We start from the raw sequence: 47,639 nt of genomic DNA on the forward strand, positions 1-47,639 counted from the left end.
ACCGAACTCGGCGGCCCGTGGCGGTGGAGCAGGCAACGAAAGCGGTGCTGCAGTCATTTTTCTCCCGGTCAGCGCAATAGCGGCGCAACTCTACACAAAGGCTTTGGCATCAATATGCCAATGAATGATGGTGCAATTCCGGGACGTCGGGAAATCCGCTTGTTACTTTCCGGTAACCACGCTTTTCCTGCGCCAACGGAGGCCAGTGATGTCCAAACGTGCGCGGCTGCTCGCCGCACTGGTGGTTGTGATGACGGTCTTCGTCGGGGCACCGGCCGACGCCGATCGAGGCATTTCGGTACCGGCGTTCTACACGCCGCCGTCCTCGCTCCCGTCCGAGAACGGGGCCCTGATCCGCTCCGAGCCGTTACCGCTGGCGCTGTCGCTGCCCGGACTCGACGGCCCGCTGCCGGGGCGGGCCACCCGGATCATGTACAAGTCCACCGACAACAACGGGCGGCCGGTCGCCGTCACCGGCGCGTACCTCGAGCCGACCGCGGCCTGGAAGGGACCGGGAAAGCGGCCGCTGGTCGTCCTGGCGCCGGGCACGATGGGTCAGGGCGACCACTGCAGCACGTCGCTGGCCCTGCAGCGCGGGCTCATCCTCGGGATCGGCGTCACCCAGTCGACGGTGTCGATCGGCTACGAGGTCCTCGCGGCCTACCGGCTGCTCGCGAAAGGCATCGCGGTCGTCCAGACCGACTACGTCGGCCTCGGCACGACCGATCGCCTGCACACCTACGTCGACCGCGTCGACGAGGGCCACGCGGTGCTGGATGCGGCGCGCGCAGCGCGCGCTCTGACCGGAACGACCTCCGACGTCGGTCTGTACGGGTACAGCCAGGGTGGCGGCGCGACCTCCTCGGCGGCCGAGCTCCAGGCCTCCTACGCGCCGGACGTCCCCCTGAAGGCGACGTACTCCGGAGCGCCGCCCGCGGACCTGCTGGACACGACGACGGCGATCGACGGGACCGAGCTGGTCGGCGCGATCGGCTGGGCGGTGAACGGGTTCGTGCAATCCGACCCGTCGCTGAAGCCGCTGCTCGACAAGTACCTGTCCGACGCCGGGCGGGCCGCGCTGAAGGACCTCTCGACGATGTGCGTCGGGGACGCGATCTTCGCCTACGCGAACAAGAAGACCTCGTCCTGGACGACGACCGGGCAGTCGATCGCCGACGTCCTGCGGTCGGAGCCGGTGGCCCGCGCCTACATCGACGGGCAGCGGATCGGGACGACGAAGCCGGCCGGGATCGTGCGGGTGGCGACCGGGGTGAACGACAACCTGGTGCCGCACCCGCAGGCCCGGACGATGGCCGCGAACTGGTGCGGGCTCGGCGGCGACGTCGTGTACGTGCCGGTCGACAACGTGAAGACGCCGAGCCCGCTGCTCAACCACTTCGGGCCGCTGCTGTCGGACCAGGGCACGGCGGTCGACTGGCTCGCCGCCCGGCTGGCCGGAACCCCGGCGACGTCCAACTGCGGAGCACTGCCGGGGCAGTAGGGGACACTTGGGTGTGCTGAAGCGCGTCCTGGTGAGCCTGGTCGGGGTCGTTCTACTGGCCGTCGGCGTCTTGTTGCTGGTCCTGCCCGGCCCCGGCCTGCTGCTGGTGCTGGCCGGTCTGCTGGTGCTGGCGTCGGAGTTCCCGGCGTTGGAGAAGTACGTCGACCCGGTGCGTGAACGGGCCATGCAGGCGGCGGAGGCGAGCGTCTCGTCTCCGCTGCGCCTGGCCGGCTCGATCGTGTTCGGTGCGTTCCTGATCGGGTCGGGTGTGGTGTGGGGGCTGAATTCGAGGTTGCCGTTCGGCGGGTGGGGCACCGGGGCGAGCCTGATCCTGTCCGGGCTCATCCTGTGGGGTCTGCTGGTATGGAGCTACCGGCGGATATCGCGTTGACGGTCCTGATGTCGTAGGAGGGTGCTGGAATCGATTCGGGGGCTTCCCGATCAGGTATTGAGTGCCATCGCGGCCCTGGAACAGCGGGTCGTCGCCGCTGACGGCGGGCGGTTGAAGCTCGAGTGGGGGCGGCTGCGCAGCCGCTCCGGAGACCGGGTCGAGGACTTCCTGTGGTGGGACGGCGATCGGCTGGTGGGGTTCGCCGGGCTCTACGGGTTCGGCGACACCGTCGAGGTCGCCGGGATGGTCGACCCGGCCTACCGGGGGCGGGGGATCGGGAGCGCGCTGCTGTCCGCGGTGCTGGGCACGGCGTCGCCGGTGCTGCTGATCGTGCCGCGGGCGTCGGGGGCCGGTCGTCGACTCGCGGTGCGTCGCGGTGGGGTGCTGGACCACTCCGAGCACGTGATGGAGCTGCGCGGCGACCCGGTGCCGGGGCCGTCGGACCCGCGGGTGACCGTGCGCCCGGCCGAGCCGGCCGACCTGCCGGCGGTGTCGGCGCTGCTGACCGAGGGGTTCGGGCAGCCGTTAGCCGACCTCGACACGCGGCTGGACACGTTCCGGGTGGTCGAGCGGGCCGGTGCGGTGGTGGGCACGCTCAACGTGGTCTCCCGGGACGACCGCACCGACGTGTACGGCTTCGTCGTGTCGGCGCCGTACCGCGGGCAGGGGATCGGGCGGCAGGTCCTGCGGTCGGTGTGCGCGTCGGCCGGTACGCCGGTCGTAGGGCTGGAGGTCGCGGTCGGCAACGACCACGCGCTCGGGCTGTACACGTCGCTGGGTTTCGTCCCGACGCTCACCGAGGACTACTACGCGATTCGGGCGTAGTGGACGCACGGTTCACGCGCACCGACGATCGTCAGTAGCCGTCTACGGTGGACTGGTCGTCGGCCGGGGCCTTGCCGATGCGGGCGGCCGCCGTGTCGGCCTTGCTGCGCACCGGGACGTGCCGGCCCGCCCGAGCCAGGCCGACCGCGGGCATGTTCGCGTAAACGGCCTCGTACTCACCCGCACGCACCTGGAACGTCTCGTGCCAGACGCCGACCGCGTCGGACTTCCGCGCCGCCGCATTGAACTTCCGCCACGGCTCCAGGTGCGGGAGGTCGCGGTCCTTCGCGAACCGGTCGAGCGACTCGAAGTCGCGCCAGAACTGGACCAGGATCGTCGTGCGGCCGAACCAGTTCCGGGTACCCAGACAGCCGATCTCCGGGTGCTGGGCGATCGTCCGCATCATCGCCGGCATGGCGGTGAAGACCGGCCACCACTTGGAGACCTGCAGGGGCTTGTTGAATCTCATCCCGATGAGGAAGACGACGAAGTCGCCGTCGATGTCCGCGGTGAAACGCCCGTGATGGATGTCCATGGAATCATCTTGCGGCTCCTCCGAGGGGAGCGCAGACGATGAGCGGTGTGGAGCACTACTCGATCGGGGAGTTGTCCCGGCGCACCGGGCTGACCGTCAAGGCGATCCGCTTCTACGCCGACCGGGGAATCGTCCCGCCGACCGGCCGGAACGCCGCTGGTCACCGGATCTACGACTCGGCGGCCGCGGCGCGTCTGGAACTCGTGCGGGCCCTGCGCGACCTGGGCATCGACCTCGCGACGATCCGGCGGGTGCTGGCTCGGGAGGTGACGGTCGGGGACGTCGCCGGCGCCCACGCGGCCGCGCTCGACGTCCAGATCCGGGCGCTGGTCGTCCGGCGAGCCGTGCTCACCGCCATCGCGGACTCGGAGGTCTCGGACGTGACTCGGCTCGCTGCTCTCTCGGAGAACGAACGGCAACGGCTCGTCGACGAGTTCCTGGGCTCGGTGTTCTCCGGCCTGGACCGTGATCCGGCGTTCGCCGGGATGCGCCGTTCGCTGACCCCGGCCCGGCCCGACGACCCGAGCCCGGCCCAGGCTTCCGCCTGGGCAGAACTCGTCGAATTGGCCGGCGACCCCGACTTCCGGGCCCGGATGCGTCGGCTGGCCGAGCAGCACGCGGCCGACCGGGCCGGGGGTGGGATTCCGCGGCCCGAGGCGGTCGCGGTGGTCCGCGCGGTGCTGCCCGCGAAGCCGGAGGCCCCGCCCGCGGCCGGGCCGATCCTCGACGAGGTGGTGCGGGCCTACGCGCGGGCGGTCGGCGAGCCCGACGGCCCGGCGCTGCGCGAGCGGCTCGCCTCCCGGCTCGCGCTCGCCGACGACCCGCGTCGGACCAGGTACGAGCACCTGCTCGCGATCGTCAACGGCTGGCCCGCCGATCCGGACGACGGGGACGTCGTCACCTGGTGCCGCGAGGCTCTGGACGCCGTGGGACAGAACGGGACACGCATCTCGTGAGCTGCTGGGACGCCGTCCCACGACGGTTCGGTGACCAATACGGACGCCGGTCGTCGCCTAGGCTCGCCGCACCGCCCACTCCGGGTGTTCCGACGAGAGGATCTACGTGCGCTTACGTCAGGTGATCGTGGCCGGCTCCGCCGTCGCCCTGTCCACCCTGTTTCTGGCCATCGTGCCCGCGTCGCCCGCCTCGGCCGCTCCGCAGTGCACCAAGCGCGGCGAGACGATCGCCGGTGACAACGCCGGTGGGATGCTCTGGGCACCGGTCGCGGCGAACGGCTCCACCACGTGCCAGATGGGGCAGGGGGCGCTGAGCTCCGCGGTGGGGGCGCTGCAGCACAGCCTCAAGTACTGCTACGGCAAGAGCATCGCCGAGGACAACGAGTTCGGCCCGGCGACGAAGTCCGCACTGCAGTCCGTGCAGCGGCAGATCGGCGCCGACGACGACGGCGTCTACGGCCCCGAGACGCGCGGGCTGATGACGTTCAGCGCGGTCGGGACGTCCCGCAAGACCGCCTGCTACGAACTGCCCTGATGCGGCCGGGCCGTCGTCTGAAAAAATCGGGCGACGGCCCGGCTACGGTCGAGGCGTGAGCAGCGACGAGTTCCCCACCCCGGCGCCGCTCGGCGAGCGCGGCCGCCGGGAGGCGTCGGGCCGGGGATGACCGACGTCTTCTGGCGCGCCCACGAGGGCCTGCCCCGGGAGGCCCCCGGCTCCGAGGCCACCACCCGCCTCCTGCTGACGCTGGCCGGCGCGCTGCCGCCGGAACCGGCCGTGCTCGACGTCGGCGCGGGCACCGGGTCGGCGTCCGTGCTGCTGGCCCGTCTCACCGGGGGACGGGTCACCGCGGTCGACCGGCACGAACCGTTCCTGGCCCGGCTGGCCGAGCGGGCCCGGGCCGCCGGTGTCGCCGACCGGGTCGAGGCTCGGCACGCGTCGATGGACGATTTGCCGATCGCGCCCGGTTCGGTCGACCTGCTCTGGGCCGAGGGCTCGGCCTACCTGATCGGCGTCGACCACGCGCTCGAGCTCTGGCGTCCGCTGCTGGCCCCCGGCGGCCGGATCGTCCTCACCGAGGCCGAGTGGCTCAGCCCGGATCCGGCGCCCGGTGCCCGGGCCTTCTGGGACGCCGGCTACCCGGCCATGCGTACCACGGCCGAGAACGTCGCCGCGTTCGCGCGCGCCGGGTGGACCGTGCAGGCGGTCTACGTCCTGCCCGACTCCGATTGGGACGCCTACTACGAACCGCTGGCGGCCCGCATCGACGAGCTGCGCCGCGAGGGCGTGTCCGACGACGACCTCGCACCGGTGGGGGAGGAGATCACGGTGCGCGCCGACCACGGGGCCGACTACGGCTACACCGGGTACGTCCTCACTCCACGGCTTTCGCGAGCCGGTCGATCGACGCGCTGAGGTTCTCCGACGTCCAGCCGGCCGCCTTCGGGAGCCGCTTCGGGTCGGTCAGCTGGGTCCAGTCGTAGACGTGGGTCACCCGGGTGTGCGACGCGTCGATCGGCTCCAGGATCCAGCCCCACTGGTGCCCGGGTTGGGGACGGCCGGGCTCGCTCGGGCGCCAGGCGATGCGCCGGCCCTCGACGAACTCGACGACGTGGTTCTCCCGGTCTTCGCCCTGGGTGAGCGTCATGACGAAGACGTCGCCGACCGCCCGCACCCGCTGGCCGGGGGCGGCCACGGCCAGGTTGTCGTTGCCGTCCCACTCGGGCTGGCGGCTCGGGTCGGCGATCAGCTCGAAGATCGCCTCCGCGCTCGCTGCGATGGTCCGGCTCGCCGTCACGACTCGCTCCACTCGGGCATCCTGTCACGATCGGCGTCCGGCAGGCTGTGTCACGATCGGCCTCCGGCCGGACATGGAGCAAGACGTGACCCCTGCGACGCGCTTCCGGCGCCTCTACGCGGCGAACTTCGAGCCGCTGCTCGCGTACGCCACGCGCCGGGTCGAGCAGCCCGAGGACGCCGCCGACGTCGTCGCCGAGACGTTCCTCGTCGCCTGGCGGCGGGCCGCCGAGCTCCCACCCGACGACGAGGTGCGGCTCTGGCTCTACGGCGTCGCCCGGCGCGTCCTGGCCAACCACCACCGCGGCGGCGCTCGCCGGGACCGCCTCGGCGAGCGATTACGCCAGCGCCTGCGCGTCACGAGCAGCCCGGACCCCGGTACCGAGGTACCGGAGCGCCTGGCCGTCCAGCAGGCCCTGGCCCGCCTCGGCGACCTCGACCGCGAGGTGCTCACGCTCACGATCTGGGAGGGCCTGGAACCCCGCGAGGCCGCGGTCGTCCTGAAGCTCACCCCGGAGGCGGTCCGCACCCGTCTGACCCGGGCTCGCGCCCGGTTGCGCACCGCGCTCGGTCACGACGTCGGTCCGTCCGGACATGTTCTCGACGTTATGACCGCACGGCCCCAGAAGGAGGGCAGATGACCGACGAGGACCTCGATCGGCTGATCCGGAGCGCCGACCCGTATCGAGCCCGAGACCTGGACGGGGCCGAATCCGACCTCCTGGGGGAGATCATGTCGATACCGACCCTCGAACCGCTCGCCGAGCCGCCCACGAAACGCCGCCGGTTCCTGGGCACCGGCGCCCGGGCCGGGCTCGCGGCCGCCGCGTGCGCGGCCGCCCTGGCCGGGGCACTCGCGCTCACGCACTCCGAGCCGCCGACCGCCCCGCACCGGCAGCAGGAGCGGCAGGGCGCCCCCGTCACCTACTCCGCGCTGGCGCTGAAAGCCGCCGAGGGAAACCCCCGCCTGCTCATCGACGAACCGGGCTGGAAGGCCACCTACGTCACGGGCTTCGCCGAGCAGGACGGCTCGATCCGCTGGACCCAGGGCAACCGCGACCTGGAGATGAACTGGCGTCCGGCGCAGTACTACGGGTCGTTCCGCCAGGACCGGCTCGGGGTGAGCAAACCCGAGCCGGTCACCGTGGACGGACAGCAGGGCGAGCTGTTCCGGTACGACGACCACGACTTCGAGGTGCTGCTCGCGCCCCGCGGCGACACGTTCGTCAGCATGCGGACCGGCGGGAGCTGGACGCGGAGCAGCTTCGGCACCGTACTGGCCGAGATCGAGCGGGTCGACGTCCGGACCTGGCTGGCCGCGCTGCCGCCGGAGGTCGTCACGCCCGACCGGGCCGGCGACCGGGCCGCCGAGATCATCAAGGACATCCCGCTCCCGCCCGGCTTCGACAAGTCCACACTCGACGTGCTCGGCACCAACGATCCGTACCAGTTCGGCGCCGCGGTGACCGGCAAGATCGGCTGCGCCTGGATCGACGAGTCGATCCGGGCGAAGAAGGCCGGCGACACCGACGCCGAGCAGCGGGCCCTGGACGCGCTGAAGGGCAGCCACCACTGGAAGGTGCTGCTCGACCTGCAGTCCCAGGGCGACTGGCCCAGGGTGTTCTGGGGCGTGGCCGACAAGACCGTCGCCGGCCAGGACCCGACCCGGTTCGCCGGCTCCATCGGCTGCGGCAGCTAGCTACTCCACGTCGTCGTCGATCAGTCCGTACGGCGGCTGGTCGGCGCGGCGGGAGAAGCGGACGACGACGTCGGAGTCGGCCGCCGGCGGCGGAGCGTTGTCGGCCACGACCAGCTGCGCGCCGGCGCCCGGGCCGGCGAGCCAGGTCTCGAGGTGTCGGTAGACGGCGTCGTCGGCCGCGTGCGGGCTGTCGAGCAGCAGGAACCCCGGATGCGACGAGCGGGCCTCCCAGGCGATCTCGAACAGCGCCAGTTGCCAGGCCAGCGCGATCAGCGTCCGCCCGCCGGACGAGGCCGCCGTGTACGGCTCGCCCCGGGTGTACGGCGTCAGGTCGTCGGCGACCCTGGCGTCGTCGGCCCGGGGGAACTGCCACTCCCGGAGCACGTCCCGGAACCGGTCGCTGACCTGGGCGATCACCGCGGCCCGGTCGGTCATCGGGGCCTCGTCCAGTTCCTCCTGCAACCCGGCCAGCTGGGCGTCGAGGCTGTCGGCGACCGCGGCCCGCTGCTCGACGCCGTGCACCAGCCGCAGCCCGTCCACCGCCCGCTGCAGTGCGCCGGCCGCCTCCTCCCGGCGGCGGGCCAGGCTGTCGCGCTGGGCCAGGTACGGGGTCACCGCGTGCGCGGTCGCCGCGTCCACGTCGGCCGCGGCCCGGGACTCGGCCTGCTGCGTCTGCTCGGCCGCCGTCCGCAAGCGCGGAATGTCGCGCTCCAACTCGTCCACGTAGTCGGTGAGCTCGGTGAGACGGGCGCGCGCGGAACGCAGCTCGCGGTGGACGTCCGGAGGCTGCGCGCCGGCCGTGCGCTCGGCGCCGCAGTTCGCGCAGCGTGGCTCGTCCGGAGTGAGCGGGGTCAGGCACAACGAGCAGACGTCGACGCGCAGCGGCGGGAAGAGGCTCCCGGCCTCGGTCAGCATGACGAGCTTGCTGACGTCCTCGGCGTAGGTGGCGCGCAGCGACATCATCCGGGAGGCCTGGGTCTCGCGGTCGCGCAGCAGCCCGGCCGCGCGCCGGGCCGCGTCCGCGGCCTCGCGGTGACGCTCCCGCAGGTCCTCGGCGAACGTCGTGTCGGCGCGGGCCTGCGCGTCCAGCGCGGCGATCGCGATCGCGCACTCCGACAGCTCGGCCTTCGCGGTCCGCTCGAGCTCTTCGAGCTCGGCCCGGCTCAGCGGCTCGAGCTCGGTGATGACCGACGCCACGGTCCGGTGGGCTTCGCGGGCTGCGCCCAGCTCCGTCTCCATCGAGCGGACGCGACGGCCGAGCTCGATCGCGCGGTCGTCGTGGACGTCGAACAGCACGTCGACGACCTGGCGCAGTTTCAGGTTCTTCATCGGGGCGTTCTCGAACAGCAGGTTCCGGTCGTCGAAGCGTTCGTTCGGCAGGAAGCAGACCGCCATCAGGTCGCGGAAGCTGAGCGGGTCGGTGTCGGTCTCGGCCCCGGGCACGTTGTCGCGGAGCCGCACGCCCTCCAGCTTGCAGTGCGACAGCAGCAGCGCGGACAGGCTGTCCGGAGCCCCGGCCGGACGCAGCCTCCGGCGCTGCGGCGTCGCGGTGCCGGTGTCGTCGAGCAACCCCGGGCTGACGTACGCGTACGTGGACGGTTCGCCGACCGCCCGCTCGATCAGGTGCGGAGCGCCGGACAGCTCGACCTCGAGCGTCGCGGCCCGGACCTTGGGCATGATCTCCGGGTGCCGAGGGTGGTCGGACGCGCCCAGGCAGTAGTCGATGAACTCGAGGATCGTCGTCTTACCGGTGCTGAACGCCCCGGCGATGATCGACAGTGGACGCGGCGCGAGGTCGGGACCGCGGAAGTCGACGTCGTAGGTGCGGCCCTCGCCGTGCAGACGGAGACGCCGGAGCCGGATGCCGTGATCTCTCATGTCGGGTCCTTCGACGGAGAGAAGGGGAAGGGACGATCGGGCAGGGCAGCGGTGCGACTGCGTACGGTCTGCCTCAGTTTACGGGCGGACAGGCGTCGTAGGCGCTTGAGAACGATGCGGGCCGCGAGCCGATAGGAGTGGGCGTAGGCCGCGGTCAGCCGGGCGGCGGCCTGCTGACCCGGCTCGGTGAGCCGATAGCGGACCCGTCCGTCGACGATCATCTCCACCAGTCCCGACGAGATCAGCGCGGTCAGGTCGGCGGGCAGGCGTTGCTGCGTGGTCACCAGGCGCTGGCCCGCGCCGGTGTAGGCGATCGCGCGGTCGTCGAATCCGGCCAGCCGGAGCGTCGTCCGGTCGGGGTCGGCCGGCTCGGCCACGAGCAGCAGCGGGTGGGCGGCGAAGAAGTCGTAGATGCCCAGCCGCTCGACGTCGACGCCGTTCGCCGTGCGCTCCCGGACCAGGTCGAGGAGCAGCAGCAGCCGGGCGCAGCGGAAGACCGGCTCGTCGTCGGGGTTCATACCGGCGATTCCTCGGCGATACGGCGCCAGTGCCGGACCCAGCCGGCCCGACCGTCCTGGACGATCCGGTGCATCAGCCCGCAGTGGTGCACCGGCCCGGCCCGCAGACCGACCGGGAACGCGCCGGACTCGCGGATCTCGCCGACCACGGCCGCGTGCAGGCCCGGGAGCAGCGGATCGGCCGGGTGCGCCTGCGCGACCGCGTTGAACCGCGCCTCCCAGATCCCGTAGGCGACGCCGTCGGCCTCGCTCAGCGCGCTGACCTCGGCCGGGACGCGCTTGTCGAGGATCTCCCGGACGAGCAGCTCGGCGTTGAAGAACTCGCGCTTGGCCGAGCCCACCTCCTCGTGCCCGGCCGCGCGGAGCTGCCGGACGAACAGCGCCCGCTCCAGGTCCGCCGCGGTGCCGTCGTCGACGTCGCGGAGCGCGGACCGGGGAGCGGACCGGGGCGTGGACCGGGGCGCCGGGCCGCCGAAGTACGGGTCGTAGTAGTGCCGCCGGACGTGGGCCGCGTCCGGGCGCAGCAGCATCTCCCGGAGCGTCGCCTCGTGCCACAGCTCGATGACGACGCCGGTCTCGCGCTGCCGCCGGGCCCGCCACCGGTCCCACCACCGGGCCGTGGCCGGGTCCATGCTCGACGGAACGCAGAGCACCCACTGGGCGACCTGGTAGCCGTTCCGCTCGGCCGACGCCAGCGCCGAGTCGAACGAGTCCCGGATCTGGGCCTGCGCGGACCGCGTCACGGACGGCCAGAAGTACTTCGACTGCCAGATGACGACCAGCCCGGAGAGCTCGCCGAGCAGGATGTCGATGCCCCAGTCGCCGGGGTTGGCGGCGATCGCCCTGGCCCCCGGGTAGATCGCCCCGATGAGCACCGCGAGCATCTGCTCGAAGTCGTCCCGCGCCCCGGCGATGTTCCCGGCCCGGATCTGGTGCGCCGCGAAGTTGATCGGCGGCTCACCCGCGACGAGAGGCGAAGCCATCACCCCTCCACGCAGCGAATTGTCGGCCCGTATCCACTATGGCGCGGCGTGGGTAGTGGTGGCCAACCGAAGCCCGTCAGGCGTCGTTTGTTGGGCGGCGCTTCACCGGCTATTGGTCGACCGGGTGGCCGTCGAGGCGCCAGTGGTGGAAGCCGCCGATCATCTCCTTGACCCGGAAGCCCAGTTCGGCCAGGCGCAGGGCGGCCCGGGTGGAGCCGTTGCAGTGCGGGCCACTGCAGTAGGTGATGTGGAGGGTCTGCGGGTCCAGGTCCTTGGTGCTTTCGGCGGTGATCGTCCGGGTGGGGAGGTTCACGGCACCGGGCACGTGGCCGGCCGCGAACTTCTCCGGCGACCGGGCGTCCACCACGACGAACCCGCCGACCCCGTGCGACAGGTCGCTCGCCACGTCCGCGCAGTCGGTCTCGAAGCGGAAGCGTTCGCTCAGGCGGGCCACGGTCTCGGCCGGGTCCGCGGCCGGAACGCGGGCGACCAGCCCGCGCAGGACCTTCACCGGCTGAACCGGCGGACGAACGCGACGCGGCCGCCGAGCTCGACCGCACCGTCGCCGGTCGGGTTCGCGAGCAGGACCGAGCCGACGCCCTGGTGGATCTCCAGGCGGCGGCCGAGCCGGCCGACCAGCGCGATCGCCGCGGCGCCGGTGGCCTCGTCCTCGGCGATGCCCATGTCGACCGGGAACGAGCGGGAGCGGACGACACCGGCGGCCTCGTCGATCCAGGCCCAGACGTAGATGTGGCCGCTCTCCGGCTGTTCGTACGCGTCGACCTCGGCGACCGAATTCAACTGGCGGAAGTCGAATGCCGGCGTCCATTCCGGGCGGGCCGTCACCCAGGTGAGCGGGGGCTCATAGCGGACGGTCACCGTGCCGGCCGGCGGGCGGAGAGCGTTGACCGGCGCGTGCTCGCGGGCGAGCAGCCAGGCGGTGCCGACGGTCGGATGGCCGGCGAACGGCAGCTCGGTGGCCGGGGTGAAGATCTGGATCGCGCCGGTCGTGGCGTCGTCCACGAACACGGTCTCGCTGTAGTTCAGCTCGGTCGCCAGCCGCTGCCGGTCGGTCACCGCTCCGCCGTCGAGGATCACGCCGAGCGGGTTGCCGGCGCTGCCGTCGGGACCAGGGAAAACGACGAGTTCGTGCACCTCGATGCTCATGTGGGTGAGCATGCCCGGGTGTCGGTGTCCGGTCGAGTGGCTGGATAGCCCCGCGTCGCAAGAAGGCTGCCACCGGCCGCGTCGCCGGGTCGTCGGGGTTTCGGAATACACTCCCTGCCGTGGCGGGGAGGATTCGAGACAGCGATATCGCGCTGGTACGGGAACGGTCGCAGATCGTCGACGTGGTCGGCGAACGGGTCACGCTCCGGCCGGCCGGCGGCGGCACGTTCAAGGGCCTGTGCCCCTTCCACGACGAGAAGACCCCGTCGTTCAACGTCAACCCGGCCAAGGGCGTCTACTACTGCCTGGCCGGCGAGACCGAGGTCCTCACGTGGGATGGGCCGAGGCCCATTCGAGATCTGGCTGGTGGCACCCATCGCATCTTGACTGCGAGCGCGCACTGGCAGGACGCACCGTTCTACTCGTTCGGCGTGCAGCCGTTGTGGCGCATCGTCGCTACGCGCAACGGTCGACGTAAGGAACTTTTTGCGACTGCCGAGCACCGCTGGTTCGTCCGGTCGGGGGCGAAGCTGCAGGGGCGTCGGGAAATAGTCACGAGCGATTTGAAGCCAGGTCAGCGCCTGTCGTACACCTATCCGCGGTCGCGCGTGCAGAACACAACTCCGTCTCCGTTCGGCGTTGCGCACGGCATCACGTTCGGCGACGGAACGCTCAATGGCACCGGCTCGATGGCTTTGCTCGTCGGTGACAAGGACGCCCAGCTTCGTAAGTGGTTCCCGCTGAGTTTCACCAGCCAGGCAAGCGCTCGGGACGACGCCATTCTGGTGCACCACCTGCCGAAGTTCTTCAAGCGGTTGCCTGATCTGGACGAGTCCGTCCCCTACCTCTATGGCTGGCTGGCTGGCTACCTCGCGGCGGACGGCCACGTTGCCGCAGACGGAAGCGTAGTTCTGCACGCTGCGCGGCGGGAAGACCTGGAGTTCGTCCGGACGCTCTGCACGCGGCTCGGCATAGCTACCTACGGGATCACCTCCCAATCGAGGGAGGGCTTCAACGAAGGTGAGCCAACCGATCTTTACCGCATACATCTCGTCAACGACGATCTGACCGAAGACCTCTTCCTGATTCAGGAGCATCGAGATCGATTCCGCTCGGCGCAGAAGGCGTACTCGCGCCGTGGCTGGGTCGTCGAGTCCGTGGAACCGACTGACCGGGTCGAAGAAGTCTTCTGCGCGGTTGTCGAGGACGGCCATGCATTCGTGCTCGAGGACAACATCCTCACTGGCAACTGCTACGGGTGCGCCGAGGGTGGAGACGTCCTCAGCTTCGTGATGAAGACCGAGATGCTCTCGTTCGCCGAGGCCGTCGAGCGGCTGGCCGGGCGCGTCGGGGTGCAGCTCACGTACACCGAGGCCGGTCCGGCCCCGGTCCGTAACACCGGTCAGCGGCAGCGGCTGATCGCCGCGCACACCGCGGCGGCCGAGTTCTACGCCGAGCAGCTCACCACCCGCGATGCGCTTCCGGCGCGCGAGTTCCTCGCGGCCCGAGGCTTCGGTCCCGACGCGGCGACGCGCTTCGACTGCGGTTTCGCCCCGATGGGCTGGGACGTGCTGACGAAGCACCTGCGCGGACGGGGCTTCACCAACGACGAGCTGGTCACCGGCGGTATCTCCAAGCAGGCGCGGTCGGGCTCGCTGATCGACCGTTTCCGCGGGCGGCTGGTCTGGCCGATCCGTGATCTCGGCGGCGAGGTCATCGGGTTCGGCGCCCGGCGGCTGCTCGACGGCGACGACGGTCCGAAGTACCTCAACACGCCGGAATCGCCGATCTACAAGAAGTCGCACGTGCTCTACGGGGTGGCGGCGGCCAAGAAAGACATCGCGAAACAGCAGCGTGCGGTCGTCGTCGAGGGCTACACCGACGTGATGGCCTGCCACCTGGCCGGGGTCGTCACTGCGGTGGCCACCTGCGGCACCGCGTTCGGGGCCGACCACATCCAGGTGCTCCGCCGTCTGCTGATGGACCAGGACGAGTTCCGCGGCGAGGTGATCTTCACGTTCGACGGTGACGCGGCCGGGCAGAAGGCCGCGGTGCGGGCGTTCGAGGACGACCAGCGCTTCGTCGCCCAGACGTTCATCGCGGTCTCCCCGCAGAACATGGACCCGTGCGAGCTCCGGCTCGCCCACGGCGACTCCGCCGTCAAAGACCTGGTGGCCCGCCGTGAGCCGCTGGTCGCCTTCGTCTTGCGGACGCTGCTGGCAAAGTACGACCTGGACACGGTCGAGGGCCGGGTGGCCGCGCTGCGGGCGGCGGCGCCGCTGGTCGCGCGCATCAAAGACCGGGCGATGCGGCCGGAGTACGCGCGCAAGCTCGCGGGCGACCTGGGCATGGACCTGGAGCCGGTGCTCAAGGCGGTCAACGAGGCGGCCGGAACCACCGGCCGCCGAGGCGGCGGCCCGGCCCGGCCGGCGTCCGGGCCCCGGGGCGCCGCGCCCCGGCAGGGCGGAGCGCCGGAGGCCGAGGCGGCCGCGGCCGCGCCGGTGAGCCCGGCCGGTGGGCGGCCCGACCCGGCCGATCGGGCGCTACTGGTCGAGCGCGAGGCGCTGAAGCTCGCCGTCCAGGAGCCGGTGCTGGCCGGCCCGATGTTCGACGCGGTCGGCGAGGACGCGTACACCCACCCGGCCTACCGGGCGGTGCGGCGGGCGGTCGCCGCGTGTGGCGGGGCGGCGGCCGGGACGTCGGGTCCGGAGTGGGTCCAGGTGCTCACCGACGCGTGCGACGACCTGGTCGGGCGGGCGCTGGTCACCGAGCTGGCGGTCGAGCGCCTGTTCAACGACGGCGAGCTCGATCCGCGGTACGTCACCGCGCAGCTCTACGAGCTGCAGAAGCTGGCGGTCACGCGCCAGGTCGTCGCGTTGAAGTCGCGGTTGCAGCGGGTCAACCCGGTCGAGTCGGTGGACGAGCACATGCGGTTGTTCGGCGAGCTCGTGGCGCTCGAGCAGTACCTCCGGGGCCTGCGTGACCAGTTGAGTGCGGGGTTGGGATGAAGCTGCTCGACCGGCTGTTCCGACGGGACGTCCCGCCGGTGATGCCGCCGCTGGAGGACGACGACCGGGTCGTGGCCTGGGCCAACACCGCCGAGGCGGTGGCCGTGGCCAGCGTCCGGGCGCTGTGGCTGCCGGCCCTGAAGGGCTCGGACGGCGAGGAGTGGCAGCGGCTCGGGTGGGCCGAGATCCACAAGGCCGCCTGGCGCGACGGAGCGCTCGTCGTGACGCCCGGCGTCGAGATCGAACCGGGCGTCGTCGCCGACGGGCGGGTGCGCCGGCTGCGGCTCCCGGAGCCGCGGGATCTGCCGAACGAGGTGCGGACGCGGGTGACCAGGAGCGTCGCGTACACCCAGCACCACGACCTCGCGACGGGCGGGGGAGTGCGGGTGCTGGCCCGCTCCGTACCCGGGCGGGATGGGTTGACCTGGCAACTTCGCTTCGACAATCCGTCGGACCGGGAGCTACCGGCCGCCCGAGCCGAGGCCGAGGGCCTACTGGCCGAGGCCCGCGCGGCCCGCGTCTAGCGGGGGCCTGATCGGGGACCGTGGTGGCCAGATCCGACCGGTGCTGCTCGACGAAGGTTGGCTGGAGCCCGCTTCGATTCGGCGGATCGACGCGTCCGCAGGCTCCTTAGGCACGTCGCTGTGCAGGCTCACGCAGTCACCCAACCGCGATCTTTACGGTATGGCGTCTCCGTCCACCTGGTCGCAGGACGAACAAGTTGTCTGGGCGGCAATGGGTGAAGGTCGTCAGGTGACCTTCGCTGGCGATCGTCATCGGGCTGCCGCCGAAGGAACGATCCGGGCGAGCGTGCTCGCGACGCTGCTGCTCGATCCACCTCCGACAGAAGCCGAGTCCGTCCGCCACCTGCCGCGTTGTCGGCGATCTTTCGCTCGCCGAAGTGGCGTCCGGAGAGCTCTCGCTGTTCGGCGCGGTCGTTGGAGGCAACGTGTGGCTCGGGCTAGGAACTCCTCGATCGGTGGCGACGTCAGCCTCTTCGGTGCGCGCATCGGCGGGCAGCTGTGGCTCGGCGGAACCACCGTTCGCGGCGGCGACAGCCACCACGAGGCCGTCAACGCCCCCCTCATGAAAGTCGACGGCGGTCTCTACGCCCGAGAGCTCGTCGCCGACGGCGGCCTCGGTCACTTCGCATCGACCATCGGCGAGTCGGTGGAACTGCACGGCAGCCGTCTGACCTCAGCCAACGGACATGCGCCACGGGCGACCGGATTGGCACTCGATCTGCAAGGAACGACGATCGGCGCGCTCGACCTCTCTCAGCTCGGCGATCAACCCGCGCGCCTGAACTTACGGGCAGCGACGATTGCCGAGTTCCGCGACAGCGGGGAGAGGTGGCCGCATCAACTCGCCGCCTACTCCGGCGCATCGGCCACGATGACGACACCCGAACCGTGCTGCTGGCTCGACACCGACACCGACGAAGTACCCGGGCTCGTCGCGCTCGCCTTCAACGCCGAGCCGCCTCGAGCGCTTCGAAGCGACGGCCCTGATTTCCAGCCCGTCGCCTACGCGCTCGACCTCCTCCTGCCGATCCTCGACCTCGGGCAGGAGCGGGCCTTCACACCCGTCGGGCCAATCCGCTGGGTGGCCTGGGCCGCCGTCCTGGCCGGCTGGCTGCTCGCCACGACGGTGATCGCCGGCCTCACCAGACGGTTGAATCGCACCTGAGCGCGTCCGGGGAAACTGTCAGTAAAATGTCAAAAACCCACCTGCATGAGGTGGGTCTGACTGCGTTTTGGCTGGTAAATGCTCCCCCGACTGGACTCGAACCAGTAACCCTTCGATTCCGGCACGAGGCGTATGAACACCGCTCACAGCTTGCGGAGAATGCTCGCTGACCTGCGCTGCGGCGGGTTGGCGTTTCTCGGCGTCTGCCAATGATCAGAGATGTCTTTTAGTCAATCCCGTGGGGTTGTCCATGGCGCTGTTGCCCAGAGGGTCGACTCCCACACTGCCAGGTCTGTCTCAGCATAGTAGCTCTGAGCTGCGACGACGTGAGCAGGCATTAGGTCGTCGCGGGCGACCCTTTGTGACCGTGGTGACCGCTGGTGGCACGTCTATCTAACATGCATCTGGCACAGGGGGGTTCTTGCGGCTGAATCATCTACTTTGAGGCCGAGACTTGCCAATAAGTGGCTATGAAAGTCACGATGGCGGCAACCAGACCCGATACGACAGCTACAGTCAGATTCTGCCGGATTAAACTTCGTTCGCGGGGGTCGCTTGGGATTACAGTCGCCGATCCATCTCGATTAAAATTAAGGATTGTAAGTACCGCGATTGCCATCGCCGCTAGAAATCCACTCAACAAGAAGTCGCTTGTTTGAAAGCCCTTTGCATCAGGGTCAAAATATCCGAGAATCAGACTAGCAATGCTCGCGGCTACCATTACAGCTCCATAGAAGAGACTCCGATAGCCGAGAATTCCCGTCCAGAATGATCGTCGTTCGCGAAGTAGAGCCGCGCAGTCATCTGCGAGCGCTTTCGCCGAATCTGTCGTCTCTAGAGTGATCACTGTCGCCGAAAACGGCGACAGCCTAATGATCAGAGCTGGCTCGTTAGTATTGAAGCTAACATCGCGAAGTTCATCAGCAGTAGCATCTCGCAAGTCCGTTGCATCCTCAGCGATAGCGCGTCCAGCTCTGAGCTGGACTCTTGAGCAACGGCTACGTAGGAGCGCTAATACGTCACGCAGGTCTGTTAAGTCCAGTCGGATGCGCCCTATGACTTGTCGGTACTCGTCTGTTAGAAGCCGAGGTGGAGGCTCGCGGCGAAGAACCATAAGCCGGAAGGGTAGCGCGTTACAGCCCGTCTGCCGTCGACCCGCCCGCAGGGGAGCGGGCCGACGGCCCGGGGTGCCACCCGTCAACGCACGCTTGACACACCCGCCGGAGGCTGGCGCCCCGGGTTGCGGGCTGCTCGGCTTTGCCCGGGTCGTCGGTAGGCGGGATCCCCCCTGCCGGAGATCCCCGCCGGAGGCATGCTTTTGCTCTTTTGTCTTCGCGGCCCTCGCCTGTTCGCACCCAGCCGGCCGACCAAGTCGGGCGCTTTAGCTGGCCCGACTTGGTCGGCTTCCTCCGGCGGCGGGTGCGGCGGCCCGCTGAGGGCCGCCCTTGAAGTCGTATAGAAACTTTGCACAACCGTTGACCTACGAACCGTCTGCCTCACCGGCCAACCGGCGACTCGCCCAATACCTCGAGGTGAGCGGCAGCAGAACGTACGAGGCTCTCCAGTAGCGCGGCGCCCTTCTCGGCGGTACCGAGCGAGGGGTATCCGATCACGCCCGACTTGGTGTAGCCACCCATCCCCAGGCTGAGCAGATGCGGTCGGCTTTCTGCCTCATGGTTGGCACTGGCATAGCCAGGCCGTACAACCTCGGGCATCGCATGCAGCAGGAGCGACGTCTCCAGCTCGCCGGCGTGCATATCCGCGTGCGACGAGGTGACCATCTCTGCGTCCTCGCGCCCCCGTGTCCAATCCTCACTGGAAGGAAACAGGCTCAGCTTGGGACCGCCAACGGACGCCTCCTGCACAACGTTCGACAGGACGTAATTTCCGCCGTGCCCGTTGACCACCAGGAGCTTGTGGACGCCCGAATGGGCTAGCGAGTCCACTACGTCGGTCACGATCGCGGCCAACGTCCGAGAGCTGATGCTGACCGAGCCTTTCCATCCAGCGTGTTCGTGCGAGCACGAGATCGTCACTGGCGGGAGCAAGAACAGGTTGTACCGGTCTGCGATTGCAGTTGCGATTACCGAGGCCACCAGGGTGTCCGTAATCAGCGGCAGATAGTCCCCGTGCTGCTCGAAGCTGCCCACCGGCAGCACAGCCACACGCGCGTCTCGCTCGGTTTCCTCCGTTGATGTAGCCGTCGTCATCGGTAGCTTCACGCCAGCGAGTATCTCAGCTGGCGCGACCGATGAGTTCGGCAATCGCTCGGGCAACGGACCGAACATCCTCTCGTCGTCGCCACGGTGTAAGCGCTGAACGGGCGTGCTGAAGCTCGCGCGTGCCACGGGCGCTTCCGGTCGTCGACACGAGGTGAACCGCGTAGCCGGCTGTTTCGCAAGCTGCGTCACGTCGCCGACCTGGGCCTGCGCTGACGCCAGGCGCGCAAGCGAAATGCCCTTGTCCCGGCGGAAGGGCTCCGTTCATGAGGACATGCCGCGTTGCAGCGTGTAGACGGCTTGGTCCGGCCTCTGAAGCTCGGTCAGGCAGGCTGCGGCCTCCATCGCGAAATACTCAGGCGTGCAGTACGGCGCGAGTTCCAGTCCGACCGGATCGTCTGCTTCGACTACCTCAAAACCAAGGTCGAGCGCGGCCGAGCACCCTGCCTCGTCGCCTACGGCGGCGCACGCGTTGGCCTTCTGCCGGAGGGTGACCGCGTGGAGGCGCGGATAGGTGCGGGCCAAGCGCTGCGATGCCTCGGCCAGCACGACAGCGAGGTCGTGTTCTCCGGCGTCAGACGCAATGTTGCTCTTGCGCATGAGCAGGTACGCGGACAGAGCTGGATCGTCGATCTCTAGTCCGTAGCCGGAAGCGCGGTCGGTCAGCTGCATGGCTTTCGTAGTGTCACCCGTGTCCTGGTGCAACCACCCGAGGAACTCGTCGTAGCGGCACACCAGCTGCGCCAGCTCATTCCGTCGACCTCGGGGCAGCGTGGCTAGTACGTCCGTAAGCACAGCCGCCTGTTGCTCGGCTGCTCGGAGCACGCTCGCGGCCCCGAGCAAGTTGTCACCGTGGACATGCTGACGGAGCACACCGGAGTAGTAGTCCAAGACCTGGCCGTCGATGACCACAGGTCGAACCGGGGTAGCTGGTGCCTGTTCCTCGCTAGGGCTCGTCCCGAGGTCGAAACCCAACTCCGCGTCGGTCGCTGTGTAGACGGTCCTGAAGAGCTCCCGGTACTCGGGCTTGGTGACGCGGGTGTGCCCCGATTCCCACCGCGAGACATAGACCTTCAAAGAGGCATCTTCGGGCAGCGGCGTACCCAGTCGGGTCGCTTCCCAACGCATCTCGCGAATTAGGCGTTCTTGAGTCCAACCTTCGGCTTCGCGAGCAAGCCGGAGCTTGGTCTTTCCAGCCATTCCGATGAACCTCCGGTTCGGGTGAATTCACTGTGGCACGCGAAGCCAATGACGTCAGTGCAGTTAACAAGTTGCAGAACGATCCGAAAGCGGTCGATGCCGATATCCCGGATCTCTGCCGATTCATGCTCGCCATAGGCGTACGAATCGGCGAAGCACTCGCTGTGTTGTGGTCAGAGGTCGACCTCAACGCGGGTACCGTCGAAATCACGTCCATGATTATCCGAGTCAAAGAAGTCGGGCTGCTCCGCAAGGACACCAAGTCCAGCGCTGGACAGCGCACCTTGCGTCTACCGAGCTGGGCCGTCGCGATGCTCGAACGGAGCTCCGGCGGTTACGTCCGGATGGACCGGCCCGTGTTCCCCGACTCCCTCGATGGCTTCCGTGATCCGAGCAACACGCAACGTGCGCTCCGCGAGGCTCGCGGCAGCGACGGCTTTGCCTGGGTCACTTCGCACGTTCTCCGCAAGACAGCCGCAACGATCCTCGACGAAGCGGGGCTCTCCGCCCGAGAGGTCGCCGACCAGCTCGGCCACGCCCGGCCCTCGATGACGCAAGACGTCTACATGGTTTGCACCGCAGTGACTCCGCGCGCAGCTCGCGCACTCGGAGGAGCACTGAGCAGCAAAGCCATGGGTTAACCATGGCGGGACGCAAAAAGAGCGGCCTGTAGCCGCTCTCACCTGGTGAAATGCTCCCCCGACTGGACTCGAACCAGTAACCCTTCGATTAACAGTCGAATGCTCTGCCAATTGAGCTACGGGGGAATACCGCGGCCTCACCGCCCCTTGGCGGCGTGCCTGGGCAACTCTACAACATCCCGGTCAGCACCCGCCCACAGCGGTCCCCCACCCCCTCCGCGACTAGCCCTGACAACCAGGTGTGGGACCCCCACTCGTCGGGCATCAACTGGTACTACAGGCACACCCGGAAGCCGACCTCAGGAGTCGACATGCGCAACAAGCTGCTCTTCCTCACCGGCATCGGCGTCGGTTACGTGCTGGGCACGAAGGCCGGCCGCGAGCGGTACGAGCAGATCCGTCGCACCGCGCAGAAGGTCCGCGAGAACCCGACCGTCCAGGAAGCTACCGGCTCGCTGCAGGCTCAGGCCGGCAGCCTCGTCAGCAGCGCCAAGGACATCGCGAACGACAAGCTCGGCAACACCGCGATCGGGGCCAAGGTGAACAGCCTGCTCGGGTCGTCGTCGTCCAGCCCGGCACCGACCGTGACGGCCGGCCCGGCCACCGGCACCCCGTCCGCGACCACCCCCCGGCCCGCGGGCTCCAACGGCTCCCTCGGCTGACCCGACGCCGAAAGCCACACCGACGACCGAGGGCCCCGCGGAAAACCCGCGGGGCCCTCAGTCGTATCTCACGAGAAGAAACTCACGACCCGGACGAGAACGCCGCGTCGAACGACGCCTCCGGCGGCTCGATCGCGGTCAGCTTCCGGACGAACGCCAGCGCGTCCGGCGCCCCGACCAGCCGATCCATCCCGGCGTCCTCCCACTCGATCGAGATCGGCCCCGTGTAGCCGATCGAGTTCAGCATCCGGAACACCGGCTCCCACGGCACGTCTCCGTGCCCGGTCGACACGAAGTCCCAGCCCCGCCTCGGGTCGCCCCACGGCAGGTGCGACCCCAGCCGACCGTTCCGGCCGTTGAACTGCTTGACCGACTCCTTGCAGTCCACGTGGTAGATCCGGTCCTTGAAGTCCCACAGGAAACCGACCGGGTCCAGGTCCTGCCACACGAAGTGCGACGGGTCGAAGTTCAGCCCGAACGCCGGCCGATGCCCGATCGCCTCCAGAGTTCGAACCGTCGACCAGTAGTCGTACGCGATCTCCGACGGGTGCACTTCATGCGCGAAGCGCACCCCGCAGTCGTCGAACACGTCCAGAATCGGGTTCCAGCGCGAAGCGAAATCCTCGTAGCCCCGGTCGATCATCGACGACGGAACGGGCGGGAACATCGCCACCGTGTGCCAGATCGACGACCCGGTGAACCCGATGACGGTGTCCACCCCGAGCGCCCGCGCGGCCCGCGCAGTGTCCTTCATCGCCTCGGCCGCCCGCGATCGCACGCCCGAAGGATCCCCGTCTCCCCAGATCGACGGGGACAAGATCCCCTGGTGCCGCTCATCGATCGGGTGATCGCACACCGCCTGCCCGGTCAGGTGATTCGAGATCGCGAACACCTGCAGCCCGTGCTTCTCCAGGATCTCCCGGCGCCCGGCGACGTACGACGGATCAGACACCGCCAGCGAGACGTCGAAATGATCGCCCCAGCACGCGATCTCCAGCCCGTCGTACCCCCATCCCGACGCGAGCCGGCACACCTCCTCGAACGGCAGATCCGCCCACTGCCCGGTAAACAGCGTCACTGGCCTCGGCATGATCAGACCTCCACCCATCCGGATCCGGATTCGGCACTCTGGGAAACCGCGGCGAGCACCTTCTGTACCTGCAGACCGTCCGCGAACGACGGCGACGGGTCCTGGCCGGAAGAAACATCCAGCAGGAAATCGCGGAACTCGTGCGTGAACGTGTGCTCATATCCGAGCGGATGCCCGGGCGGCCACCACGCCTCCAGGTACGGGTGATCCCCCTCGGTCACCAGCACCCGCCGGAATCCGTTCTCCGAATCGGGCAGCGAACCGTCGAAGAACTGCAGCTCGTTCATCCGCTCGAAGTCGAAACGAATGCCACCGCCCGACCCATAGATCTCCAGCTGCATGGCATTCTTCCGGCCGGTCGCGAATCGCGTCGCTTCGAACGTGGCGATCCCGCCGCCGGCGAAGCGTCCGAAGAACACGGCGGCGTCGTCGACGGTCACGTCTCCGACTCCCGATCCGCCCGACGCCGCCGATAGTCCGGACCCGCCGGACAAGGGCCGCGAATGGACGAACGTCTCCAGCATTCCCGACACCCCGGAGAGCAGATCGCCGACCACGAACTGCGCCGCGTCCACGATGTGCGCGGCGATGTCTCCCAGCGCCCCGGACCCGGCCCGCTCCTTCTGCATCCGCCAGGTCAGCGGCGCCGCCGGATCCACCAGCCAGTCCTGCTGGTACGCGGCCCGGACATGGTGCAGCGTCCCCAGCCGACCCGACGCCACCAGCGACCGCGCGTACGCCAGCGCCGGCACCCGCCGGTAGTTGAACGCCACCATCGACCGCACGCCGCGGGCCGCCGCGGAGGCCGCCGCATCCGCCATCATGGAAGCTTCCGCGACCGAATTCGCCAGCGGCTTCTCGCAGATCACGTGCTTACCCGCGGCCAGCGCTTCAATGGCGATCGACGCGTGCGTGTCGCCCGGCGTGCAGATGTCGACCACCGCAACATCATCGCGGGCGATCAGCGTCCGCCAATCCGTTTCGAACGCGGCCCAGCCGTGCCGATCCGCCGCCGCTTTGACGGCCACCGAATCGCGTCCGCCGATGGCCGCCAGGCGCACGTCGACCGGTAGGTCGAACGCGTGCCCGACGGTCCGCCAGGCCTGGGAATGGACCGCCCCCATGAAGGCGTACCCGATCATTCCTACGCCGAGAGAAGGCTTCACGAGCGGAATCCGGTGGACGTGTACTGGTCGACGTTCTCCTTGGTGACGGTGGCCGACGCCAGCGTGATCTTCGCCGGCACCTCGTTCTCCACCAGGTCGGAGAAGCCCTTCTTCTGCCCGATCAGCCGGGCGATCGAAATTGCCGACGAGGCCATGCTCGGCGAATACGTCACGGTCGCCTTCAGTACCGAATTATCGGCCTTGATCAGTTCCATCGCGTCCAGCGATCCCGCGCCGCCGACCATGAAGAATTCCGATCGCGAGGCCTGCCGGATCGCCGCGAGAACGCCGATTCCCTGGTCGTCGTCGTGGTTCCAGATCGCGTCGATCTTCGGCGCCGCCTGGAGCAGGTTCGACGTCACCTGCTGCCCCGAGGCCACGGTGAACTCCGCCGCAACCCGGTTCGAGACCTTGAAACCGGCGGCGGCCAGCGCGTCCTTGAAGCCCTGCGACCGCTCCTGGGTCAGCGGCAGCGAGTCGATCCCGGCGATTTCGGCGATGACGGGGTTCGACTTCCCCTTCAGCCGATCTGCGATGTAGTTGCCAGCAGAGACACCCATGCCGTAATTGTCCCCGCCGATCCACGTGCGGTAGGCCAGCGGAGTGTCGAAGATCCGGTCGACGTTGACGACCGGAATCCCCGCCAGCATCGCCTTCCGCGCCGTCGCGGTGAGCTGTTTGCCATCGTTCGGCAGCACGACGAGCACGCTGACCTTCTTGGTGATCAGCGTCTCGATCGCGGCGATCTGCGCGGCCACGTCGTTGGTGGGCTCGACCGGCTCGAACGTGACGTCCTCGAAGGACTTCGCCTGCGCCTCCGCGTTCTTCGCGATCGCGCCGATCCAGCCGTGGTCCGCCTGCGGCGCCGAGAACCCGATCGTCACCTGCGTCCCCTTGGCGGCATTGTCGCCGCCGACGGCCTTGGTGTTCGTCTCGTCCTTGCTGTCCCCGGAGTCGTTCGAGGTGCAGCCTGCGGCTAGCACCGTCGCGCCGACGGCCGCTCCGCCGAGCAGGAATCCGCGCCGTCCGAGCCCGCGTCGCGGGCCGCTGATCACGTCAGACATGGTTCTCTCCTTTGAGATTTCTACGCGTGCCGGCGAACCGCCGATGGGAGTGCTGAACTGCGTCGGGTCCACGGGATTCGGGGTCGAGCCGACCCCCAGCGGGGCCGGCCGAGCCGGTTTCCGGGATGGGTGAACCCACCAGCCGAGCCACTACGCCCGGCCGATCAGGGTGCGTGGAGTGACCAGCCCGAGCGGGGGCCACCAAGAAGCGGGGCCAACCGCTAGGTCGCGCTCTCCGAGCGCCTCCTCTGCAGCAGCACCGCGCCCAGGATGATCAGGCCCTTGGCCAGGTTCTGTACCGGCGTCGACAGGTTGTTCAGGATGAACAGGTTCGTGATCAGCGTGAACACCAGCACGCCCAGGAACGTCCCGACCAGCGTCCCCCGCCCACCGGTGAGCAGCGTTCCGCCGATGATCACCGCGGCAATCGCGTCCAACTCGTAGTTCTGGCCGTTGGTGGACGAGCCGGAGGCCGTCTGCGCGGTGAGCATCACCGCGGCGAGCCCGGCGCAGAGGCCGGACACCCCGTAGAGCAACGCGGTGTGCAGACGGATGTCGATGCCGGCGAGGCGGGCCGCCTCGGGGTTGCCGCCGACCGCGACCGTCCGGCGGCCGAACGTGGTGAGGTTCAGCACGACCCAGCCGATCGCGAACGTGCCGAGCAGCATCCAGACCAGGTATGGGATCCCCAGGAACGAGCCGTCGGCGATCGCATTGAAGTCCTGCTGGGTGACGACCTGGGTCTGCAGGTTCGCGATCTGCTGGGCGAGCCCGCGGGCGCCGATCAGCATGCCGAGCGTGACGATGAACGGCACCAGCCGCCCGTAGGCGATCAGCGCGCCGTTGATCAGGCCGACGATCAGCCCGACGAGCAGCGCACAGAGCACCATCACGAACGGGCCGTACGACTGGGTCGCGACCGTGGTGCACCAGACCGACGCGAGCCCGACGAGCGAACCGACCGAGAGGTCGATGCCGCCGCCGATGATCACGAACGTCATGCCGACCGTGACCACGCCGATCACCGACGCGTTGGTGAGGATCGTCCGGATGTTGCCGGTCGTCGCGAACGTGTCCGCGGTGACCAGGCCGACGATGCAGAGGATCACCAGCGCGACGACCAGCCCGATGCTGCGGGTCGCGCCGCCCTCGGACAGCGAGCTCAGCCAGGCGCGCAGCGGGGAGACCTCGGCGGCCGGCTCGGCGGCCGCGGCCTCGACACGCGCCTGCTCGTCGGCCGGCGGAACCTCGGCGGTGGCGACCGCGCCCGGAATCGCGCCGGCGGCGCCCGGCGCCGAGGCGCCGACCGGAGCGGGCGCGCTCACCGGAGCGGGCGCCGATACCGACGCGCCGCGAGGCGCGGTCGCCTCCGACACCGGCCCCGGCACGCCGCCGGAGGCGGCCGGAGCCGCCGTGCCGGGTGCGGCCGGAGCGGCGGCGCCGGAGGCGGCCGGGTCACCGGGTTCCGAATCCCTCGGCACGGGGGCGCCGGACCGGGCGGCCGTCGGGTCGGGGTCGGTCGAGGGTCTGGTGGTGGGATCGGTCATGAGCGCCTCGCTTCGATGCGGTGGCGGGCGGGGTGCGCGGTCAGCGGGCGGTGGCGGCGCGTTCGCCCGCCATCACCAGGTCGAGAACTTGGGCTTCGGTGAGATCGGAGGCCGGGGCCTCGCGGACGATGCGGCCCTCGCGGACGACCAGCACGCGGTCGGCGAGCCCGAGGACCTCGGGCACTTCGCTGGAGACCAGCAGGACGCCGACCCCCTGGTCGGCCAGCGATCGGATCAGCGCGTACAGCTCGGCCCGGGCGCCGATGTCCACCCCCCGGGTCGGTTCGTCGAGCAGCAGGAGCCGCAGCGACCCGCCCTCGGACGAGCCGCCGACCAACCACCGGGCGACGACGGCTTTCTGCTGGTTGCCGCCGGAGAGCGTGCGCATCGTGCGGCGGGGGTCGGCGGGCCGCAGGTCGAGGGAGCGGGTGACCGCCCCGACCGCGTCGCGCTCCCGCCCGCGCTGGACGAATCCCAGGCGGGCGAAGCGATGCAGCGACGCCAGCGAGACGTTGCGGTAGACGGGCTCGCCGAGCAGCAACGCCTGCGACTTGCGCTCCTCGGGGGCGAGCCCCATCCCGGCGGCGACCGCGGCCTTCACGCTGCCCCGGCGCAACGGCTTCCCGTCGACCTCGATCGTCCCGGCCGCGGCCTTCCGCGCTCCGTAGACGGTCTCGAGGATCTCCGACCGCCCGGCTCCGACGAGCCCGGCCAGCCCGACGATCTCGCCGGCCCGCACGTCGAACGACACGTCGCTGAACTCGTGCGCGCGGGCGAGCCCCGACACCCGCAGCAGCGGCGTCCCCTCCGGCGCGGCGGCCGACCGGGGCGGGAAGACGTACTCGACCGAGCGGCCGGTCATCAGGCGCACGACCTCGTCGGTCGGCGTCGTCCGGGCCGGGAGGTTCACCGCGACCGTGCGGCCGTCCTTGAGGATCGTCACCCGGTCGCCGATCTCGCGGATCTCGGCCAGCCGGTGCGAGATGTAGATGACCGCGACCCCGGCCGCGGTCAGGTCCCGGATCACCCGGAACAGGTTCTCGACCTCGTCGTGCGCCAGCACCGCGGACGGCTCGTCCATGATGATCAGCCGGGCGTCGTGCGAGAGCGCCCGAGCCATGCTGACGATCTGCTTACCGGCCGCGGGCAGCCGCCCGACCTCGCGCCCGGCCGGGATCTCGGCGTGTCCGAGCCGGGCCAGCAGCTCCCGCGTCCGCCGCCGGGTGATGCCCCGGGAGCTGAACCCGAACTGGCGCGGCTCGTGCCCGAGGAAGACGTTCTCGGCGACCGTGAGGTCGTCGACCAGGTCGAGCTCCTGGTAGATCGTGGCCAGGCCGGCGCGTAACGCCGACGTCGGCTTGGAGAACTGGACGGTCGAGCCGGCCCACTCGATCGTGCCCTCGTCGGGCTGGTGCGCGCCCGACAGGACCTTGATCAGCGTGGACTTCCCGGCCCCGTTCTGCCCGAGGAGACAGTGGACCTCACCCGGCTCCACCTCGAGGTCGACGCCGTCCAGGGCCCGGACGCCCGGGAACGTCTTCACGATGCCGGTCAGTTTCAAGAGGGTCATCTCGTCACCGGTCCGAAGGCGAGTTCGCTGGCCAGGGCGGTCGCGCCGGCCACCCCGGCGCGCGGCCCGAGTTCGGAGAGCACGACCGGCAGGTTCCGCGTCGCCAGCGGCAGCGACCGGCGGTAGATCACGGACCGGACCTCGGCCAGCAGTAAGTGCCCGAGCCCGGCCAGGCCGCCGCCGATCACGATCATCGACGGGTTGAAGAAGCTCACCAGGCTGGCCAGCACTCCACCGAGCCGGCGCCCGCCGTCGCGGATCAGCCCGATGCACACCGGGTCGCCCTCGATGGCCCCGTCGCCGACGTCGGCCGCGGTCACGGTCCCGTGTGTGCGCAGACGCTCGGCCAGCGCGGGCGAGGTGTCGTTGCGAGCGGCGGCCAGCGCGTCCCGGGCCAGGGCCGCGCCGCCGAACATCGCCTCCAGGCAGCCGGTGTTGCCGCAGGCGCAGACCGGTCCGTGCGGGTCCACCTGGATGTGCCCGATGTCCCCGGCACACCCGTCGACCCCGCGGTAGACCTGCCCGCCCACGACGATCCCGCAGCCGATCCCGGTGCCGACCTTCACGAACAGCAGGTCGTCGACCGACCGTGCGACCCCACCCCGCCGTTCGCCGACGACCATGATGTTGACGTCGTTGTCGACGACGACCGGGCAGCCGTGCCGTCCGCCGAGCTCTTCGCGCAGCGGGTAGCGGTCCCAGCCCGGCATGATCGGCGGCGACACCGGGGTGCCGTCGCGGAAGCTCACCGGGCCGGGCACGCCGAGTCCGATGCCGGCCAGCCGGTTGTGGTGCCCGTCGACACGCATCTTGGCCAGCAGGTCCTCGACCCGGTCGAGCACGGCTTCGGGGCCGCGACGGATGTCGATCGCCTCCTCGACGACCGCGACCGGCTCGAGCGACGCGTCGGTGACCTCGACCGTGACCGACGTCGCCCCGATGTCGATGCCGGCGAACCGGAGTTCGGGATCGAGTTCGACCATCGTGGACCGGCGTCCCCCGCGGGACGCGGCCGGACCGCCGTCGCGCACCAGGCCGAGCTCCGCGAGCCGTTCGAGCTCGGCGGCCAGCCGGGCCCGGGTCAGCTGCAGGCGGTCGCCGAGCTCGGCCCGGGAGGTCGGGCCGTCGTCGCGCAGGGTGAGCAGGATCGAGGATTGAGCGGTGTTGTCCGGTCGTGGCCGAGGCGTCATTGCACAGCCTTCCCGAGTGGCAGGCGTCACTAGGTGTGCGACGACCGTAGGGCCTGTTCGGGAAGGCTGTCCAGACTCTTTTGAATTACGGACGCCTAACTTTTGTTCTGGCGCGCCGAAAGTTCCTGCACTCCCGTACGAAACTGGGCGTAGCGGGCACGGACCGGCGCGTAGTCGTCAGCCGCATCGGGGGCCTTCTCGGCGGCGACCGACCACTGCGGCGCCTCGTCCGAGCCCGACAACGCCCACGCGGCCTGACGCGCGGCCCCCAGCGCCACGTACTCGCCCGGCGCCGGCACCTCGACCGGCACGCCGAGGATTCCCGACGCCACCGCCCGCACCGCCGGTGACATCGCGGCCCCGCCGATCAGCAGCGCCCGGCGAACCGGAACGCCGTGCTGACGGACAGCGTCCAGGCCGTCGGCCAGGCCGAGCAGCATGCCCTCGACGGCGGCCCGGGCGAGGTTCTGCGGGCGCGCGTTGGCCCTGGTCAGACCGGTGATCCGCCCGGTCTCGTCGGGAAGGTCGGGAGTGCGCTCTCCGTCCAGATAAGGAAGGAGGGTGAGACCGCCCGCGCCCGCGGTCGAGGCGAGCGCGAGCTCGGAGAGACGGTCGAGGTCGACGCCGAGCAGGTCGGCGGCGGCGGTCAGCACGCGGGCCGCGTTGAGCGTGCAGACCAGCGGGAGGAACCGGCCGGTGGCGTCGGCGAAGCCGGCGACGTAGCCGCTGGGGTCGGCGGTCGGCCCCTCGGCCACCGCGAAGACCGTGCCGCTGGTGCCGAGCGAGACGACGACGTCACCGGGGCCGAGCCCGAGGCCCAGCGCGGCGGCCATGTTGTCGCCGGTGCCGGCGGCCAGCGCGATGCCGTCGGGGGTGTGGCCGACGATGGCCTTCGGCGCCGCGATCGCGGGAACGCCCAGGTCACGGCCGAACGCGTGCCGGAGGAAGTCCATCCGGTACTCGCCGGTCGCGGCCGACCAGTACCCGGTGCCGGACGCGTCGCCGCGGTCGGTGGTCGGGCTGATGCTCTGGCCGGAGAGCTTCCAGGTGAGCCAGTCGTGCGGAAGCAGCACCTGCTCCACCCGCTTGGCTTCGTCGGGCTCGTGCTCGGCCAGCCAGCGCAGCTTGGTGATCGTGAAGCTGGCCACCGGCACCAGGCCGACCGCGTCGACCCAGGCCTGGGGGCCGCCGAGCTCGTCGAGCAGCTCGGTCGCCGCGTCGGCCGAGCGGGTGTCGTTCCAGAGCAGCGCCGGGCGGACGACCTGGCCGTCGGCGTCGAGCGTCACCATGCCGTGCTGCTGACCGCCGACCGCCATCGCCTCGACGCCGTCGAGCAGACCGCTGGAGGACTCCTGCAGGGCCGACCACCAGATCGCCGGGTCGACCTCGGTGGCGTCCGGGTGCGGTGCCCGGCCCTGGCGGACGACCTCCCCGGTCTCGGAGTCACAGATGAGGACCTTGGTGGATTGCGTCGAACAGTCGACGCCAGCGACGAGTGCCATGCCGAATTCCTACCTCGGACGGCCGGTCCGCACCACTGTCGCGAGCCGTGCGCCGAGCCGGCGGGCGGCTTCCTCGAGGCGATCCGGGGGTTGAGCGGCGTATCCGAGGAGCAGGCCGGGCGGGCCGGGCGTCATCCGGTGCCAGGAGAGCGGGTGCACGCGAACACCGACCTCGGCGGCGTACCCGGCCAGGACCGGGTCGGGGACGTCGGTCGGGAGCGTGATCAGCAGGTGGAGCCCGGCCGCGATGCCCTCGACCCGCGCGGCCGGGAGGTGTTCGGTCAGCGCGGCCAGGAGCGCGTCGCGGCGACGGCGCTGGCGGGCCCGGACCCGGCGGAGGTGGCGCTCGTACTCGCCGGTCCGCAGGAGGTGGGCCAGGACGAGCTGGGCCAGCGCCGGGTTGCCGAGGTCGGAGGCGTGCTTGACCGCGACCAGGTCGTCGCGCAGCCGCCGCGGGGGGATCATCCAGCCCAGCCGCATACCCGGCGCGAGCGTCTTCGAGACACTGCCCATGTACACGACCCGGTCCGGGGCCGACGCCTGGAGCGCGGGCACCGGCGCGCGGTCGTAGCGGTGCTCGGCGTCGTAGTCGTCCTCGAGGATCAGGCCGCCCCAGGCGACGAGCCGGCGACGGCGCTCGGGAGCCAGCACGACGCCGGTCGGGAACTGATGGGCCGGCGTGAGCAGCACGGTGTCGAGGCCGGTGTCCTCGAGCGCGTCGACGCGCAGCCCGTCGTCGTCGACCGGGACCGGGCGGGGGGTCAGGCGCCAGTCGGTGAGCTGGTCGCGCGCGCCGCGGGAGCCGGGGTCCTCGACCGCGACCACGGTGCCTGGACCGAGCACGGTGGCCACCAGCGCGAGCGCCTGAGCGACCCCGGCGACGACGAGGACATCGGCTGGATCGGCGCGGGTTCCCCGGGTGCGGGCCAGCCAGGCGGTGAGCTCGGAGCGGAGGCTGCGGGTTCCGCGGGGGTCGCCGTAGCCGAGGTCGGCGCTGGTGAGGGTCGCGAGCACGGACCGCTCGGCCCGCAGCCAGGCGGCGCGGGGGAAGGCGGCGAGGTCGGGCAGGCCGGGCGAGAGGTCGAACTCGATGCGGGGGTCGGGCGCCAACGGCAGCCGGGGCGGGCCTGCGGTTCCCGTGGCCGGCGGCGGCTCGCTTCGAGCGGGTGGGGCCAGGACGGCGGTCAAGACCGTGCCGACGCCGGTGCGGGCCGTGGCCAGGCCCTCGTCGACCAGGCGCTGGTAGGCCTCGACGACGACGCCCCGGGAGATGCCCAGGTCGGTCGCCAGCGTGCGGGTCGGCGGGAGGCGGGTGCCGGCGGCGAGGCGTCCGTCGGCCACGGCCGCGCGGACGGCGTCGGCGAGCCACGTCGTGAGGCCCTTGGCCGGTGCCGACGCCGCCCGGAGTTGGAGGAAGTCCGAGCCGCCGGGCATTGGTCCACTCCCTCGCACGCCGATTGGTCCTTCAACTAGACCACGGGCGCGCCCGAGCATGGCCTCATGGTCACTTCGGTTCTGGACCGGCCCCGCGCCGGAACGCGGCTCGCGGTTGCGGCGGGCTCCACCGGGATGGTGTTCGTCGGCTGCAGCGTCGCGGTGTCGTCGCTGCTCGTCGGGTCGCCGCTGTTCACCGTGCAGGCGTTGCGGTACGGGATCGCGTTCGGGTTGCTGTTCCTGTTCGCCCGGAAACGGCTGGTCGCCCCGCGCGGGGCCGAGTGGCTCTGGCTGAGCGGGATCGCGGTCACCGGGATGGTGATCTTCAACGTCGCGCTCGTGTACGGGTCGCGGCACGCCGAGCCGGCCGTGCTCGGCGTCGCGGTGGCGAGTGTTCCGGTGGTGCTGGCCGCGGTCGGGCCGCTGCTGCAGGGTGCCCGGCCGACCGCGCGGGCGCTGCTGGCCGCGCTCGTGGTGACCGGCGGGGCGGCGCTGGTCGAGGGGCTGGGGCGCAGCGATGCGCTCGGGCTGCTCTGGGCGGTGACCGTGTTCGCCTGTGAGGCCGGGTTCACGCTGCTCGCGGTGCCGGTGCTCGGGCGGCACGGACCGTGGGGCGTGTCCGTGCACACGACCTGGATCGCCACGCTGATGTTCGCCGCGATCGGCGTCGTGCGGGAGGGGCCGACCGCGGTGCTGCGCCTGGACCGGGCCGACCTGGTGTCGATCGGCTACCTGGCGGTGTGCGTGACCGCGCTGGCGTTCGTGCTCTGGTACACGTGCGTGGACGGGATGGGCGCGGCCCGGGCCGGGCTGCTGACCGGCATCGCGCCGGTGGCGGCCGCGGTGTGCGGGGTGGCGCTGGGGCAGCCGGTGCCGGGGCCGCTGGTGTGGGTGGGGATCGCGGTGGTCGCGGTCGGCCTGGTACTGGGGCTCCGCCCCGCTGACCCCGACCCGGGCCCCCGCTAGACGCAATGCCGGTTCGCGGCCGGTCATCTGGGTGAGCTGACTCAGCAGGTCCGGTCATCGACGCCCGGGTCAGTGTCCGGACCACCGTCGGGTCCCGGACCCAGACCTACCGGATGGTCACCACCCTGCTCGACACCAGCCGTTACCCCGCCGCAGAGCTCATCGGCCTCTACCACGAGCGATGGGAGATCGAGACCGCCTATCTGGAGCTCAAATCGGGCCTGCTGGGCGGACGCGTGCTGCGCGCCCACACCCCAGCCGGTGTCGAACAGGAAGTCTGGGCGCTGCTGATGTGCTACCAGGCCATCCGCACCGCAATGACCGACGCCACCAACAGCGTCCCCGACCTCGATCCCGACCGAGCAGGATTCACCACCGCCCTGCACGCCGCCCGCGACCAACTCATCCACGCCGCCGGCGTCATCTCCAATACAACGCCCGCGGCCCCCACACCGACTTGAATGCCCGGCATTGCCGCTGGACGCGGGACGGGCGCCGCCCGGCCTTGACGGCGATGAACACACCGAATGTGACGGAGGAGTGGCTGGATTGAGCGCCACGCCAGCCGCGGCTGTTCGGGCGGCGATAGACGCGACGAGGGCGGCACGCTCGTCCGCCGGATTGGGCGACCGGGATGCGCGAGCGCGAGCCTGCCGTGGGACTTGGCGACTTTGGTCGGTGGATACGTCAGGCCACTCGGGCGACGGCTGGTATCCGGGCCGGGACCGCGGCCGGGTGCAGGATCGTCGCTATCGCTTCGACGCCGTCGACAAGGCGTGGGCCCGGGCGGACGATCAGGCCATCCGCGTCGATGGCCCATACCGGGACGCCCGGGAAGTGGTGGGTGATCGCTTCGGCCTGGGTGCGGGCATTGGCGAGGTTTGCTCCGCACGGGGCGACGATGACGACGTCTGGTCGGGCTTCCGTCAGTTCTGTCCAGGTGGTGGGGGTTGAGCGGGCACCTGGGCGGGCGGCGACCGGGTTGCCGCCTGCGGCGGCTACCAGGTCGGGGATCCAGTGGCCGGCCGGGAATGGCGGGTCGATCCATTCGACGACGAGCACCCGCGGCCGGAGCCGTCCGGCGGTCGCTTGCGCGACCGCGTCGAGCCGGGCGCGTAGCCGGGCGACCAGCGCTTCAGCGCGATGGGGCACGCCGGTCTTCATGCCCACGTCGATGATGGTGCTCAGGACGTCGTCCAAGGAGTGAGGATCCAGGGAGAGCACATCGGCGCGGCAGCCTAGGTGATCGAGTGCTTGTTCGACCTGGCCGGAGGGCAGGGCGCAGACGCGGCACAGGTCCTGGGTGAGGATCAGATCGGGGGCCAGCGCGGCGAGCGCGCCGGCGTGCAGCGTGTAGATGTCGGGGCCGGCGGCGCGCACGTAGGCGTCGATGTCGCCGGGGCTCATGTCGCGGGTGTCGCGGCCGCCGACTACTACGGTCTTCTCGAGGCGGGCGGCCGGGGGTTCGTCGCATTCGAACGTCACGCCGCAGAGGTCGTCGCCCAGACCCAGGGCGTAGACGATTTCGGTGGCCGAGGGAAGAAGCGAAACGACGCGCACCAGGTCATCCTGCCTCGTCCCGGGGGTGACGGCTGCGCTACTCGTCTCGGCGCCAGCGGGCACGTAGGTCGTCGGGGTTCAGCGGGACGCCGGGCAGGGGGGCGGTTGCGGCGGCCGGCCGTAGGGCGTCCAGAAGTAGGGACAGGTAGCGGCGACGGAGGGTCGCCGTGCGCTCGTCGTCGCCGAAGCGGATGGCCGCGAGTTGCTCGAAGAGCATCGGGACGTCGGTGGGTCGCAGGTCGGGACGGAGGGCCCCGGCGGCCTGGGCGCGCGCGAACAGGTCGTCGCCGAGCGCGGCGGCGTGGCCGGCGAGGGCGCCGAGCTCGGCGGTGGTGGTGAACGTGCCGGCCAGGTGGACGGTGAGCGAGTGGACGTCGGCCTCGACGATCTCGGTGACGAACCCGGCGAAGGCCACCCACGGGTCGGCCACCGTCGCCGACCGTTCGGCGATCGCGACGAACCGGCGGAGGCCGTCGCCGCAGAGGGTGCGGAGCAGTTCTTCCTTGCTGGCGTACCGGCGGTAGAGGGCGCCGATGCCGACATGGGCCGCCTCGGCCACCGCGGACATCGGGGCGGCCGGGTCGCGGAGGAAGACGTCGCGGGCGGCGTCGAGGATCGCCTGGTCGTTGCGGGCGGCTTCGGCCTTGCGGCCGGGGAGGGCGGGCACGGCCTCGAGCTTACCGCTTGAACGGAATGCTTCGTTCCGGTACGTTGGCTTCAAACGGAACCAAAAGTTCCGTTCCAAATTGGAGGACCGTATGTGGTCGGTATTGACACAGGCTCATGGCGCGCTCCGGTCGGTTGTGGCCGAGGTCGGCGACGATCAGTGGGCGCTGCGGACGCCGTGCGAGAAGTGGAACGTCGCGCAGGTCGTGCGGCACGCGTCGGGCGATCAGCTCGGCTACGCGGCCGCGATCACCGGCGTCGGTGGGCCGACCGAGGATCCGTTCGCGCCGTCCGAAGGGCGGCCCGAGCCGTCGTCCGTGGGGGCTGCGCTCGACGCCGCCGCGGCGGCGTTCGCGACGATCGAGCCGGGCACCCCGGAGGTGCCGAGCCCGCTGCCGATCGGGCCGCTGTCGGCCGAGTCGGTGGTGAGTGCGGCCGCGCTGGACGCGGCGGTGCACGCGTGGGACGTGGCGGTCGCTCTGGGGCGGCCGTCGCCGCTGACTCCGGAGCTGGCCGAGCAGTTGATGCCGATCGCGGAGGTGATGGCGGGGCCGCTCCGCGCGTTCGCGTTCGGACCGGCGATCGAGGGGGAGCCGGGCGACGATGCGGCGGCGCGGCTCCTGCGCTTCCTCGGCCGCCGGCCGGATTGGCCGCCGGCCGGACTGGGAACGCTCGGAAGCTAGCGCTCAGCCGCGGGCATGATCCTCAGGGCCAGCAGGGCGATGTCGTCCTCACCCCGGCTCGCGGCCAGCTCACCCAGCACCCGGTCGCAGTAATCCTCCAAACTCTCGTCCACCACCGCCGACAGGACCCGCAACTGCTCCATGCCCTCGTCGATCGGCGCCCGGCGGGACTCGACGAGCCCATCCGTGACCAGCACGATCGTCCCCCCGCTCGGGATCTCGAACGTCACCTCGCGACGCTCGAGCGGGCCGACGCCGAGCAGCGGGCCACCGACCGGGACGTAGTCCGCACCGTCCGCCGTCACCAGCAGCGGCGGGAGGTGGCCGCCGGTCGTCGCGGTCGCGGCGCCGGTGCGGGGGTCGACGGTGAGCAGCAGCACGGTGGCCAGCGTTCCGGGGTGGTAGCGGCGCATCATCGCATCGAGGCGGGCGATGATCTCCGACGGGCGGTGCCCGTCGACCGCGTACGCGCGCAGCGCGTGCCGGAGCTCGGCCATCACGGTGGCGGCGTGCAGCGAGTGCCCGACGACGTCGCCGATCGCGACCAGCACGCAGTCGTCGAGCTCGGCGACCTCGTAGAAGTCGCCGCCGATCTCGGCGGTCGCGTTGGCCGGCACGTACCGGCCGGCGACCTGGACGCCCTCGATCGCCGGGACGTCGCGCGGGAGCAGGCTGCGCTGGATGGTCAGCGCGACGCTGCGCTCCTCGGCGTACGACCGGACCGCATCCACCGCGAGCGCGGTGATCTGCCCCAGCTGGCTGAGCAGGTCCCGCTCCTCCGCCGATGCGGACGCGTCCGAAGCGGGCATTTCCAGCACGGGCACGGCCAGCACGGTCGGCGGTTGCCGCCGCCGGGACGGCACCGCGGAGACGGTCAGCGCGGTGTCCGGCGTCAGCCAGTCGGCGGCCTGCAGCCACTCGGCCGGCGGACGCGCCGAGAACTGCGACGGGTCGGGCAGCACGGCATGCCGGTGCACCCGGGACCCGACGGTGATCCCCGTGCCACTGTGGTCGACGGCGCTGGCCAGCGCGGGTCGGCCGAAGACCGCGAAGGCACCGGCCGCGGCGGCGATCAGTACCTCTTCGACGGTCCGGGCCGCGTTGATCTGCAGTGTCGCGTCGGCCAGCAGGGCGAGGCGCCGGGCCAGCCTTTCCGCGCGCTGCCGGGCCCGGGAGTAGCGCAGCATGGCCTGCGCGGTCGCGACGAGTTCGTCGGGGTCGATCGGCTCGGCCAGGTAGGCGTCGGCGCCCTCGGACAGGCCACGGGTCCGGTCGGCGACGTCGACCGACGTCGCGGATACGAACACCACCGGGACGCCGGCCGCGTCCGGGTCGTTCTTGATGCGGTCGCAGACCGTGTAGCCGTCCAGGTCGGGCAGGTTGACGTCGAGGAAGACGAGTTCGATCGGGCTGTCGGCGACGCGTTGCAGCGCCTCGCCGCCGGTCGCCGCCTCGACGACCCGGTGTCCGGCGCGGCGGAGCCAGGTGCTCAGGATGTACCGGTTGGCCGCGGCGTCGTCGACGACCAGCACGGTGGCGCCGGGTTCGGTCGACGTCATGGGCTGCCCTGCGCCGATCTCATGGCCTCGGCCACCGTCGCCTCGTCCAGATCGGCCTTCGGCAGCAGCGCGACGTACGGATCGGAACCGCCGGTCCAGTCCGTCTCCGACGTCACCACGACGACCGGGACCGTCGCCAGCGCCGAGTCCGCGCGCAGCGCGGCCAGGATCTCCTCGCCGCTCATCTCCGGCATCCGCAGGTCGAGGAAGATCAGGTGCGGACGGATGCGCTGGATCACCGGCAGGGCCTCGCGGGCGTCGGCGACCTCGGCGACCTCGAGGGGCCCGGGCGTCGAGTCGAGGGCCGTCCGGAGCATCCGCCGGAACGTCGGGTCGTCGTCGACGAGCACGACCCGCATCGGGTCGCTGCCCGCGGTCACCGGCCCGCTCGGCGCGGGTTCCCGGGGCACGACGACGGTCACGGTCGTGCCGGTACCGGGCTCGCTGCGCAACGCCAGCTCACCACCCAGCGCGGCCACCAGACGACGCACCAGCGGCAGGCCCAGCCCGGTGCCGCCCACCTGGGCCTGCAACGTCCCCGGCACCTGGTAGAACTCCTCGAACACGCGCTCCTGCTGGTCGGCCGGAATCCCGATCCCGGTGTCGGCGACGACGAACGTCAGCGAATCCCCGGCGACGGAAAGGTCCAGCCGCACCGACCCCGCCACCGTGTACTTGAGAGCGTTGGTCAGCAGGTTGCGCAGCACCTGGGTCAGCAGCATCCCGTCGCTGACCAGTGCCGGCGGCGGGTCGGGGTCGGCCACCACCAGGGCGACGTCGGCCCGGGCGTGCGCCGGGGCCAGCGCGGCCCGCAGTTGCCCGAGCAGCACCCGCAGGTCGACGTCCTCCCAGCTCGGCTGGATCCGGGTCGCCTCGGCCTTGGCCAGGTCGAGCAGGTCGTTGACCATCCGCAGCAGGTCGGCGGCCGAGCGGCGCATCAGCTCGATCTGGTGCTGCTGCTCGTCGCTGAACGGCGGATCGGCCAGGTCGGTCATCACCCGGATGAGCCCGAGGATCGAGTTCACCGGCGCGCGGAGCTCGTGGTTGACGTGGCGCAGGAAGCGGGTCTTGGCGTCGTTGGCCTCGCGCAGCCGCTGCGAGCGATCCTCCAGCTCGGCGTAGAGCGCGACCACGCCCTGGTTGGTGTGCTCGAGCTCCTCGGTGAGCTCGCCGTAGAGCGCCATCACTCCGCGGTTGGTCTCTTCGAGCTCGGCGTTCATCCGGATCTGGGCGTCCCGGCTCTGCTCCGCCTCCTCGAGTGCGGTGAGCAGGTCCTGGTTCTGCCGCCAGAGCTCGTCGGCCGGCGTCGTGGGGCGTAGCGCGGCCAGCTCGGCCCGTACCCGGGGCACGTCCACGACCCGGCCCGGCGGCAACTTCTTGCGCAGCGTGATCAGCACCTGATCGCCCTGCTGGGAGACGTCGAGATCGTCGACCAGACGGGCCGCCGCGGCCAGACCGGGCCGGTCCCGCACGTCGGTCGGGCCCGGGCCGGCCAAACGGATCTCCAGCACCTGGGTGACCTCGAAGACCGCGGTCACCGCGGTCGGGAACGCGAGGAGGACCCGGCCGACCTCGCTCAGCGCGGTCGCGACCCGGGTTTGGTCGGACCCGTCGAGGCCGACGGCGGCCGCGACGGACCGGGCGCTGTGTCGCAGGGCGAAGACATCGGCCTCGCCGCGGAGGTGGACGCGGAGCACGGTGCCGTCGGCGGTCATCGCGCGCTCCGCAGTACCAGGACCCCGGCGTCGTCGCGTCGGGTGCCGCCGTCCCGGAGCACGCTCGCGGCGACGACCTGCGGGTCCTGCCCGAGCAGCGCGAGCTGGCCGTCGAACGTCCAGCGGGTGCTGACGCCGTCGGTGTGCAGCACGGTCACCGCGTTCGGGTCGAGCGGATACTCGAACGAGCGGATCGTCCGGGCCTGGTGCCCGGCGATGCCGGGCATCGAGGTCAGGTGCTTGCTCGGAAGTCCGCGGGTCGTGATCTTCCCGGCGATGTTGCCGAGCCCGGCATACGACAGGACCGCACCGTCGATCCGGACGACCGCCAGCGCGGCCCCCCGGGTGTGGCTCAGGCCCCGATGTAACCGCGTCAGCAGCGCGGTGACGTCGGCCTCCCCGGCGTCCAGGAAGACCGAGACGGCCCGCTGGGCCGCGCCGGCCGCCAGGGGGCCGTGCCCGAGGCCGTCGCAGAGCAGGGCCACCAGGCCGGTCGCGGTCGGCCGGATCGCGTAGGCGTCGCCGCAGGCGACCTCGCCGGTCATCGGACGGGTGAGCCCGGCACCGACGTGCCCGGCCGGCGGGGCGGGCCGGCCGATCCGGTCGAACCGTCGCCGCTCGATCCCGAACCGGGCCGCGACGATCGTGCCGCGGCCGGGCACCGAGTACCCGTCGAACGTGGTGGCCAGGCGGACGACCGCGCCGAGCCCGACGCCCAGCGTGCCGGCCGACGACCGGCCGTCGCGAAGGTGCGCGTCCAGGTCCTCCAGGCCCGGGCCGGCATCCATCGCGACGACGTCGATCGCCGGTTCCTCCGAAGAACCCAGGTACTGACGGGCGACCCGCAAGGCCACCGCGCCGTCGCGCGCGTGCCGGTGGAGGTTCGTGGCCAGCTCGGTGACCGCGATCGCCACCTCGCCGGTGCGCGCCTCGTCGAAGCCGAGCTTCGTGGCCAGCACGGTCGCGTAGCGCCGGGCCGCGCCGGCCGCGCTGATGTCGTCGATCGGGACCCAGTGGGTCTCCGGGTCCCCGGCCGCCGGGACCTCGCTCAGCGGCTCCACTTCGCCACCGTGATCCGGGTTCCCCGGCCGACCTCGGTGTCCAGGTCGAACTCGTCGACGAGCCGGCGCGACCCGGAGAGACCCAGGCCGAGGCCACCACCCGAGGTCCACCCGTCGGTCATCGCGAGATCGATGTCGGCGATGCCCGGTCCCTCGTCCGCGAAGACGATCCGGACGCCCCGCTTGGCACCGGACGTCACGATCTGGACCTCGGCGGTGCCGCCACCGCCGTAGAGAAACGTGTTCCGGGCCAGTTCGCTGGCCGCGGTGACGAGCTTGGTCTGATCGATCAGCGAGAGCTTGGCCGCCACCGCCACCGATCGGACGAGCTGCCGCACCCGGACGACGTCCTCGTCCGAGGCGATCGGCAGGGTCTGAGAAGTCACTGTTCGTCGGCCGCGATGGCCTTCGCCTGGCGTAAGAGCGCCAGGCCCTTCTCCAGGTTCAGGGCCGTGCGCACTTCGCCCAGCGACAGACCCAGCTCGACCAGCGTGATCGCCACCGCCGGGCGCATTCCGACGACGACCGTGTCCGCGTCGAGCATCCGGGACACCGACGCGGTGGTGGCCAGGATCCGCCCGATGAACGAGTCGACGATCTCGAGCGCCGAGATGTCGATGACGACGCCCCGGGCGCCGGTCGTCGTGATCCGGTCGGCCAGCGCGTCCTGCATCGCCATGGCGGTCTGGTCGGACAGGTCGACCTGGATCGACACCAGCAGGACGTCGTCCAGCTTCAGGATCGGGATGGCGTCCATCTCAGCTCCGGCCCTGACGCCGGTGCAGCGCCAGCGCGAGCGCGTCGGCGAGCGTCGCCTTCGTGGCGATGTCCCCGAACTCGATACCGAGCGCGACGATGGTCTGGGCGATCTGCGGGCGGATGCCGGAGATGATCGACTCGGCACCCATCAGCCGCGCGGCCATCACCGTCTTCAGCAGGTGCTGGGCGACCTGGGTGTCGACCGCGGGCACGCCGGTGATGTCGATGATCGCGGTGTCGGCGTCGGTGCTGGTCAGGGCCTCGAGTAACTGCTCCATGACGGCCTGCGCCCGAGCCGAGTCCAAAGTGCCGACCAGCGGCACCGCGATGATCCCGTCCCAGAGCTTGACGACCGGCGTCGACAGCTCGAGCAGCTGCTCGGCCTGCTCGGCGATCACCTGCTCGCGGGCCTGCGAGTAGGCCTCGAACGTGAGCAGCCCGAGGTCGTCGACCAGCGCGGAGAACTGCAGGAACTCGCCGAGCGGCAGGTCGTCGCCGATCCGGCGGCTGACGACCTGCTTGAGCGCGAACACGCTGACCGCGGTCTCCCGCGGGGAGAAGCCCTGCACCGCGCGGGCCCGGGACAGCTCGGCCAGCAGCCCGTGCAACTCGGTGAAGTCGGAGCTTTCCAGTCCGGCGCGCAGCGTCCGGTAGAGCTCGGCCAGCTCGGTGCGTACCTCCGGCTTGCTGACCCGCCCGCGCAGGCTCTGGGTGACGATCTCGGACCACTCGTCGACGATGCCCTCGGGGTCTCCGGCGAGAACGGGCAACAGGCCCTCCAGCGAGTGGGTCTGGGACATTCATCGGCTCCGTTCTGCTGCGATGTTGGCGGCCTTCGCAACTATGACAGCAGCTCAGCCGGGCAGACCGATCAGGCTACCGTCAGCTCGAACCAGACCGTCTTTCCGTCCGGACGAACCCGGACGCCCCACTCGTCGGCCAGCATCTCGACCAGCTGGAGCCCGCGTCCGCGATGGGCCTTCCCGTCCCGGTTCTGGAGTTCGGGCAGTTGCACGGAATCGTCACTCACCGCAACGTGCAGGACGGCGCCGTCGAGCCGGAGGTCGAGCTGGACGGCGCCGGCGCCGTCGGTGTGCTCGATCGCGTTGGAGACGACCTCGCTGACGAGCAGCACGACGTCCTCGACGACCATCCCCGCGGCGCCGGAGGACGCGAGGAAGTCGGCGGCGAAGCGTCGGGCGGTGTTCGCGGAGCCGGGGATCCGAGGTAACCGCGCGGTGGCTGTCGGAATGGTGTGCCTCCGCGGTTGTCGGTTCGACGCTCCTTGAGTGTCCACCGCGGGGGCGTTTGAAGCGGTGTCGGGGGCCTTCTCATTTTTTGGGATGAGTTTCCCGTTCAGTGGGATCGAGGTCTACGGTGGAGACATGTACACGCACGGGCATGCGGAGAGCGTGCTGCGGTCCCACCGGACCCGCACCATGGAGAACTCGGCCGGCTACCTGCTCCCTCACCTGCGGGGCGGCCTCGACCTGCTCGACATCGGCAGCGGCCCCGGCACCATCACCGTCGACCTGGCCGAACGGGTCGCTCCGGGCCGGGTCACCGCGGTCGAGGTGACCGAGAATGCGCTCGCGCTCACCCGGGCCGAGGCCGCGCGCCGGGGCGCCGACTCGATCGACTTCCTCGTCGCCGACGTCCACGCGCTCGACCTGCCGTCGGATTCGTTCGACGTCGTGCACGCGCACCAGGTGCTACAGCACGTGGCCGATCCGGTGGCGGCGCTGCGCGAGATGATCCGGGTCTGCCGTCCGGGTGGCGTCGTCGCGGTGCGCGACGGCGACTACCGCGGCTTCACCTGGTACCCGGAGCTCCCCGGGCTGGACCGGTGGCTCGCGCTCTACCAGGCCGCGGCCCGGGCCAACGGCGGCGAGCCGAACGCCGGCCGTCGCCTCCTGGCCTGGGCCCACGCGGCCGGCGCGACCGATGTGACGGCCACGTCGTCGACCTGGTGTTACGCCGAGCCGGCGGCGCGCGAGGCGTGGGGTGGGATGTGGGCCGACCGGATCACCGGCTCGGCCATCGCCGGGCAACTCGTCGACTCAGGCCTCGCCACTGTCGACGATCTGGAGGCCGTGGCCGCAGCCTGGCGCGAGTGGGCCGCCCATCCCGACGGCTGGATCAGCATCCCGCACGGCGAGCTCCTGATCCGACCAAAGTAGAAGTGGGGCGAGCCACCGGCCGGAAGCGGGACCCCGACGGCCGGAGCCACGCTCAGGCCATGCCTTTCGGATACCTCATCTCGGTCGGGATCCTGGCCTTCGCCACCGGCACCGCCGTCGTCGGTCCCCGCCCCGCGCACACGACGCCGAGCCACTGGGCGTTCTGGGCCACGTTCATGATCAACGAGCTGCCGTTCCTCGCCCTCTACCTGTTGATCGCCGAGTCGCTCCTCGCCGCCGCCCAGGGAGACCTCTTCACCCCGGGCGGTCTGGTAGGGCTCGCCGTCGCCGTGCTGACCGCCGCCGGGCTGGTCGTCCTGATCCGGCGCGCGCTGGCCACTGGGGCGGCCCTGCAGGTGACGACGCCGATTCCCTGGGCCCACGTCCTGCTCGCCCCGTTCGCCGTCCGTCGCCGGGGCGTCCGCCGGATCGGCGACCTCGCCTACGGCGACGCCGGCCGGCGCAACCGGCTCGACGTCTACTGCGGACCCACCCCCGGACCCGTCTTCGTCTACTTCCACGGCGGCGGCTTCCGGATCGGTCACAAACGCAAGGAGGGCCGGGCCCTCCTCTACGCGCTCGCCGCGCGGGGCTGGGTCTGCGTCAGCGCCAACTACCGCTTCACCGGCTATCCCGACGCCCATGTGGACGCCAAGCGAGTGATCGCCTGGGTCCGGGAGCACATCGCGGAGTACGGCGGTGACGCGGGCACGATCGTCGTCTCCGGCAGCTCGGCCGGCGGGCATCTGGCCAGCATGCTCGCGCTCACCCCGAACGACCCGACCTTCCAGCCCGGCTTCGAGGACGCCGACACGTCGGTCTCGGCCGTCGTCGGCTTCTACGGCTACTACGGACGGGTCGCCGGGCCCGGCTCCTCGCCGCTGGACCACCTGACCGAGGCCCCGCCGTTCCTGTTCCTGCACGGCGACCTGGACGCCTCGACGCTGATCGAGGACACCCGGGAGTTCGCCGCGAAGCTCCGGGCGGTCAGCTCCCAGCCGGTGATCCTGGCCGAGCTGCCCGGCGCCCAACACACGTTCGACCTGTTCTTCTCGGCGCGCTACGTCCGGATCATCGAGGCCGTCGCCGCATTCGCGCGGCTGCCCTACGATCGGGCCCGCTGACTGACCGAAGCTGGACAAACGCGCACAGAGGGATCCGATGAACAAAACGACCCTGGCCACGCTCGTCGTGCTGTGCGCTGCCGTCCTCACCGCCTGCTCGAAGGACGACGCGCCGGAGCCCACCATCGACGCGTTCCTCGACGGCTGGCAGCACGGGAAGTTCGCCAAGGTCAGCGTCGTCGATCCGAACGGCAAGGCCGTTCCGGACCTGAAGCAGGAGATCGCGAAGGTCGCCGGCGACCTCCCGGCCGCGCCGTCGAAGCTCGCCCGCTCCGGGAAGGCGACGGTGAAGGACGACGACGCGACGAGCACGGTGAAGGTGACCTGGACCCTGCCCGGCGGTGTCGTCTGGGCCTACGACACGTCGGTGCGGCTGCGGAAGAACGACGACAAGTGGCAGGTGGTCTGGGAGCCCGCGCTGGTGCACAAGAGCCTGAAGACCGGGGACGTGCTGGTGGCCCAGCGGAAGGAGGCGCCCAGGGCGAGCGTCCTCGACACGACCGGGAGCCCGATCGTCAAGGCCCGGCCGGTCGTCACCGTCCTGCTCGACCCGGCCAAGGTCACCGACGCCGCCGCCACCGCGAAGCAGTTGACGGCCGCGTTCGAACAGATCGACACCGACGTCGACCTGTCCGATCTGCCGGCCCAGCTCGCGAAGGCCAAGCCGGGCATCGCGGTCGAGGTCGTGACCCTGCGCCAGGAGGCCTACGACCAGATCGAGTCGCGGATCAGCGCGATCGCCGGCACCACGACGACGAAGTCCACGCTCGACCTCGCGCCGACCCGCCAGTTCGCCCGCGCGCTGCTCGGCTCGGTCTCCGACGTCACCAAAGAGGACCTGACCAAGAACCCGGGGAAGTACGACCTCGGCGACCACGTCGGCCACGGCGGACTGCAGGCCGCGTTCGACGCCCGGCTCCGCGGCACGCCGGGGGAGACCATCCTCGTCCGCCACCCGGACAAGACCGAGGCCGACCTCTTCTCCACCGTGCCGAAGCCCGGCCAGGACGTCCGCACCACGCTCGACCAGCGCGTCCAGACCGCCGCGGAGACCGCGCTGAAGGACGTGACCCAGCGCAGCGCGGTGGTGGCGATCCGGATCAAGGACGGCGCGGTGCTCGCGGCCGCGAACGGCCCCGACGGTGGGACGTTCAACGCCGCGTTCGAGGCCCGGGTCCCGCCCGGCTCGACGTTCAAGATGGTCTCGGCGCTGGGTCTGCTCGACAGCGGCAAGGTCACCGCCGAGGAGACCGTCGCGTGCCCGAGCCACCTGGCCGCCGGTGGCCGCGACTTCAAGAATTTCGACGACTTCGAGCTGGGCAACGTGCCGTTCCGGACCGACTTCGCCCAGTCGTGCAACACGGCGTTCGTCGCGCTGGCTCCGCGACTCGGGCCGGACGGGCTGGCCGACGCCGGTCGCACGCTGGGCCTGGAGTCGGACTACAAGCTCCCGGTGCCCGCGTTCTCCGGCAAGGTCTCGACCGGCGGTGACGCGGCCGAGCGGGCCGCGGCCGCGTTCGGTCAGGGCACGACCGTGGTGAGCCCGCTGTCGATGGCCGCGGCGACCGCGGCGGTGGCGTCCGGGCAGTTCAAGGCGCCGACGTTGGTGGCCGGGCAGCCGGTCGTGCCGGCCGGGCCGCAGCTCGAGGTGGCCGCGCTGCAGCCGTTGCGGGCGATGATGCGTGAGGTCGTGACCGATGGCACGGCTACGGCTCTGCGGGATGCTCCGGGTGGGCCGGTGTACGGGAAGACGGGGACGGCCGAGTACGACAACAATCCTGATCATGCGCACGCGTGGTTCGTCGGGTACCAGGGCGAGATCGCGTTCGCGGTCTTCGTCGAGGGCGGGGGCCACAGCACGTCGGTTTCGGTTCCGGTAGCCAAGAATTTCCTCCGAGCCCTCAATTAGCCGCTCCGCGCGCGGATTGACGGTTGTCGGGGTTGTCAGCGCGTTGGATTCAGAGCCTGGTTGCCACACTGGGGTGTTGGCCGCATGGCGTGCCGGGCTGGCGGGGTGATCGTGACGTGACGTGACGTGACGTGGCGGGTCCGGTCGGGTCTTGTCGCTGGCGGAGCGGGTGGAGATCGCGGTGTTGTGGGCGGCTGGGCAGTCTGCAGCGCAGATCGGTCGGGTGCGGGGTCGTGATTGGTCGGCGATCGGGCGGGAGCTGACGCGTGATCAGTCCGGTCGGCGGCCGGACCGGCGGGTCTGGCGGTATCGGGGTTGTCTGCCCGACCGCAGACCGCAGACCGCGGGCCGCAGACGCGACGCTGGCCGCGTCGGACGAGTTGGCCGCGTTCGTGGTAACCGGGGCTGGAGCATGGCTGGGGCCCTCGGCAGATCCAGGGCAGTCCGGCCGAGGCGTTGGTCGACCGGCCGGAGATGCGCGTGTCCCACGAAACGACCTAGCAGTCCTTTTCGTGCAGACCCGCGGGCAGCCGCACTGCGCGCTGAGCACACCTGCGCACCGGCTGGTCGATGCGCAAGCCCGAGCCTCCGGGCTCGCGCTGAGGTTGCGAGCAAAGCCGCCCGCGGACCACACTGCGCCCGCCGTCCGGGACGGCGGCTTCCAAATGGCGCTGCACGGCGACATCACCCTCGCCACCGACCTGGACATCTACTTCTACGACCCGCACTCACCCTGGCAACGCGGCTCGAATGAAAACACCAGTGGCCTGCTGCGCCAGTACTTCCCCAAAGCACCGACCTCCCCGCGCGTCTCATCAGGAGACCCCGACTGGGCCACCCCGAACGAGAAACTCACCGCCGTCCTAGACTCACCTGCCGCAAACGACGGCCTGACGTCGGGGCGGGTGAAGGACCGATAACGCGTCGATCCGCGAGGCGCCCCTCGATCGCGGCCGGCGCGGCCGCGGCGCGCGCTGTTGGCGCCGATCCTCGGCGCGGTCCGAGGTGGCGGGTGGCATCGGCAACATGTTCTGCGGATTGGTCAACTTTCCTGACTACTTGGTCAGGAAAGTTGACCAATCCAGAAACTAAATGTGCTCCGGCGAGCGTGTGGTGGCCGTAGCGGCGCCGCCGCAATCACAGAGCCGGCCGAGTGATCCCTACGGCACGGCTGCGCGTTGCGGCCCGTGGCCCGCAAAGGAAGAACGGCGGCTGGTCACTAGCCGC

The 47,639-nt window shown here is 70.8% G+C and carries 45 protein-coding genes, 1 tRNA gene and 2 pseudogenes; 21 read left to right on the plus strand and 27 right to left on the minus strand.

What is annotated here, in order from left to right; all coding sequences use genetic code 11:
* Window positions 1-208 precede the first annotated feature (208 nt).
* From FL583_RS36830 to FL583_RS36840, 3 genes are read left to right on the plus strand one after another with little or no spacing between them, the layout of a single operon-like run.
* Complete coding sequence (locus FL583_RS36830) at window positions 209-1,501, plus strand: lipase family protein (RefSeq protein ID WP_142709546.1); 1,293 nt, start codon at window positions 209-211, stop codon at window positions 1,499-1,501.
* Between the two features lie 13 nt (window positions 1,502-1,514).
* On the plus strand, window positions 1,515-1,892 hold the full coding sequence (locus tag FL583_RS36835) for a PGPGW domain-containing protein (RefSeq protein WP_240746942.1): 378 nt from the start codon (window positions 1,515-1,517) through the stop codon (window positions 1,890-1,892).
* 21 nt (window positions 1,893-1,913) lie between these two features.
* The gene (locus FL583_RS36840; RefSeq protein WP_142709548.1) at window positions 1,914-2,717 is read left to right on the plus strand and encodes a GNAT family N-acetyltransferase; all 804 of its coding nucleotides are present in this window, start codon (window positions 1,914-1,916) and stop codon (window positions 2,715-2,717) included.
* 31 nt (window positions 2,718-2,748) lie between these two features.
* On the opposite strand, the gene FL583_RS36845 is transcribed toward FL583_RS36840, so the two are convergent.
* Complete coding sequence (locus FL583_RS36845; RefSeq protein WP_142709549.1) at window positions 2,749-3,252, minus strand: DUF4188 domain-containing protein; 504 nt, start codon at window positions 3,250-3,252, stop codon at window positions 2,749-2,751.
* A gap of 38 nt (window positions 3,253-3,290) precedes the next feature.
* Here FL583_RS36845 and FL583_RS36850 point away from each other — a divergent pair, with 38 nt between their 5' ends.
* From FL583_RS36850 to FL583_RS36860, 3 genes are all read left to right on the plus strand, one after another.
* Window positions 3,291-4,208 (plus strand): MerR family transcriptional regulator, encoded by a 918-nt coding sequence (locus FL583_RS36850; RefSeq protein WP_142709550.1) that lies wholly within the window; start codon window positions 3,291-3,293, stop codon window positions 4,206-4,208.
* 106 nt (window positions 4,209-4,314) lie between these two features.
* Window positions 4,315-4,743 (plus strand): peptidoglycan-binding domain-containing protein, encoded by a 429-nt coding sequence (locus FL583_RS36855; RefSeq protein WP_142709551.1) that lies wholly within the window; start codon window positions 4,315-4,317, stop codon window positions 4,741-4,743.
* 126 nt (window positions 4,744-4,869) lie between these two features.
* A complete protein-coding gene (locus tag FL583_RS36860) occupies window positions 4,870-5,622 on the plus strand; it encodes an SAM-dependent methyltransferase (RefSeq protein WP_142709552.1) in 753 nt (250 codons plus the stop codon).
* On the opposite strand, the gene FL583_RS36865 is transcribed toward FL583_RS36860, so the two are convergent.
* On the minus strand, window positions 5,582-6,016 hold the full coding sequence (locus tag FL583_RS36865; protein ID WP_142709553.1) for an SRPBCC family protein: 435 nt from the start codon (window positions 6,014-6,016) through the stop codon (window positions 5,582-5,584). The two genes, FL583_RS36860 and FL583_RS36865, sit on opposite strands and share 41 nt — an antisense overlap.
* Window positions 6,017-6,089: 73 nt before the next feature.
* On the opposite strand from FL583_RS36865, the gene FL583_RS36870 reads away from it, so the two are divergent.
* Window positions 6,090-6,644, plus strand: a complete 555-nt coding sequence (locus tag FL583_RS36870) for an RNA polymerase sigma factor (RefSeq protein ID WP_205752783.1) — start codon at window positions 6,090-6,092, stop codon at window positions 6,642-6,644.
* On the plus strand, window positions 6,641-7,702 hold the full coding sequence (locus FL583_RS36875; protein WP_142709555.1) for a hypothetical protein: 1,062 nt from the start codon (window positions 6,641-6,643) through the stop codon (window positions 7,700-7,702). The genes FL583_RS36870 and FL583_RS36875 overlap by 4 nt, the downstream gene beginning before the upstream one ends.
* Here the strand turns inward: FL583_RS36875 and FL583_RS36880 are convergent, their stop codons facing one another.
* The 5 genes from FL583_RS36880 to FL583_RS36900 all read right to left on the minus strand — a co-directional run bounded on the left by FL583_RS36880 (window position 7,703) and on the right by FL583_RS36900 (window position 12,248).
* Entirely contained in the window at window positions 7,703-9,580 is a 1,878-nt protein-coding gene (locus FL583_RS36880) for a DNA recombination protein RecN (protein ID WP_142709556.1), read from the minus strand.
* Window positions 9,577-10,098 carry a hypothetical protein gene (locus tag FL583_RS36885; protein WP_205752784.1) on the minus strand — a complete coding sequence of 174 codons (522 nt, stop codon included), beginning with the start codon at window positions 10,096-10,098 and terminating at the stop codon, window positions 9,577-9,579. Before FL583_RS36885 ends, FL583_RS36880 begins: the two co-directional genes overlap by 4 nt.
* Entirely contained in the window at window positions 10,095-11,081 is a 987-nt protein-coding gene (locus tag FL583_RS36890; RefSeq protein WP_142709557.1) for a serine/threonine protein kinase, read from the minus strand. The genes FL583_RS36885 and FL583_RS36890 overlap by 4 nt, the downstream gene beginning before the upstream one ends.
* A 109-nt stretch (window positions 11,082-11,190) precedes the next feature.
* Window positions 11,191-11,592 carry a rhodanese-like domain-containing protein gene (locus FL583_RS36895; protein WP_142709558.1) on the minus strand — a complete coding sequence of 134 codons (402 nt, stop codon included), beginning with the start codon at window positions 11,590-11,592 and terminating at the stop codon, window positions 11,191-11,193.
* Window positions 11,589-12,248, minus strand: coding sequence for a PhzF family phenazine biosynthesis protein (locus FL583_RS36900; RefSeq protein ID WP_205752785.1), 660 nt, complete (start codon window positions 12,246-12,248; stop codon window positions 11,589-11,591). The genes FL583_RS36895 and FL583_RS36900 overlap by 4 nt, the downstream gene beginning before the upstream one ends.
* 119 nt (window positions 12,249-12,367) lie before the next feature.
* On the opposite strand from FL583_RS36900, the gene dnaG reads away from it, so the two are divergent.
* Genes dnaG through FL583_RS36915 form a run of 3 tightly spaced genes read left to right on the plus strand, consistent with a single transcriptional unit; the run spans window position 12,368 to window position 16,945 of the window.
* On the plus strand, window positions 12,368-15,256 hold the full coding sequence (gene dnaG, locus FL583_RS36905; protein WP_142709560.1) for a DNA primase: 2,889 nt from the start codon (window positions 12,368-12,370) through the stop codon (window positions 15,254-15,256).
* Complete coding sequence (locus FL583_RS36910; protein WP_142709561.1) at window positions 15,253-15,780, plus strand: hypothetical protein; 528 nt, start codon at window positions 15,253-15,255, stop codon at window positions 15,778-15,780. Before dnaG ends, FL583_RS36910 begins: the two co-directional genes overlap by 4 nt.
* 40 nt (window positions 15,781-15,820) lie before the next feature.
* Complete coding sequence (locus FL583_RS36915; RefSeq protein WP_142709562.1) at window positions 15,821-16,945, plus strand: hypothetical protein; 1,125 nt, start codon at window positions 15,821-15,823, stop codon at window positions 16,943-16,945.
* Window positions 16,946-18,441: 1,496 nt separating this feature from the next.
* Here FL583_RS36915 and FL583_RS36920 read toward each other — a convergent pair.
* Both FL583_RS36920 and FL583_RS36925 read right to left on the minus strand, forming a co-directional pair.
* Window positions 18,442-19,155, minus strand: coding sequence for a creatininase family protein (locus FL583_RS36920; protein WP_420843232.1), 714 nt, complete (start codon window positions 19,153-19,155; stop codon window positions 18,442-18,444).
* A gap of 273 nt (window positions 19,156-19,428) precedes the next feature.
* Window positions 19,429-20,364, minus strand: coding sequence for a helix-turn-helix domain-containing protein (locus FL583_RS36925; RefSeq protein ID WP_142709564.1), 936 nt, complete (start codon window positions 20,362-20,364; stop codon window positions 19,429-19,431).
* 32 nt (window positions 20,365-20,396) lie between these two features.
* On the opposite strand from FL583_RS36925, the gene FL583_RS36930 reads away from it, so the two are divergent.
* Window positions 20,397-21,005 (plus strand): site-specific integrase, encoded by a 609-nt coding sequence (locus FL583_RS36930; RefSeq protein WP_205752786.1) that lies wholly within the window; start codon window positions 20,397-20,399, stop codon window positions 21,003-21,005.
* A 53-nt stretch (window positions 21,006-21,058) separates the two neighbouring features.
* Here the strand turns inward: FL583_RS36930 and FL583_RS36935 are convergent.
* Window positions 21,059-21,131 (minus strand) — tRNA-Asn (locus tag FL583_RS36935).
* A gap of 185 nt (window positions 21,132-21,316) precedes the next feature.
* Here FL583_RS36935 and FL583_RS36940 point away from each other — a divergent pair.
* On the plus strand, window positions 21,317-21,667 hold the full coding sequence (locus tag FL583_RS36940) for a YtxH domain-containing protein (RefSeq protein ID WP_142709565.1): 351 nt from the start codon (window positions 21,317-21,319) through the stop codon (window positions 21,665-21,667).
* 82 nt (window positions 21,668-21,749) lie between these two features.
* Here the strand turns inward: FL583_RS36940 and FL583_RS36945 are convergent, their stop codons facing one another.
* From FL583_RS36945 to pdxR, 8 genes are all read right to left on the minus strand, one after another.
* Window positions 21,750-22,757, minus strand: a complete 1,008-nt coding sequence (locus FL583_RS36945) for a sugar phosphate isomerase/epimerase family protein (protein ID WP_142709566.1) — start codon at window positions 22,755-22,757, stop codon at window positions 21,750-21,752.
* Window positions 22,758-22,759: 2 nt separating this feature from the next.
* Window positions 22,760-23,899, minus strand: coding sequence for a Gfo/Idh/MocA family protein (locus FL583_RS36950; protein ID WP_142709588.1), 1,140 nt, complete (start codon window positions 23,897-23,899; stop codon window positions 22,760-22,762).
* Between the two features lie 20 nt (window positions 23,900-23,919).
* Window positions 23,920-24,987 carry a substrate-binding domain-containing protein gene (locus FL583_RS36955; protein WP_142709567.1) on the minus strand — a complete coding sequence of 356 codons (1,068 nt, stop codon included), beginning with the start codon at window positions 24,985-24,987 and terminating at the stop codon, window positions 23,920-23,922.
* Between the two features lie 221 nt (window positions 24,988-25,208).
* Window positions 25,209-26,165, minus strand: coding sequence for an ABC transporter permease (locus FL583_RS36960; protein ID WP_420843233.1), 957 nt, complete (start codon window positions 26,163-26,165; stop codon window positions 25,209-25,211).
* 409 nt (window positions 26,166-26,574) lie between these two features.
* Window positions 26,575-28,104, minus strand: coding sequence for a sugar ABC transporter ATP-binding protein (locus tag FL583_RS36965; RefSeq protein WP_142709569.1), 1,530 nt, complete (start codon window positions 28,102-28,104; stop codon window positions 26,575-26,577).
* Window positions 28,101-29,294, minus strand: a complete 1,194-nt coding sequence (locus FL583_RS36970; RefSeq protein WP_142709570.1) for an ROK family transcriptional regulator — start codon at window positions 29,292-29,294, stop codon at window positions 28,101-28,103. Before FL583_RS36970 ends, FL583_RS36965 begins: the two co-directional genes overlap by 4 nt.
* Before the next feature lie 95 nt (window positions 29,295-29,389).
* Entirely contained in the window at window positions 29,390-30,796 is a 1,407-nt protein-coding gene (gene xylB, locus FL583_RS36975) for a xylulokinase (RefSeq protein ID WP_142709571.1), read from the minus strand.
* Between the two features lie 9 nt (window positions 30,797-30,805).
* The gene (gene pdxR / locus FL583_RS36980; RefSeq protein WP_142709572.1) at window positions 30,806-32,230 is read right to left on the minus strand and encodes a MocR-like pyridoxine biosynthesis transcription factor PdxR; all 1,425 of its coding nucleotides are present in this window, start codon (window positions 32,228-32,230) and stop codon (window positions 30,806-30,808) included.
* Window positions 32,231-32,296: 66 nt separating this feature from the next.
* On the opposite strand from pdxR, the gene FL583_RS36985 reads away from it, so the two are divergent.
* Together FL583_RS36985 and FL583_RS36990 are read left to right on the plus strand one after the other, a co-directional pair.
* The gene (locus FL583_RS36985) at window positions 32,297-33,196 is read left to right on the plus strand and encodes a DMT family transporter (protein ID WP_142709573.1); all 900 of its coding nucleotides are present in this window, start codon (window positions 32,297-32,299) and stop codon (window positions 33,194-33,196) included.
* Window positions 33,197-33,249: 53 nt separating this feature from the next.
* Window positions 33,250-33,630 (plus strand): annotated as a pseudogene (locus tag FL583_RS36990) (transposase); the annotation flags it as partial.
* Window positions 33,631-33,883: 253 nt separating this feature from the next.
* Here the strand turns inward: FL583_RS36990 and FL583_RS36995 are convergent.
* Complete coding sequence (locus FL583_RS36995) at window positions 33,884-34,756, minus strand: ABC transporter substrate-binding protein (RefSeq protein WP_142709574.1); 873 nt, start codon at window positions 34,754-34,756, stop codon at window positions 33,884-33,886.
* Between the two features lie 37 nt (window positions 34,757-34,793).
* Window positions 34,794-35,423 (minus strand): TetR/AcrR family transcriptional regulator, encoded by a 630-nt coding sequence (locus tag FL583_RS37000; RefSeq protein ID WP_142709575.1) that lies wholly within the window; start codon window positions 35,421-35,423, stop codon window positions 34,794-34,796.
* A gap of 103 nt (window positions 35,424-35,526) precedes the next feature.
* On the opposite strand from FL583_RS37000, the gene FL583_RS37005 reads away from it, so the two are divergent.
* Window positions 35,527-36,105, plus strand: a complete 579-nt coding sequence (locus FL583_RS37005) for a TIGR03086 family metal-binding protein (RefSeq protein ID WP_205752788.1) — start codon at window positions 35,527-35,529, stop codon at window positions 36,103-36,105.
* Here FL583_RS37005 and FL583_RS37010 read toward each other — a convergent pair.
* From FL583_RS37010 to FL583_RS37040, 7 genes are all read right to left on the minus strand, one after another.
* Entirely contained in the window at window positions 36,102-37,664 is a 1,563-nt protein-coding gene (locus FL583_RS37010; protein ID WP_142709577.1) for a fused response regulator/phosphatase, read from the minus strand. The genes FL583_RS37005 and FL583_RS37010 overlap by 4 nt on opposite strands.
* Window positions 37,661-39,379, minus strand: a complete 1,719-nt coding sequence (locus tag FL583_RS37015) for an ATP-binding protein (RefSeq protein ID WP_142709578.1) — start codon at window positions 39,377-39,379, stop codon at window positions 37,661-37,663. Before FL583_RS37015 ends, FL583_RS37010 begins: the two co-directional genes overlap by 4 nt.
* Complete coding sequence (locus tag FL583_RS37020) at window positions 39,376-40,440, minus strand: ATP-binding protein (protein WP_205752789.1); 1,065 nt, start codon at window positions 40,438-40,440, stop codon at window positions 39,376-39,378. Before FL583_RS37020 ends, FL583_RS37015 begins: the two co-directional genes overlap by 4 nt.
* A complete protein-coding gene (locus FL583_RS37025; protein ID WP_142709579.1) occupies window positions 40,428-40,826 on the minus strand; it encodes an anti-sigma regulatory factor in 399 nt (132 codons plus the stop codon). The genes FL583_RS37020 and FL583_RS37025 overlap by 13 nt, the downstream gene beginning before the upstream one ends.
* Window positions 40,823-41,197, minus strand: a complete 375-nt coding sequence (locus FL583_RS37030; protein ID WP_142709580.1) for an STAS domain-containing protein — start codon at window positions 41,195-41,197, stop codon at window positions 40,823-40,825. Before FL583_RS37030 ends, FL583_RS37025 begins: the two co-directional genes overlap by 4 nt.
* A gap of 1 nt (window position 41,198) precedes the next feature.
* Entirely contained in the window at window positions 41,199-41,999 is an 801-nt protein-coding gene (locus tag FL583_RS37035; protein ID WP_142709581.1) for an STAS domain-containing protein, read from the minus strand.
* 71 nt (window positions 42,000-42,070) lie between these two features.
* Entirely contained in the window at window positions 42,071-42,496 is a 426-nt protein-coding gene (locus FL583_RS37040; protein WP_170324067.1) for an ATP-binding protein, read from the minus strand.
* Between the two features lie 88 nt (window positions 42,497-42,584).
* Here FL583_RS37040 and FL583_RS37045 point away from each other — a divergent pair, with 88 nt between their 5' ends.
* The 5 genes and pseudogenes from FL583_RS37045 to FL583_RS43275 form a co-directional block, all read left to right on the plus strand.
* A complete protein-coding gene (locus tag FL583_RS37045) occupies window positions 42,585-43,379 on the plus strand; it encodes a class I SAM-dependent methyltransferase (RefSeq protein ID WP_142709583.1) in 795 nt (264 codons plus the stop codon).
* A gap of 59 nt (window positions 43,380-43,438) precedes the next feature.
* Complete coding sequence (locus FL583_RS37050) at window positions 43,439-44,503, plus strand: alpha/beta hydrolase (protein WP_205752790.1); 1,065 nt, start codon at window positions 43,439-43,441, stop codon at window positions 44,501-44,503.
* A 37-nt stretch (window positions 44,504-44,540) separates the two neighbouring features.
* Entirely contained in the window at window positions 44,541-46,412 is a 1,872-nt protein-coding gene (locus FL583_RS37055; RefSeq protein ID WP_142709584.1) for a penicillin-binding transpeptidase domain-containing protein, read from the plus strand.
* 151 nt (window positions 46,413-46,563) lie between these two features.
* Entirely contained in the window at window positions 46,564-47,166 is a 603-nt protein-coding gene (locus FL583_RS43270; RefSeq protein WP_142709585.1) for a helix-turn-helix domain-containing protein, read from the plus strand.
* Window positions 47,063-47,332, plus strand: a pseudogene (locus FL583_RS43275) (transposase); the annotation flags it as partial. The gene FL583_RS43270 and the pseudogene FL583_RS43275, both read left to right, overlap by 104 nt.
* Window positions 47,333-47,639 lie beyond the last annotated feature (307 nt).

The organism is Cryptosporangium phraense, from assembly GCF_006912135.1.
Classification (GTDB): domain Bacteria; phylum Actinomycetota; class Actinomycetes; order Mycobacteriales; family Cryptosporangiaceae; genus Cryptosporangium; species Cryptosporangium phraense.

Bases quoted from the DNA above. Each gene is read 5' to 3' on its own strand.
- FL583_RS37045 (WP_142709583.1), top strand. From the start codon at position 42,585: ATGTACACGCACGGGCATGCGGAGAGCGTGCTGCGGTCCCACCGGACC.
- FL583_RS36950 (WP_142709588.1), bottom strand. From the start codon at position 23,899: ATGATCGGGTACGCCTTCATGGGGGCGGTCCATTCCCAGGCCTGGCGG.
- FL583_RS37030 (WP_142709580.1), bottom strand. From the start codon at position 41,197: ATGGACGCCATCCCGATCCTGAAGCTGGACGACGTCCTGCTGGTGTCG.
- xylB (WP_142709571.1), bottom strand. From the start codon at position 30,796: ATGGCACTCGTCGCTGGCGTCGACTGTTCGACGCAATCCACCAAGGTC.
- FL583_RS36845 (WP_142709549.1), bottom strand. From the start codon at position 3,252: ATGGACATCCATCACGGGCGTTTCACCGCGGACATCGACGGCGACTTC.
- FL583_RS36880 (WP_142709556.1), bottom strand. From the start codon at position 9,580: ATGAGAGATCACGGCATCCGGCTCCGGCGTCTCCGTCTGCACGGCGAG.
- FL583_RS37055 (WP_142709584.1), top strand. From the start codon at position 44,541: ATGAACAAAACGACCCTGGCCACGCTCGTCGTGCTGTGCGCTGCCGTC.
- FL583_RS36985 (WP_142709573.1), top strand. From the start codon at position 32,297: ATGGTCACTTCGGTTCTGGACCGGCCCCGCGCCGGAACGCGGCTCGCG.
- FL583_RS36900 (WP_205752785.1), bottom strand. From the start codon at position 12,248: ATGAGCATCGAGGTGCACGAACTCGTCGTTTTCCCTGGTCCCGACGGC.
- FL583_RS37035 (WP_142709581.1), bottom strand. From the start codon at position 41,999: ATGTCCCAGACCCACTCGCTGGAGGGCCTGTTGCCCGTTCTCGCCGGA.
- FL583_RS36920 (WP_420843232.1), bottom strand. From the start codon at position 19,155: ATGACGACGGCTACATCAACGGAGGAAACCGAGCGAGACGCGCGTGTG.
- FL583_RS36970 (WP_142709570.1), bottom strand. From the start codon at position 29,294: ATGACGCCTCGGCCACGACCGGACAACACCGCTCAATCCTCGATCCTG.
- FL583_RS37050 (WP_205752790.1), top strand. From the start codon at position 43,439: ATGCCTTTCGGATACCTCATCTCGGTCGGGATCCTGGCCTTCGCCACC.
- FL583_RS36885 (WP_205752784.1), bottom strand. From the start codon at position 10,098: ATGAACCCCGACGACGAGCCGGTCTTCCGCTGCGCCCGGCTGCTGCTG.
- FL583_RS36940 (WP_142709565.1), top strand. From the start codon at position 21,317: ATGCGCAACAAGCTGCTCTTCCTCACCGGCATCGGCGTCGGTTACGTG.
- FL583_RS36890 (WP_142709557.1), bottom strand. From the start codon at position 11,081: ATGGCTTCGCCTCTCGTCGCGGGTGAGCCGCCGATCAACTTCGCGGCG.
- FL583_RS36830 (WP_142709546.1), top strand. From the start codon at position 209: ATGTCCAAACGTGCGCGGCTGCTCGCCGCACTGGTGGTTGTGATGACG.
- FL583_RS36875 (WP_142709555.1), top strand. From the start codon at position 6,641: ATGACCGACGAGGACCTCGATCGGCTGATCCGGAGCGCCGACCCGTAT.
- FL583_RS36965 (WP_142709569.1), bottom strand. From the start codon at position 28,104: ATGACCCTCTTGAAACTGACCGGCATCGTGAAGACGTTCCCGGGCGTC.
- pdxR (WP_142709572.1), bottom strand. From the start codon at position 32,230: ATGCCCGGCGGCTCGGACTTCCTCCAACTCCGGGCGGCGTCGGCACCG.
- FL583_RS36860 (WP_142709552.1), top strand. From the start codon at position 4,870: ATGACCGACGTCTTCTGGCGCGCCCACGAGGGCCTGCCCCGGGAGGCC.
- FL583_RS36910 (WP_142709561.1), top strand. From the start codon at position 15,253: ATGAAGCTGCTCGACCGGCTGTTCCGACGGGACGTCCCGCCGGTGATG.
- FL583_RS37010 (WP_142709577.1), bottom strand. From the start codon at position 37,664: ATGACGTCGACCGAACCCGGCGCCACCGTGCTGGTCGTCGACGACGCC.
- FL583_RS36925 (WP_142709564.1), bottom strand. From the start codon at position 20,364: ATGGCTGGAAAGACCAAGCTCCGGCTTGCTCGCGAAGCCGAAGGTTGG.
- FL583_RS36955 (WP_142709567.1), bottom strand. From the start codon at position 24,987: ATGTCTGACGTGATCAGCGGCCCGCGACGCGGGCTCGGACGGCGCGGA.
- FL583_RS37015 (WP_142709578.1), bottom strand. From the start codon at position 39,379: ATGACCGCCGACGGCACCGTGCTCCGCGTCCACCTCCGCGGCGAGGCC.
- FL583_RS36945 (WP_142709566.1), bottom strand. From the start codon at position 22,757: ATGCCGAGGCCAGTGACGCTGTTTACCGGGCAGTGGGCGGATCTGCCG.
- FL583_RS36850 (WP_142709550.1), top strand. From the start codon at position 3,291: ATGAGCGGTGTGGAGCACTACTCGATCGGGGAGTTGTCCCGGCGCACC.